42 protein-coding genes and 2 pseudogenes (1 of these 44 running past the window's edge) are annotated in these 57,671 nt (G+C 41.8%); 26 read left to right on the top strand and 18 right to left on the bottom strand.

Annotated elements, in window-relative coordinates; genetic code table 11:
* The 4 genes from WJR50_RS28035 to WJR50_RS28020 form a co-directional block, all read right to left on the bottom strand.
* On the bottom strand, positions 1-1,298 hold the 5' portion of the coding sequence (locus WJR50_RS28035; RefSeq protein ID WP_341296633.1) for a RagB/SusD family nutrient uptake outer membrane protein. 232 nt of this gene lie to the left of the window's left edge; 1,298 of the gene's 1,530 nt are visible here — the first part of the coding sequence; it begins with the start codon at positions 1,296-1,298; the stop codon falls past the left edge of the window.
* Between the two features lie 12 nt (positions 1,299-1,310).
* Complete coding sequence (locus tag WJR50_RS28030) at positions 1,311-4,781, bottom strand: SusC/RagA family TonB-linked outer membrane protein (RefSeq protein ID WP_341296632.1); 3,471 nt, start codon at positions 4,779-4,781, stop codon at positions 1,311-1,313.
* 78 nt (positions 4,782-4,859) lie between these two features.
* A complete protein-coding gene (locus tag WJR50_RS28025) occupies positions 4,860-5,960 on the bottom strand; it encodes a FecR family protein (RefSeq protein WP_341296631.1) in 1,101 nt (366 codons plus the stop codon).
* 263 nt (positions 5,961-6,223) lie between these two features.
* Complete coding sequence (locus tag WJR50_RS28020) at positions 6,224-6,772, bottom strand: RNA polymerase sigma factor (protein WP_341296630.1); 549 nt, start codon at positions 6,770-6,772, stop codon at positions 6,224-6,226.
* Between the two features lie 622 nt (positions 6,773-7,394).
* On the opposite strand from WJR50_RS28020, the pseudogene WJR50_RS34275 reads away from it, so the two are divergent.
* The 3 genes and pseudogenes from WJR50_RS34275 to WJR50_RS28015 all read left to right on the top strand — a co-directional run.
* Positions 7,395-7,757 (top strand): annotated as a pseudogene (locus WJR50_RS34275) (hypothetical protein); the annotation flags it as partial.
* A pseudogene (locus tag WJR50_RS34270) lies at positions 7,727-7,930 on the top strand (hypothetical protein); the annotation flags it as partial. The pseudogenes WJR50_RS34275 and WJR50_RS34270, both read left to right, overlap by 31 nt.
* Positions 7,857-8,183 carry a serine hydrolase domain-containing protein gene (locus WJR50_RS28015; protein WP_341296629.1) on the top strand — a complete coding sequence of 109 codons (327 nt, stop codon included), beginning with the start codon at positions 7,857-7,859 and terminating at the stop codon, positions 8,181-8,183. The pseudogene WJR50_RS34270 and the gene WJR50_RS28015, both read left to right, overlap by 74 nt.
* 199 nt (positions 8,184-8,382) lie before the next feature.
* Here the strand turns inward: WJR50_RS28015 and WJR50_RS28010 are convergent, their stop codons facing one another.
* The 8 genes from WJR50_RS28010 to WJR50_RS27975 all read right to left on the bottom strand — a co-directional run bounded on the left by WJR50_RS28010 (position 8,383) and on the right by WJR50_RS27975 (position 14,337).
* The gene (locus tag WJR50_RS28010) at positions 8,383-8,967 is read right to left on the bottom strand and encodes a DUF1989 domain-containing protein (protein WP_341296628.1); all 585 of its coding nucleotides are present in this window, start codon (positions 8,965-8,967) and stop codon (positions 8,383-8,385) included.
* Positions 8,960-9,571, bottom strand: coding sequence for an FMN-binding negative transcriptional regulator (locus tag WJR50_RS28005; RefSeq protein ID WP_341296627.1), 612 nt, complete (start codon positions 9,569-9,571; stop codon positions 8,960-8,962). Before WJR50_RS28005 ends, WJR50_RS28010 begins: the two co-directional genes overlap by 8 nt.
* Before the next feature lie 26 nt (positions 9,572-9,597).
* Complete coding sequence (gntA, locus tag WJR50_RS28000) at positions 9,598-10,314, bottom strand: guanitoxin biosynthesis heme-dependent pre-guanitoxin N-hydroxylase GntA (protein WP_341296626.1); 717 nt, start codon at positions 10,312-10,314, stop codon at positions 9,598-9,600.
* Positions 10,315-11,205: 891 nt separating this feature from the next.
* The gene (locus tag WJR50_RS27995; RefSeq protein ID WP_341296625.1) at positions 11,206-11,547 is read right to left on the bottom strand and encodes a type II toxin-antitoxin system PemK/MazF family toxin; all 342 of its coding nucleotides are present in this window, start codon (positions 11,545-11,547) and stop codon (positions 11,206-11,208) included.
* Positions 11,547-11,771: a type II toxin-antitoxin system MazE family antitoxin gene (mazE, locus tag WJR50_RS27990; protein ID WP_341296624.1), complete on the bottom strand. Its 225-nt coding sequence runs from the start codon at positions 11,769-11,771 to the stop codon at positions 11,547-11,549. Before mazE ends, WJR50_RS27995 begins: the two co-directional genes overlap by 1 nt.
* 138 nt (positions 11,772-11,909) lie before the next feature.
* The gene (locus tag WJR50_RS27985; RefSeq protein ID WP_341296623.1) at positions 11,910-12,818 is read right to left on the bottom strand and encodes an ATP-binding protein; all 909 of its coding nucleotides are present in this window, start codon (positions 12,816-12,818) and stop codon (positions 11,910-11,912) included.
* A complete protein-coding gene (locus WJR50_RS27980) occupies positions 12,796-12,972 on the bottom strand; it encodes an AAA family ATPase (protein ID WP_341296622.1) in 177 nt (58 codons plus the stop codon). Before WJR50_RS27980 ends, WJR50_RS27985 begins: the two co-directional genes overlap by 23 nt.
* Positions 12,973-13,593: 621 nt before the next feature.
* Positions 13,594-14,337, bottom strand: a complete 744-nt coding sequence (locus tag WJR50_RS27975) for an SDR family oxidoreductase (RefSeq protein ID WP_341296621.1) — start codon at positions 14,335-14,337, stop codon at positions 13,594-13,596.
* 1,319 nt (positions 14,338-15,656) lie between these two features.
* Here WJR50_RS27975 and WJR50_RS27970 point away from each other — a divergent pair.
* Together WJR50_RS27970 and WJR50_RS27965 are read left to right on the top strand one after the other, a co-directional pair.
* Positions 15,657-16,412, top strand: coding sequence for a ParA family protein (locus WJR50_RS27970; RefSeq protein WP_341296620.1), 756 nt, complete (start codon positions 15,657-15,659; stop codon positions 16,410-16,412).
* The gene (locus tag WJR50_RS27965) at positions 16,405-17,325 is read left to right on the top strand and encodes a ParB N-terminal domain-containing protein (RefSeq protein WP_341296619.1); all 921 of its coding nucleotides are present in this window, start codon (positions 16,405-16,407) and stop codon (positions 17,323-17,325) included. Before WJR50_RS27970 ends, WJR50_RS27965 begins: the two co-directional genes overlap by 8 nt.
* 67 nt (positions 17,326-17,392) lie before the next feature.
* Here the strand turns inward: WJR50_RS27965 and WJR50_RS34265 are convergent, their stop codons facing one another.
* Positions 17,393-18,280, bottom strand: a complete 888-nt coding sequence (locus tag WJR50_RS34265; RefSeq protein WP_445223497.1) for a replication initiation protein — start codon at positions 18,278-18,280, stop codon at positions 17,393-17,395.
* Positions 18,281-19,333: 1,053 nt separating this feature from the next.
* Here WJR50_RS34265 and WJR50_RS27950 point away from each other — a divergent pair.
* From WJR50_RS27950 to WJR50_RS27915, 8 genes are all read left to right on the top strand, one after another.
* A complete protein-coding gene (locus WJR50_RS27950; RefSeq protein ID WP_341296618.1) occupies positions 19,334-19,969 on the top strand; it encodes an RNA polymerase sigma factor in 636 nt (211 codons plus the stop codon).
* Between the two features lie 126 nt (positions 19,970-20,095).
* Positions 20,096-21,115 (top strand): FecR family protein, encoded by a 1,020-nt coding sequence (locus WJR50_RS27945; RefSeq protein WP_341296617.1) that lies wholly within the window; start codon positions 20,096-20,098, stop codon positions 21,113-21,115.
* A 70-nt stretch (positions 21,116-21,185) separates the two neighbouring features.
* Positions 21,186-24,641 carry a SusC/RagA family TonB-linked outer membrane protein gene (locus tag WJR50_RS27940; protein WP_341296616.1) on the top strand — a complete coding sequence of 1,152 codons (3,456 nt, stop codon included), beginning with the start codon at positions 21,186-21,188 and terminating at the stop codon, positions 24,639-24,641.
* A 12-nt stretch (positions 24,642-24,653) separates the two neighbouring features.
* A complete protein-coding gene (locus tag WJR50_RS27935) occupies positions 24,654-26,078 on the top strand; it encodes a RagB/SusD family nutrient uptake outer membrane protein (protein WP_341296615.1) in 1,425 nt (474 codons plus the stop codon).
* Complete coding sequence (locus WJR50_RS27930; protein ID WP_341296614.1) at positions 26,065-27,540, top strand: sulfatase; 1,476 nt, start codon at positions 26,065-26,067, stop codon at positions 27,538-27,540. Before WJR50_RS27935 ends, WJR50_RS27930 begins: the two co-directional genes overlap by 14 nt.
* A 189-nt stretch (positions 27,541-27,729) precedes the next feature.
* A complete protein-coding gene (locus tag WJR50_RS27925) occupies positions 27,730-28,965 on the top strand; it encodes an ATP-binding protein (protein WP_341296613.1) in 1,236 nt (411 codons plus the stop codon).
* A 231-nt stretch (positions 28,966-29,196) separates the two neighbouring features.
* Positions 29,197-29,505, top strand: a complete 309-nt coding sequence (locus WJR50_RS27920) for a PAS domain-containing protein (RefSeq protein ID WP_341296612.1) — start codon at positions 29,197-29,199, stop codon at positions 29,503-29,505.
* Positions 29,506-29,601: 96 nt separating this feature from the next.
* A complete protein-coding gene (locus tag WJR50_RS27915; protein WP_341296611.1) occupies positions 29,602-30,300 on the top strand; it encodes a sensor histidine kinase in 699 nt (232 codons plus the stop codon).
* Between the two features lie 80 nt (positions 30,301-30,380).
* Here the strand turns inward: WJR50_RS27915 and WJR50_RS27910 are convergent, their stop codons facing one another.
* Positions 30,381-31,400, bottom strand: coding sequence for a LacI family DNA-binding transcriptional regulator (locus WJR50_RS27910; RefSeq protein ID WP_341296610.1), 1,020 nt, complete (start codon positions 31,398-31,400; stop codon positions 30,381-30,383).
* A 774-nt stretch (positions 31,401-32,174) separates the two neighbouring features.
* On the opposite strand from WJR50_RS27910, the gene WJR50_RS27905 reads away from it, so the two are divergent.
* From WJR50_RS27905 to WJR50_RS27855, 11 genes are all read left to right on the top strand, one after another.
* On the top strand, positions 32,175-35,312 hold the full coding sequence (locus WJR50_RS27905) for a SusC/RagA family TonB-linked outer membrane protein (protein WP_341296609.1): 3,138 nt from the start codon (positions 32,175-32,177) through the stop codon (positions 35,310-35,312).
* A gap of 12 nt (positions 35,313-35,324) precedes the next feature.
* Complete coding sequence (locus WJR50_RS27900; RefSeq protein WP_341296608.1) at positions 35,325-37,001, top strand: RagB/SusD family nutrient uptake outer membrane protein; 1,677 nt, start codon at positions 35,325-35,327, stop codon at positions 36,999-37,001.
* A 152-nt stretch (positions 37,002-37,153) separates the two neighbouring features.
* Positions 37,154-38,170 carry an aldo/keto reductase gene (locus tag WJR50_RS27895; RefSeq protein ID WP_341296607.1) on the top strand — a complete coding sequence of 339 codons (1,017 nt, stop codon included), beginning with the start codon at positions 37,154-37,156 and terminating at the stop codon, positions 38,168-38,170.
* Positions 38,171-38,218: 48 nt separating this feature from the next.
* Positions 38,219-39,232 (top strand): zinc-binding alcohol dehydrogenase family protein, encoded by a 1,014-nt coding sequence (locus tag WJR50_RS27890; protein ID WP_341296606.1) that lies wholly within the window; start codon positions 38,219-38,221, stop codon positions 39,230-39,232.
* 77 nt (positions 39,233-39,309) lie between these two features.
* The gene (locus WJR50_RS27885) at positions 39,310-41,778 is read left to right on the top strand and encodes a glycoside hydrolase family 95 protein (RefSeq protein ID WP_341296605.1); all 2,469 of its coding nucleotides are present in this window, start codon (positions 39,310-39,312) and stop codon (positions 41,776-41,778) included.
* Between the two features lie 57 nt (positions 41,779-41,835).
* Positions 41,836-42,789, top strand: coding sequence for a ThuA domain-containing protein (locus tag WJR50_RS27880; RefSeq protein WP_341296604.1), 954 nt, complete (start codon positions 41,836-41,838; stop codon positions 42,787-42,789).
* 142 nt (positions 42,790-42,931) lie between these two features.
* Positions 42,932-44,626 carry a glycoside hydrolase family 43 protein gene (locus WJR50_RS27875; protein WP_341296603.1) on the top strand — a complete coding sequence of 565 codons (1,695 nt, stop codon included), beginning with the start codon at positions 42,932-42,934 and terminating at the stop codon, positions 44,624-44,626.
* 6 nt (positions 44,627-44,632) lie between these two features.
* Positions 44,633-46,198, top strand: coding sequence for a glycoside hydrolase family 43 protein (locus WJR50_RS27870; RefSeq protein ID WP_445223496.1), 1,566 nt, complete (start codon positions 44,633-44,635; stop codon positions 46,196-46,198).
* Positions 46,199-46,338: 140 nt separating this feature from the next.
* Positions 46,339-47,433 carry an endo-1,4-beta-xylanase gene (locus WJR50_RS27865; RefSeq protein WP_341296602.1) on the top strand — a complete coding sequence of 365 codons (1,095 nt, stop codon included), beginning with the start codon at positions 46,339-46,341 and terminating at the stop codon, positions 47,431-47,433.
* 126 nt (positions 47,434-47,559) lie between these two features.
* On the top strand, positions 47,560-49,482 hold the full coding sequence (locus WJR50_RS27860; RefSeq protein WP_341296601.1) for an alpha/beta hydrolase-fold protein: 1,923 nt from the start codon (positions 47,560-47,562) through the stop codon (positions 49,480-49,482).
* 54 nt (positions 49,483-49,536) lie between these two features.
* Positions 49,537-50,487 carry an alpha/beta hydrolase gene (locus WJR50_RS27855; RefSeq protein WP_341296600.1) on the top strand — a complete coding sequence of 317 codons (951 nt, stop codon included), beginning with the start codon at positions 49,537-49,539 and terminating at the stop codon, positions 50,485-50,487.
* 183 nt (positions 50,488-50,670) lie between these two features.
* On the opposite strand, the gene WJR50_RS27850 is transcribed toward WJR50_RS27855, so the two are convergent.
* The 4 genes from WJR50_RS27850 to WJR50_RS27835 are packed head-to-tail and all read right to left on the bottom strand — an operon-like array spanning position 50,671 to position 54,618.
* Positions 50,671-50,970: an AtuA-related protein gene (locus tag WJR50_RS27850; RefSeq protein ID WP_341296599.1), complete on the bottom strand. Its 300-nt coding sequence runs from the start codon at positions 50,968-50,970 to the stop codon at positions 50,671-50,673.
* Between the two features lie 4 nt (positions 50,971-50,974).
* On the bottom strand, positions 50,975-52,306 hold the full coding sequence (locus WJR50_RS27845; protein WP_341296598.1) for an acyclic terpene utilization AtuA family protein: 1,332 nt from the start codon (positions 52,304-52,306) through the stop codon (positions 50,975-50,977).
* A 3-nt stretch (positions 52,307-52,309) separates the two neighbouring features.
* Positions 52,310-53,590 (bottom strand): CitMHS family transporter, encoded by a 1,281-nt coding sequence (locus tag WJR50_RS27840; protein WP_341296597.1) that lies wholly within the window; start codon positions 53,588-53,590, stop codon positions 52,310-52,312.
* Between the two features lie 2 nt (positions 53,591-53,592).
* Complete coding sequence (locus tag WJR50_RS27835) at positions 53,593-54,618, bottom strand: alpha/beta hydrolase (RefSeq protein ID WP_341296596.1); 1,026 nt, start codon at positions 54,616-54,618, stop codon at positions 53,593-53,595.
* 270 nt (positions 54,619-54,888) lie between these two features.
* On the opposite strand from WJR50_RS27835, the gene WJR50_RS27830 reads away from it, so the two are divergent.
* Both WJR50_RS27830 and xerA read left to right on the top strand, forming a co-directional pair.
* Positions 54,889-56,103 (top strand): MFS transporter, encoded by a 1,215-nt coding sequence (locus WJR50_RS27830; RefSeq protein WP_341296595.1) that lies wholly within the window; start codon positions 54,889-54,891, stop codon positions 56,101-56,103.
* A 603-nt stretch (positions 56,104-56,706) separates the two neighbouring features.
* On the top strand, positions 56,707-57,537 hold the full coding sequence (xerA, locus tag WJR50_RS27825; RefSeq protein ID WP_341296594.1) for a site-specific tyrosine recombinase/integron integrase: 831 nt from the start codon (positions 56,707-56,709) through the stop codon (positions 57,535-57,537).
* Positions 57,538-57,671: the final 134 nt, after the last annotated feature.

Here is a 57,671-nt window from a genome sequence, read left to right as displayed (position 1 = left end):
AACGGCCCGATTTCTGCTCTCGCCCGAACCTCATTGACCAAACCAATAGCTTCTTGGGTAGGTCCGCTGTTCTCATTGATTGCTTCGGCCAGCATCAGCATCACATCCGCATAGCGGGCCACCATCAGGTCATTACCATAAAAAGGGCCGTTGCCTTCATCCGCGTATTTCTCCACTACCGCTCCTCTCAGGTTGGTTCGGTCGCGAACTTCGCCAGCGGCTACTCCACCTGAGGTTTCTTTGATAGCCACGTAGGAATCTACCAGCATTTGTCTACGCTCGTCAGCCGGATCAAAGGAATCATAAAACTCCCAGGTCGCCATGTAAGGAGCATTAGGCTGAGCCCAGCCACCCTGAGGCACCGCTGTATTTCCATTCTGAAAAATGCCCGGATAATCAGCTGGCAGGCAATAGTAGGGATAGGCATTAAAGTTTCCATCAGGTCCTCGTCCCTGCCCTTCCGGATCGGCGGAGATGGCGTAAATCGTTTCACTGTTTCGCTCAGTAGATTCCCGGAAAAGGCTCATATAATCATCTACCAGACTATAACCCATAGCTTGTATTTCTCTGCCGACTGGTTCAGCATTCTGGAAGTCCCGCTCATTCATGTACAGGCGCATCAGAAGTGTGAGCGCTAAACCTTTATTGAATCTTCCGTACATAGCCGCATCTTTGGGCAGATAGTCGGCAGCAAATCTCAAATCCTCGGCAATAGCATTCACAAAAAATTCTCTGGAAGGCCTGGTGAGATCAGCTTCCGCTTCTGTACCCAGTTCTTCTGAATCCAGAATCACTGGTACTGGGCCGAATAGATGAAGCAGGTAATACATTGTCCAGCCACGGGCCACCTTGGCTTCTGAAAGTAGCTGATTTTTGGTGTTCTCATCAATTTCTGCCACTTCCAGATCTCCGATGATTTTGGTGATCCGAGACACTACCCGTACCTTTTCAAACTGGCTGAAATTTCGGCCATTGTTGATCAGCGGAGCAAAGTTAGCCTCGCTCATCGTCAGAAACTCTCCCCCCCACTCAGTAAACACGGCCAACTGATCCGCAGGTGCATCAAAATGCCAGATATAGCCTCGTTCAGGGCTAAACCACATATAACGGGTGCCATTGTCCTGGTATGACCATTTGGCTGTGAAGGTTTTATATACTTCCAGCGTGTATAATTCATAATCTTGTGCGGTCTGAGGAAATGAATTTGGCGTGAGCACACCATATATCTCCGGCTCAAGACCATCTTCACATCCGCTGAATACCATTAGATAAGCTAGTAGTATGAATATTTTTTTCATGATTGCTTCAGTTTAAAAGTTTACATTCACTCCCAGAGAATAGGTTCGCGCCATGGGGTACGGAGCCGGTCCGCCTTTCACGCCTCGGGCTTCCACTTCCGGATCAGCGCCTTTGTATTTGGTAATCACAAAAGCATTCTGTACATCCAGATAAACTCTCAACTCCCTTACATATTGCTTCAGTCCTTCAAAGTTGAATGTGTAGCCGAGCGTAATATTCCTGGCTCTTAGAAAATTAGCTTTGGAGATATTGTAATCCGAACCTACTAAGGTGGTGAGGGCAAATTCATTGTAGGTAGCTCCGGGCAAGGTGCCATCCTGGTTTTCGCTACTCCAAACATATTGAAGATCAGTTGTACCCGCTATATTCCCGCCCAGTATTCCATTCACAGGATCAGCCCACGCCAGGCTGTTGTTGACTCGATAAGCTCCGGTTTGACCATAGAGGAAAATATTAAGGTCAAAGTTTCTGTAGCGAAAGTTGTTACCAAAACCAATAGACAATCGGGGTATCTGATCATAAATGATCACATCAGCAGAATCTAGCTGGTTGTCACCGTTTTGGTCTACAAATAAAGGTGAACCTGCTTGCTGGGCCGCCTCCGGTTGCCAGGCAGGAGCCTCTTCTCCTAATTGCAGAATACCATCAGTTTCAAAGCGATAAATAGCATTTACAGGGTCAGTCACTTTTTGATAGGGTGCCAGATCATCCTCCTCAAATCTTTCTTCCCAACGGTATGAAAAATGTGAAATATTGATTGTACTGCTCCAATTGAAGTCACTTGTACGAACATTATCTGTATTCAGTGCCACCTCATAGCCGGTTCTTATCTGATGACCACCATTGACGGGCTGTTGGGCCAAAAATGATAGTGCAGGCGTATTAGCATTAGATCTTAATAAGTTTGTCACATCATCCCTGAACCAATCCAATGAGCCGGAAATCCGATTGTTAAAGAAACCGAAATCAAGTCCCACATTGGCGGTTACCGTTTTCTGCCAGGTAAGATCCGGCTGATCAGCAGAAGTTAGCTGATACGCAATAAGTTTGGTGCTTCCGTCATTAAAGCCGATTACAATTCCATCAGGAGCGTAGTTTCCGTAGGCAACCGTACCGATAGTATTTCCGGTAGTTCCTATACTGGCTCTTAACTTGATGAGGTCAATATTAGTGGCATTATCTAAAAAGGACTCATTGGAAATCTTCCAACCTACAGAAGCAGAAGGAAATCCGGCAAACTTGGATTCGGGAAAGAAGTAGCTAAACCCGTCGTAGCGATATGAGCCCGTTACGATATACTTGTTAAGTATATCAACGGAAGCACGAGCAAAAAATGAGCGGGTTTTGGTAGCACTTTTATCGGATCTGACAATAGGTGTAACTGTTCCAGCTTGAACTGCTGTAGTATTTAGTGCGTCTAACATTCCCTGCGCTGAAAGTCCGAAACTGTTTTGATCGTAGGTGTACTGAGCAGCTCCTACTAATGCATCTACTTCAATGGCATCACTAAGCGCTTTGGTATACGAAAGTGTCGCTTCCATCGTCTGGTTTTGGCGTTCAGACCAGTCCAGGGATGCCCGTGAGCGGCTCAGATTAAACCAGAAGACAGTAGAAGGAATAAAGAAATTACGCACTGAACTTTCCGTATTGTTTCCATACAAAAGCTTTCCTTTCAACACATCTGGAATAATGTCAATATCCAGAGAAATGTTAGCCAATAATGATTTGTATTGGGTATTGTCATCCATATTGAGTAACGAAAGCGGGTTTCCTGTGGTTTGAAAGCGCGTTAATTCACCGTTTTCATCTCGGATGGGCAAATAGGCCGGATAGGTATAGGCTGCCTGCAGGGCAGTAAAGGCTTCAGCTCCAGCACTTCCGGTCTGCCCTCCTGTTCCGGAGTTGGTAAAGAAGTTACGATTGGCATTGATGTTCGTGTTGAGCGATAGCCAGTTGTTAAAGTGATAAGATAGATTCATTCGGGCACTGTACTTCCGCATATCTGAGTTTTGTACCGTTCCGATCTGATTAAAGTAGTTACCTGAGAAATAGTAATTCACTTTCTCTGCTCCTCCGCTAATGGAGATATTATGATTATCAATAGCTCCATCTCTCAGCACTTCCCCCACCCAGTCAGTCCCGACACCAGCCTGAGCAATGTCATCGGGTGAGAAGCGAGGGGTAAAACCACTGGCCGGATTAGGACCAAAAGGCTGCATCTGGTTTTGAGCCAGATAGCGGTCACGGTCAAAACGGTTGAAGTAAGTCATGTATTCGGTAGCATTCAACTGTTCCAGAAAATCCATATTTTGTACATAAGACCGGCTACCACTATAAGATACACTTAGCCGACCCGCTTTACCTTGTTTGGTAGTGATTAATATTACGCCATTTCCAGCGTTTACGCCATAAATGGCTGCACTGGCATCTTTCAGCACCTCAATAGACTCAATATCGTTTGGATTGAGTCCGGCTAATGCTCCCCGGTTTACTCCATCAATTTCAGAGAAACCTGGCTCAGGCTCAAGCTCGGTGTTGGGCATGATCACTCCATCAATCACGATGAGTGGATTTCCCCGGCCCCGGATGGACAGATCAACTTTTCCTCCTGGCTGGCTACTCTGTTGTACTACCCGCAAACCAGCAGCCCTACCAAAGAGCATATCGCTTACATTGGGATTGGCAGCTACTGGAATATTGGAAGGATCTACTTTGGCAATAGAAGTCGTTAAATCCTCCCGGGTAGTAGTACCGTAGCCCACCACTACTACTTCAGATAAAGAAGTAATATCAGGCATGAGCACTACGTCTATACTGTTTCTATTGTTGAGTGTAACCTCTTCCGTCACGTATCCAATGGAGGAAAAAATCAAAGCAGTCACGTTATCGTCCACTGTCAGCCTGTAGTTTCCGTCTATGTCAGTGACTGTTCCTGAAGAAGTACCTTTTGCCAGGACATTCACTCCGGGAAGCGGCTCATCTGTTTCTCCATCAATAACACGACCACTGATGGTTTTTTCAATGATAGCGCGAGTTTTTTCACTAAGCATTATATTAAATGCATTCCTATTCAATTTTCCCAAAGGATTCATTCCCAAATCAGGAGTTTCCTCTCTGGATATTTTTTTGATAGTCTTATCTGTTTCAGGCTTGGGAATAATTACATAATGTATTTCGTCTATCTTTTCATAACTAAGCTGGAAAGGTTCTAAAGTTGCCTTGAGGAGTTCTTCCAAACCTTTATTGGTAATAGCATATTTTTGCACAAACTTATTTTCAACCACATCTTTATCAAAGCTGAATCTAACTTTGTGTTGCTCACCAATTTCCTTAAGCCTATCGCTTAATGTCTCTTTGTCACCCTGATTGAGGTAGTTTGTAGGACTTACTGCAAAGTTTTGAGCATAGGCATCGTTCAAAATTGTCATGAGCAGCATCACACAAAGCAATATTTTGAGCGGATACTGTAAATAATTGTTCATAATACTTAATTTTAGGTTGAACTATTAATTATCCTGTCAGTCAGATTAGCCGCCAAGCATACGACTGGCAGGTTTTTTTTATTGCTTTTTTACAATCAATTCATTGCCATTTTTTTCAATGTTAAGCATGAAAGATTTGGATAGAATCTCTATAATTAAGTCAAGATCCCTGGAGGAAATTTCTGCTTCCAATATTTTATTCTCAATACCTTCATCCACTACGGTAACATTAAGGCCATAATTATCCTGTATCATTTCAAAAACCTCACTTAGCGGTACACTATCAAACACAAGGACATCTTGGGTCCACAAGTCATACTTTTCAGGATTTACTATTCGTTTGGTTATCTTCTGATCATTTTCAGAAACTTCAATTAAGTCACCAGGCTCCATATCAAGCGAAGTTTCATCTTGATTGTAACGCTGATTTTCAAGTAGGTTGAGTTTGACCTTACCAGATTTTAGGACTACCTGTGTTTTACCTCTGCGGTTATTGACGTTAAACTCAGTACCCAGGACCTCCACTGCCACACCATCAGAATGCACGATAAACTTTTCATCGTCTTCAGTATGTACTACTGAGAAAAAAGCTTCTCCCCTCAGCCTTACTTCCCGAGCTGCATGATTTTGTAAATCTTGAGAATAGCTCAAGGTAGAGTTAGCGTTCAGTACCACCTCACTTCCATCCGGAAGTGTAATATCTTTTGTTTCCCCAAACTGAGTCGTATAGATAACTTCCTGATGCTGAAATTCAATTTGCCATATCCCGATGATCAACAGCAAACATATACTGGCAGCTATACCTATCTTGTGCCAGGGTTTGATACGATAAGTGCGTTTGGAGGGCAGTGAATAAATGAGCTTTTCACCTACCTCGTCATCCGTATGAAGTTCATCCCCTTCTTTGGATATATTTAATTCCTCTGTAAGTTCACCTGCTTTAATGATCGCTTGGATATTATGCAGAATTTCTTCTTTATTAAATTCATCAATCTTGCTTCCTTCAAAATCCAGATTCAGCATAATAGCTCTTGCCTTCAGGATAGCAGCTTCTTTTTCAGGATGATTGCGCACCCAATTCTGCCAGAATTCATTGCTCTCTGGCGTTGGGGTCAATACCCATTCCTGAAAGGCTTCATCAAGCAAAAAGTCTAAATAGTTAAAATTACGATAGTCCATGAATCATCAAGCTCTTTTGTATAAGGGCTAGAAAAATCACGAACGTCCTCAAAAAATTTTGACTTTTAACAAAAAATATATATTTGATAACATTTTTGAAAAATGGGCACAATACCTTCAAGTATGAATAGTATTTTTTGAAAATATCGCATCACACTAACAAATATTTCTAATCAGGAAAACCTGAATAGTCTTTTATTTGAATAGTGAGCATTAAAATAAGAAAGAGGGAAAAGTAATTTCTGAGTTCTTATGTTATAAGCTTAGCTAACACTTATTACAGAAAATAAAACTATTAACTTTAGCAGAACTTTTTTAAGGACTAGCATTGCTCTGTAAATGAGATTTCTTACAGATTTAGTATTCATGGATAGTAATCCGGCTACTTCCTGAGTTGTAAAGCCATCGTAGAATCTTAATGTAATGGCTTCTTTTTGCCTTCTGCTCAAACTATTCAAAGCCTTTTGCAATTTTTTTTGCTGGTCTTCAGAAAACTGTTTAGAGATTAATTCCGATTCATGTGAAAATACGATATTGAAATTATACTCTTCTAAAACATTATTCTCTAAAGGGATTTTACGTTTATCAATCAGCTTTTTAATGATCTTTCTTTTGAGACGTTTATATAAATAATACTTCACTGAATTTACTTCAGGAAGATCTTTTTTATTTTTCCAGATTTCCACAAAAAGATCCTGAATACTATCTTCTATTAACGCTTTTTGGTTGGTAATTCTTTTTCCGTACCTACAAAGGTCTTCAAAGAAAATATTATAAAGCTCCACAAATGCTTCCTCACTATGATCATACATATTTGCCCATAGTTCAACCAACCTTGTGTTCCGAGATGTAGAAGAAGTCTTATTTTGATGAGAGTAATTCAACATTTTAAGTTTTACTGTGAAAATCGTAAAAATATCATTAGTAACCCTTACATTTTAACAAATCTATATAATTTAACCATTTTTAAAATATGTAATTCTTCTAATCGGATTATCTTTCTTATATTCTTCATATTACCTACTTAAGGTTACGATATCATTTATATCACTCTTTGACTGAGAGCAACCATGCTCTATAGCAATAAATGGAAGAATTCTACTAGAAAATAGATGAACTGAAATGTTCCTTCAGAGCAGACAAAATTATTAAAGAGCTGGATAGAATTTTTATAATAATTTAAAGAAGTTGGTTAATTTTCATACGCTTAACAACACAAATCAGGATTAACGAGCTTATACTAACTAATCCATCATTCAAACATGATGTAGCTAATGTTCAATATGATTACCGAATGTTTAAGCTGGCAAAATATGTAATAAGATTAATGGTGAATGTGATTTCTTAATGTAAAAAAGACTATATCGTATCTAATGAGGCAGGTGATGTAGCTTTCCAGTAACAGATGGATAAGTACGTGCAGCAGACAAGGCCAGTGATGTGGATATGTCGGTGTGTCACCTGAGCACGTTCGCCAGCATTACCAAGATGTTTGTGGCTGTTATAGCCTTGCAACTGGTGGGAGAAAGCAAACTGGCTCTGGATGAAAAAATCACCATCAGACTACCTTCTTCGCTCGCCAGCAAGATTGAAAACGCCGAAGCTATGCACTCCGCCAGTTACTCAACCCCACCACAGGTATTTACGACGTCATTGACGGCAGCAATTTCTACCTGGACATCCTTATCCATCCCACTTAAAGCGCAGCCTGGAGGAGAGTGCGGAAGTTTGTCAATAACAGGTTTTCTGTGTGAACGCCCGGCACAGAGGCGGCCTATTCCAACAACAATACGCTGATGTTGAACATGATCATTGAAGAGGTGACTGGCATTCCACATGAGTATGGAATTTACCGCCGTATACTGCAGCCGCTGACCCTGAACGACACCTACTGTATTGATTATAAGCAGTTGCCTGTCCAACTACAGCACAGCACCGGAATACGGAGGTATGTATTCCACTGTATTTGACATACAGATATTTATGGAAGCTTTACTGATAGAAAAAATACTGCTCAGTGATGAGATGCTGGAGCAGATACTACAGTCTGACCCCAGGGTAGAAAAAGGTAAGCTTTTGGGAGCCGGCATTTTTAAAGTTTTTCTGGAAATTAGAGTGAATAACTTTGCCTACGGACATCGGGGCCGCGACCTGGCTTATACGGCTGACCTATTCCGGTTTCCTAACCAGAATATCATTATGGCGATGCTGCTCAACTTTTGAACCGATGCCGAAATCTCACTGCGACCTGTGTTCTATCCTTTTCTGACGGAGCTGGGATAATTGATTGTGGAAAATAAGCATGGCCTATGCCAAATGCGTGAGTAGCATCGGCATCAGCCAAGATAAAGACAATTGGAGAGCAGCTAGTCTAGAAAGATTTCCGTCCTTTATTTTTCTATGCAAATGTTCAAGCTAATTATCAGTTCGTTAATAGCTCATATTGTATGGGTTTGAAAGAATAATTGTTTGATTGTTCTGCAGAACAAGCAGTAAGCCCCACAATCAAATCCATTTTTGCTTCAAAGAGCACGTAGTCACCAGCTTTACTTTGAGGCGGGTCCACAGAAAGCGTTCCATCCTGAGCAAATTGCACATTCATGAAGATATTAAAAGCTGTAGGGATATCATCAGGATCAATACCGAATTCTGCAAGATTGGTATGCAAATTCTCAAAACAGCTGGGGTGATATTCATGATTATCATAAATAATCTGGAAAGTTTCAGGGCTGCACGGAGCTAACAAAAAATCATTGCGTCCATTGGTATCCTCAACAATCTCCATCATTTTGCGGCTGCGGTTGCTCCATAAATGATGCCCTTTGCTAATAAGAATTGTGTTTTCAAAGTCAAGTGTTTTTCCCGAAGAGATTTTTTCTCGCTTATCCCCTGAGTTAAACAATACCATATCGCTTACCTGCTCACCTTGAGGATCAGTTACTTTTAATCGTTCACCTTTATTCATTCTGAAACCGGCACCGCTTTGTTTTTCTATTATTTTAATCATTTTCTTTTTTTATTTGATGGATCAACTCGGAGTGTGCAGGACAAGTTTGCTCCTTTAAATGAGCGATTACTGAAGTAACATCAACACTTTTTTTATTCTGGCTCAATTTTGCAATTGCATCAATTCTCGTAGGATAAAGCCAAAAGCCAGTGATTTTGGGGAGATGAGACTCGATTATTTCCTTCGGTATATCATCATAATAAACAGGATTGGCTTGCCTGGACTCAAAATGAGCGACCAGTTCCTTTAGCGATTCACGCAACTCTTCTTCTCGTTGTATTTTTAAGCGTGCGTTGATATGGACTGCAGAGTAATTCCATGTACTGATGTCTGGCTTACTATACCATGAGGATGAAATATAGGCATCCGGCCCTTGGAAAATAAGCAAAACTTCCATCTCATCTTGCAGACGTTCCCGTTGCGGGTTATGTACAGCCACATGGCCAAAAAGAAAAAAATCATCAGTTGAGCCTTTGGACAGGATAGGAATATGAGTAGCCAGCAGACGCTCCGCTTGCAAAACAAAAGTGGCAAAAGGGTGCTCCCTGATAAATTGAAGCACATATTCCGGATCTTCCTTTTTGTATTGGGATGGTTTATACATAAATATACAGTCTGAACAAGAGCTATTTAGTTGGCATGAAAAGGGCACTTCCAATCCTTATTTACCTTCCTTCCACTGTACTGAGGAGCTTCCAGGCCTTCACCATGATCTTTGAGCATGGGATTGACAGAACCATCATAATAAACTTCCCGCTCCCTGATTACCTTCTTCATATTTTCATAGACACCTTTTTCACGTAACTGTTCAAACTGTCGGTGAAGGTTAAATGCCATAGCGATATAGCCGAATCTTCTGGCTCTTCTGCTGGCCTTAGGATGCAAACCTACTACAAAAAATGCCGTACCATGAAAACTATAACTGAAATTGCTTTCTTCAGGGTTACTGCTTACTTCAGGATCCCAGGTTTGTTTACTTTTTTCATTATCGTGCAGTTTCTGTAGTTGCATCCATATTCTGTTTTCAAAATCAAGTTCAGAAATGATTTCATCAGTAAACACAGCAATCATAGACATATACTCACTTTCAGCCGCCAGTGTTTCTGCGATGTAAGTCTTCAAGTCTTCTGCCAATGCCAACGTAGTATCTTCTGCCCCCATCTCTCCATATATACCTAAACGATACTGATTGGAGTTGAAGGCTGCTTTTGCCCCTACACACGGAAAATCCTGATCAGCAATTTTTTTACTAAAATTTTTATGTATTGCTCTTACTCTTCCATCTATCTCTGCATCAAGATGATCAGGGGTAAAATAAGTTTGGAAATTGGTTATTTGAGAATTCATAGTTTAAAAAATAGTGTGTAAATTTGTAAAAAATTATAGTAGAATATCAGATAAAATACATGTTTAAAGCTTTTATTTATTTTATCCCGATAAAAAAATAAAAATAAATTTCTACTATTTATCTCTTTATATGTCACATAAATTAACGATACCGAAACAAAAGAGTTTTCGTTTTTTTTGACTGAGCCTGAACAAGTATAATAGAAGATTGAAATAAAAACCAGGATCAATATATACTCAACTTTGTTACCTCTCCCCTAGCCTACTCTTCAGCTTTTGATTTGACATTTTTTTGCAATTTAGTTCCAAAACCCAGACAACATTCTTCGTGCTAAAAGGCATATATGTCCTTGATTTTGACTCAAATGTAGCCTGAAGCAGCTAAATCTTTAGTTTTTAATCCTGTCAGTTGGAAGTGATAAAGATTACAAAATAGACCTCTCTTTGCCCTATAAAACAACTTTCTGAAAGACTTGCTGTCTGTCTTACCCCCTCCCCTATTACTGGGTATTCTTATTGGGGAATTGATGGGTTTTTTCTACAGTGGTGGGGAATTATTTCTTTGGAATTTTAAAGAAAAGACCATTTCTGGCACTTTTACCAATAGGCACGGTATTGGAAACTATTCAGGTAAGATTGTGATTCCAGATTTTTTGAACTAGTGCATAGTGATTTTTTAAACTACAATTACCGCTTCGGCGGCCACTGGAAAAACAATTGGGCTGTTTACTTGATGGAAATGAACTAAGGCCTGGCACTTTGCCGGGCTTTTTTCATGTGCTCTCTTCTAACTTTTGATTTATGGTGATTGTTTAGAGCAACCAACACATACTAAGGAATTATCTCCTATCAGTGGGAAATCTTTGTTCAGGTTACTAACGTTCAGTCCTTTCAACTTAAGCCAAATACAATTTTTATAGCATCTTCTATCTGTCCAAGATATCGGCTTTCCAACGTCCCTTGCTTATTATCTACTTTAGACACATCTACTGCTCTGAGTTGTTTGACATTAATGTGGCGGTCTTTATCCAGACCATTGGCTTTAGTAGGTCTAACGTTTACTACAAAGGGCCAGGGTTTATGACCAGAGAGAATAGGTGCTACTATGACGGTACGGCTACCCCGATTGACCAGATCCGACTGTAGAATGACACACGGTCGTTTTTTCTGTGTTTCTGCTCCTCTGGTAGGGTCTAGATCTATCCAACGTATTTCTAACTGTCTATACATCATCAGCTAAGACCATCGGATAATGTGGCGTCCCATTCATTAAGTTCTGCTTGATAATCCGCATCTTCTGCTTCCTCCTGATTGGCTTTCAGCAGTTCTTCTTCTAACTTTCTTTGCTTCTCTCTCTTTAAGAGTTCATTGATATAAGCGCTTTTATTAGCTCCTCCTACTTTATTGAGAAAGTTAAAAGCTTCTTCATCCAAGGAAAATGTTGCTCTTTCAGTCATTTTAATATTATTTAATAATACTAATTTATCATACTCAATTATATGATAAAAAGTTGCATGAATCAATAGGAGATCCAATAGAGATCTATAACAATGATCTATTTAATCATTTTGATATTGAGTTTCTTTCAGCGCTATCTACAGCATGATAAACTCATCTACATTTTCCTGATTGATACTATACGTTTCATGCTCCGGATAAGCATTTAGGAAGGTTTTGGGAAATTGTACTTTGGCTTTTGGATTCCATTTAAATTCATAAGCATAGAGTTTACCTTCCGTTACTTCTAGGTAATCTATTTCCTGCTGTTGTGTGGTACGCCAAAAATAGCTTTTAGCTTCTATGTCATGATAATGTAGGAACTTCAAACGTTCACTCATCAGAAAATTCTCCCACAAGGCTCCTATGTCGGTCCGACCGGATAATCGGGAGAAATTGCCTATTACTGCATTGCGTATTCCATTGTCATAGAAGTAGATTTTTTTTCCTTTCTTGATCTCGTTACGCACATTTCGGCTGTAGGCGGGTAGACGAAATACTACATAGGCTTTTTCCAACAAATCTATATAGCGTTCTACTGTCTTGTTTTCAGCCGCTACCCACTGCCCTAATTCATGATAAGATACCTCGCTACCTACTTGCAAAGCCAATGCACTGACTATCTTTTCAAGTAAGGTCGGTTTATTAAGTTGACCTAATGTCAGTAGATCCTTATAGAGGTAACTATCAGCCAAAAGCTTCAGCAATTTTTTTTCTTGTCCTGGACTGGTAACGATATCTGGATAGTAACCATAGATCAAGCGATGTTCTATTAGCCTTCTTTCTTCCAGCCAGCCATGATGAGACACCATTTCTGAAAAGGATAAGGGGAAGAGCATGAACTTAAATTTACGACCTGTAAGTGGTTCGTTGATATTGGCTGCTAATTCTAAAGCTGAGGAACCTGTAGCAATGACCTGTACTCCTTTAATCTGATCGGTAAATAATTTGAGCGTAATGCCAATATCAGAGATGCGTTGAACTTCATCGATAACGACAATTTTCACTATTGCCGATAATAGAGCGAAGTCGCGTAGAAGTAGTCTGACTCAGTAATTGCCGTACATCAGCTTCATCCCCATTGAGTACCATAACTTTTTCGGAGCGTTTTGCTAACATAGTATCCACTAAAGTGGTCTTCCCTACTTGTCTTGGTCCCATGAGCAAGATGGTTTTTCCCTTAAATAATACTTGCTCAATATTGGTAAGCAATGTTCTTTGTACAATCATTCTCTCCATTTATTCCCAAATAAACATAATATTTTGGGAATTGAGTCGTAAAAAATTATAATTCATCCATTTTTGGGGAATTATTAAGGAAAGGAAAGTGCTCTAGAACAAGTACTCTACTCACTAAATAGCCTTGATTATTAGACGAATTAGTAATAGTTTGTTTGATACTACTCCTCAAGAAAGGAGAATTTATTTCATCACTTCAGCTTTTGTTTTACTCTGAGTAAAACTGACAATAGCTCTTTGTATTTCAAATTGTGCAGCTGTATAAGCTCCTAAATTACTTGCTTTTCTATCGACTTAAGCAAGGTCCACGGCGTATTGTATTTTACCTATTTCATTTTTATTAAGGCTTTCAAAATGCGTTTTACCTGTTAAGGAGTCAGATGAAAGGCAAGTTACTTAAACGTAGGGAGGAAAACCAGCAGGGATTACAACTTATCATTATCAACAGGGATTGAAGAAGCTATATTCTCTCTTTTTACAAAAAAGAAATAGTTGGTTGATTAAGACGGTCTTCCTCACACGAACACGTATAATTCTCAGAATTTACATACCCCCGCTAACGTTTATAAAAGTACCGGTAGTGTAAGATGATTTTTCCGAAATCAACCAAAGTACTGCTTCTGCTACCTCATCAGCCAGACCTCCTCTTTTTATAGGTATACTGTTTTTGATTCTCTCCACACGCCCTGGCTCGCCACCATCCGCATGTATATCCGTATTAATAAAGGCCGGACGCACCGCATTTACACGAATTCCTTCTTCTGCTACTTCTTTAGAAAGCCCAATGGTAAACGTATCTATGGATCCTTTTGAAGCTGCATAATCAACATATTCGCCAGGAGAGCCTGTTCTGGCGGCTATGGAAGAGATATTTACGATGACACCACCCTTTCCACCATGTTTCAAGGACATACGTCTAATGGCTTCTCTGGCACAAATGATCTGGCCAGCCACATTGGTTGCAAGGATTCTTTGCAGCCTTTCCATGTTCATCTCTTCTACCCTCATCTGCTTTTCAAGTATGCCAGCGTTATTGACCAAACCGTATATGGGCCCCAACAAACGGTCGCATTCTGCAAACATCCTGATAATTTCCTTTTCTTTTGAAATATCAGCCTTTAGGGCAATAGCAGTCCCACCATTACCCTTGATATTAATCACTACTTTTTCCGCAGCAACTTGATTTTTTTGGTAATTTATGGCTACCCCATATCCTTGCTTAGCCAGTAAAAGAGCCGTAGCCATACCTATGCCGCGGCTTGCACCTGTGATCAGAATTACTTTCATATCTATATGATCTGAGGCTCTTACTAAACTTTCTGTTAATCAAGGCTAAAATAAGAATTTATGATTTATGGTAAAGCTTCCCGTATAATTGACTCTTATGAAATCAGAGAAGACGGTCAGCAGAATATAGGAATTGACTTGTATCAAATAGTTCCATACATATTCATCTTCAGCAAGTCCTTTCCTGATGTTTTGCAATTTATGCTTAAGGCTATATAAATATGCCTTTTCACACTTCATTCTGATAGGGCACTCTATGAATGTTGATCTTCAGAAAGTCAGGTATACGTTGAGGTGTTGCAACTGGCGCAAAGCCTAGGCCTACATCAAATGAAGTATTTTCACTATCGTAAGTATTAAGTTGCATTACAGGTCCATATCCAATATGATAATTTGTTGCATCAGAAGCCAAACTTCCCGCAAGGATCTTCTGTCAGATTGTAGGGCGATAGAACGAACAAAAATCTATGGATAAATAACTATCCCGAGTCAGAGCCGTTGGGGTTTCAAAACAAATGTAGTTGATTTTTTTCAACTCAGCGTATCCAAATTTGCCTTGATTCTGAATATACTTTTTAATTATTTCTTCTCTCGCGTATTGAACTGCCATAACTATATACAAACTACTTGTCCCAAACTTGGTACCCCAAGGTATTTGTTTGACTTCTGACGAAGACGAAAAATTTCTTTGGAAGTAATGCTCTTATCTGCACTACTTATCTTTCCCTGAGGGTTCGGCGGAACACTCAGAATCAAAAATAAACAGGATGGTTAGCTGTGCGACCTCCATCCAAACCAATCTCCAAAAAGTGAATTTGATACCTCTCCTCTATTCCAAAACAGGTATAAGCAACGGATACTACTTCACTTAATACCTTTCTTCTATATTTGATAGGATAAACAAAGTGATACAAAAGCAAGCTTTTGTTATAACTCTTGTGAATATGTTCGTCGGGCCTCATAAGCTCATACTCACAAATAATAAATATCGTTACAAATAGCCAAAGCTCTACTTCGGGGAATTCTATTGATTAAAATCTATTTGAATAAGATTTATAAGAGTGTCTTTGATGTTGTTTACTGGTTATTCAAATTATTTTTTCTCATGATTTTAGTGCTTATAACAAACCGTAACAAGTTGTAATATCAATTAAACCATGTATAATAATTAATTTCAAGTCTTTTTCTAGCATTAAATCTAATTTGAATAAGAGTTAGATTTATATTTAATGATAGTTAATCAAATAGTTTGTCAGAAAAAACGCATTTTTATATTTATTCATTTTCAGATAATCTTAATTTGCAAAAAAAATTTAGGCATGTCGGTAACAAGTATAGTTAATCATAAAGGGGGTGTTGGAAAAACAACAACGACACTTAATCTGGGAAAAGCCTTGTCTCTAAAAGGTTTCAGTGTCTTGATCGTTGATTTTGATCCTCAGGCTAATTTATCTGATTCAATAGGGGTTGTAGACCCTAAAAGAACGATTAAGGATACCCTGTTGGAAGAGGGTTCAAGTCTTCCTATACATAAAATTGCGGACAACTTCTATTTGGCACCCTCAGAATTACAACTTGCAACGGCTGAGAGTAAACTAAAAGGGCAAGAATTAGCGGGTTATTTAGCGCTCAAAGAAGCACTTGATCCTGTTAGAAAAGATTATGATTATATCTTAATTGACTGTCCACCATCCTTAGGTGTCCTTACTAGCAATGCGTTTATGGCTTCTGACGAGGTTATGATTGTACTTTCCAGCCAATTTTTACCAACAAGAGGATTAGCCACTACTATTGATGCTATCAAATATGCCAAAAGATTTAATAATAATATTCAGGTATCAGGCATTTTAATAACACAATTTGAGCAGACAGTTATACAAAAGTCTATCATTGAAGAACTAAAGGCTAAGTATGGGAATCTAGTGTATGAATCTATGATAAGGAAAAACGTAGCTGTACAGGAAGCGAGTGCTATGAGAACTGATGTTTTTAGTTATGATAGCAAATCTGCAGCTGCAAATGATTATGGTAATCTATGTGAAGAAATAATTGCAAAACAAAAAATACATGGGTAAAAAGAATTTTAAAGGTGTTCTTTTCGGGGATGATTCTCCTGCTTACAGTGCAGATACAGATAGTCTTGAAGATATATCTATTGATCCGAAAGAAATCAAGATTTATCCTGAATTAGAAAATTTGATTCCCCCTCTTACGCAGGAAGAGGAAGCTAATCTAGAGTCAAGCCTCCTGGAAGAAGGTTGCCGAGAGCCATTAGTTTTATGGGTAAAAGAGGATGAACACATCTTAATTGATGGTCACAATAGGTTCCGCCTTTGCATGAGGAACAATATTTCATTTAGAGTTAAATCAAAGGAATTTGACACTATTTTAGATGCTAAAAACTGGATGCTTGGTAATCAGATGTCTAGGCGTAACCTTTCTCCTCTCCAAATGAGTTACTTAAGAGGACTGAGATACGAAACAGAGAAGCTATCAGTTGGGCGCCAGAAAGGCAAAAATAACAAAACTGGTCAAAATGACCAGATAAATTCATTGACCTCTCAGAAGCTTGCCGAGGAGTATTCTGTAGGTGAAAAAACTATTCGCCGTGATGCAAAGTTCTCCCAAGGCTTATCACGTCTAACCGGAGATAACCAGAAAATTCGCTGGGCTATTTTGAGTGGTCAGATTCAAGCAAAAAAAGCTACAGTTTCAGACCTGGCTGATCAGGACGATGAATTTCTGGAGCTATTACAAGCTAAGCTTAATGAAACATCTAACCTTGAAAAGGCAATCAAAATATTGACCGAACTGGAAAATGAATCATCCGCTCATGTTGAAGAAGTCAGTGAATCACAAATAGTCTATAAAAACCTGATGGCTTTACTCAAAAAGATTCAAAAATCTGATAATAGTGAGCCAAAAAGAAAAGAAAGGATAACAGAGGCAAAAAAACTTTTCAGCGAATATTTAAAAATGATATCGTAAAATAATATCAGTTGAGACAGAATAGGGTAGGGGGGGTATCAGGTTCTTTTTGGATTCTGGAAATAAACTATGATAATTTCATATCAATTTCAAGAAAACTTAGAAACTCTTCCCTCACATCTTCCTGATCTATCGCAATAGCCTCCATTTGCTGTTCATAAGCAAAAAGTAAGCGGTTTAATCTTACTCTTTCCGATTTATTAATAATTTGCTGCGCTTCAGAAGCAGAAAAGCCTAATTTAGTTAATGTAATAATTCTTTTATCAATGGTAGGGTTATCTTCACCAAAATCTATAGTAACCTGGCTGATATTCTTCTGTCGTGGTTTTCTTTTAGAAGAGTCTTTTGTATCAATGGAAATAAAATTTCCTACCAGTTTTAATCTAATTTGAGCTACTTTCCTTCCTTTTTTTATCTCTTCGTACTCAAAAGCCATATCAGTTTTTTTCAGATCCTTTTTGGCAGTGTCAATTACTCTTCTTTTAAAATCTGAATAAAGTCTGTATTTATCTCCTACCATCAAAATATCTCTGAGGTAGTCTAATGTAAATTTCCTCCCCCCAAAATCTTCATATTGTTTAAGTAGCCAGTACATCCTATATCCATAATAAGATTTGATCCGCATGAACATCTTGAACTGAGCACTAGTGAAATTTTCCGATAAATTTAGTAAATAAAAGTTCGCGCTCTCATTGAACTTTGCCTGTACACAGCCCGATCCTTCCTTATATTTGCAATAAGCCATTAAAGGATACTTTTCATAAGATCTTTTACCTCTTTCATCTATATGCTCGATCTCAAAAGTTTGATCAGCGAGCTTACTAGCCGCTGATTTAATATCATCATAATGAGTGGAACTACCTTCAGCATGAAGAATATGACAGGGGATCTGTACCTCCTCAAACTTTTGCATGTCTTTTTTCAGTCGGAGAAGCATGTAAACGAAAATCCTCATCTCATTGGTAGAGAAAAAGTACTTTCCATTTATAAACTTATTGTGTTGAACTATTAGCTTCTCAGAGGGCTCATATGTAAATAGCATAGTCAAATCCTTTAATCAAACATACGGTCTATTACTACAAAAATCGATAACCAAATCAGATTTACACCGTTTTTGTCATAGTTAAAATATTAAATGCTTGATTATCAGCGGATTGACACTATAATTTCACGCCGTTTTTGTCATATTAACTTGCGTCAAAGTCCGATATAACCTCAAAAAAGACTCATAAGCTGGTAATTTCAGTGATTTTTAATCGCTGTAGATGCAATAAGACGGTTCTCCGAATCTGTCATAGTTAGAATAAGCGCATAAATCATATCAATTAAGGAGTTAAATTTTGACACCGAATTTGTCATATTAAATTACAACACATTGATATTCAGCCATTTAAATAGTAGGGTTCACCGAATTTGTCATACAAGCTCGAATTTGTCTTAAAACAGCACCGTTCTTGTCATATTTAACGCCGAATTTGTCATAATTGAGATCGAATTTGTCATACGTATCACCGAATTTGTCATTTTAGCATGCCGTATATGACTGATATACAAATAGTTACCACTACTATAAACACTTTTAAATGTATTTAAAATAATAATGTTTAAGTAGAAAACTTGTTTTTATAAAAAGAAGAAAGAGAACGGAAAGTCCGAAATACTGATAATAATCACCTATAGAGTATAAAAAACACGGTTAATCATTTAAGCGAAGTATGACAATTTCGGTGTGAATCAAAATCTACAGTATGCATTTTCTTTACCAAAGGGCTTATCCAGTCGAAAAACTCAATTAAAATCAACTCATTACGGGGTAGGGGATAAGGAGGTCAACATGTAAGCCAATGTTTAACCAAAGGTCATTCTTTAGAATAAATCTTGTAGTTTTTGCAAATCTTAATTATTACAAAAATCTGAATTAAAGGTAAGTGTATTTAATAAGTGTTAATGTCATATTTGTTTTTTCACACCCTTTTGTATAAAATACAATCAAATAGCATCAAATGATATGTCGGGTTTTCAAGAGCATAGTGACCAATCTACTTATGATCCATACTGGGAGGGGTTAAAAGATGGAGACAAGTCAGCACTTAAGGCTCTTTATGAGCACTATGCCAATATGCTTTACAACTATGGCCGGCATATAAGCAAGGACAGTGGTTTGGTCAGAGACTGTATACAGGATCTGTTTATTGAACTTTGGCAAAACCATAAGCACCTTAGCAGTACTACTTCAGTTAAGTTCTATCTCTATAAATGTCTCAGGAGAAAACTGATTTATGAGGGTCATAGAATAGAGAAACAACTATCTAATCGGGGAATAACAGAAGAGAAGGTTGACATCCAATACCTTTACGAGTTTTCTGAAACAGATGCAATACTTACCCAAAAAAGAAAATCCGAAGTTCAGAAACTTCTTAATACTCTTCCTTCTCGGCAAAGAGAAGTCTTAACCTTGGTATTTTTTGAAAATCTGACACGAACGGAGGCTGCTCAAGTAATGGAAGTGGATACCAGTACTGTTTATTCTCTCATCTGGAGAGCTATCAGTAGTTTGAAAAAAGAAATCCAGGATAAGCATCCTGCAATCTTCTTTCTCAGTATTTCTATCTGTCTTCTAATAATAATTGCATCAATACTGTAGTTTTTCTAAATACGATCTAAGCAATGCCCTATTTCATTGTGCTTGCTGTAATTCTTCAAATTTTTTCTTAAAACTCATCTAGATTCTCTGAACAGCTTTCTTTTACCTATAAATGCAAGAGAGCTGATGAAGAGTTTTAATCATATAGAAGACATTGTCATAGATCCAACTTTTAGGGCCTGGATACTCAATGATGATGAGCATGCTAAACAGCGTTGGTTAGCATATCTCAATAAATATCCGGAGAAAAAAGAGATGGTGGATGCTGCCCGGCAGATACTAATAGAAATGGTGGATCTAAAGTACAAAATGTCAGACCAGACTCTGGAACAAAGCTGGGAGACTATTGCCTCAAATTTAGATACATATACTGACAATGATAATCAGCAGGGAGAAGAAAGCCGCCGATACAGTATTCCAAATTACTGGTATGCTATTGCTGCTACTTTTGTAGGGATACTCGTGGTCACTTCACTTTGGCTCTTCTTAGATCAAGCTCCTCTACTAACTTATCAAACTGCTTATGGAGAGACCAAAGAAATATTACTGCCTGATAGCTCCATTGTTGTGCTTAATGCTAACTCTACCATTCAGTTTGATAAACACAGTTTTCTACAGCACAGAGAAGTACAGATAGATGGAGAAGCTTACTTTGATATCAAAAAACTCAGAGATAAAACAGCGAATGTAGAGTTTGAGGTATTCACTGGAAATGTAGCTGTGATAGTATTGGGCACCAAATTCAATGTAAATACCAGACGGCAGAATACAAGTGTAGTGCTTGAGGAAGGCAAAGTAAAGCTGGAAATGCCTAGCCTCAATGAACATGAATTATACATGGAACCGGGGCAAATGGTGACTTATGAGCATAATGAAATGAAACTCAAGAAAAGCATTGTGAAGCCGGAAGTACATTTGGCTTGGAAGGAGAACAAATTAATTTTTGAAGATACACCTGTACAGAAAATCATACAGCAACTAGAAGATAACTATGGGATTAATATTGAACTTCAGAATGACCAAGTAGCTAAAAAACGGTACACAGGAACCTTTCATGACCCTGACCCAAAAATCATTTTACTTTCATTAAAAGCCTTATTCAACTTAAAAGAAGAAACAAAGCATGACCAAATAATTCTAAAATAAAACTGCCGGATATACCTCATCTGGACAATAGGTGCTCCGGCAGCCATTTTCTAAATACAATCCTAAAACTATGAAAAAATTCTATTTAAAACCGCCATTATTCCTATGTTTGTTACTGTTTGGCTGGTGCTATAACCCGCTATACGGCCAGTCCCTGGCATCAATTGATTTGCCTGCTTCCGAAAGTAATTGGCAAAAAGAATCCATCACTATTGAGCAAGCACTTCAAAGTTTGGAGGAAGAGTTTGACGTATCTTTTCATTACGAAACAGAGGTAGTCAAGAATGTCAGGTTAAAAAAAACGATTGAGAATATTGAAAATAAAGACTTCCAGGAGTTGCTCAGTGAACTTCTGGACCAAACAGGTTTAAGCTTTCGTAAACTCAATGATCAATACTATTTAATTATCCGTAACAATTCACCTGAGAAACTTCCCAGGCAGGATGTCAAAGAATCTGTCAAAGATTTGAATCTTTCCAGTGCATTACATCCACTAATCAGAAAAGGACCTAATGATCAATTGAGTCCACTGATAGATCAGACGATAAGTGGTCAAATTACTGATGGCGAAAATGGTGAACCCCTTCCTGGGGTCAATGTACTCGCCAAAGGTACTACTACAGGAACTGTAACCGACATTGATGGGAACTATAGGCTAACTGTAAATGATGAAGTAACTACTTTGGTGTTTTCATCTATTGGATACACATCACAAGAAATACAAATCAATGGAAGAAGTAATGTTAATGTAGTTTTGAATCCGGACGTACAGTCGCTTTCTGAAGTAGTTGTAGTAGGGTACGGTACAGTAAAGAAGAGTGACCTGACCGGATCAGTGGCTTCACTAAACTCAGAATCTTTCAATCCTGGTGTACAAGCTTCGGTTGATCAGATGATACAAGGTAGAGCTCCTGGTGTACAGGTTACACAGGCTAGTTCAGAGCCGGGAGGAGGCGTTTCTATCAGGATCAGGGGGTCAGCCTCATTAACTGCTGGTAATGAGCCCTTGTACGTCATAGATGGGCTACCCATAGATAATTCTAATGCCACTCCGGGATCAGGCATTGTAACCAACCAAAGCCCCAGGAACCCCCTGAATGCGTTGAATCCTGGCGATATTGAATCTATAGAAATTTTAAAGGATGCCTCTGCCACTGCCATCTACGGTTCCAGAGGAGCCAACGGAGTTATTCTGATTACCACCAAGAAAGGAAAAAAAGGGGCAATGTCTATCAATTATGACGGATACCTGGGCACGCAAAGTGTGGCTCAGCCTCTGGATATGCTTACGGGACCGGAATACATATCATTCCTGAATGATTTAAGAGAAGCACAGGGCCAGGCTCCTGAATTTACCCAGGAAGAGATCAGTACCATAGGTGACGGGACAGACTGGCAAGATGAGATTTTCAGAACTGCACCTGTTCAGAATCATCAACTTTCGCTTTCTGGTGGATCAGAAAACACGCAGTATTATGCCTCTTTCAATTATTTTGACCAGCAGGGTGTAGTCATCAGTTCCGGTACTAAAAGATACACTGCCAGGCTTAATCTGAATCATAGCCTGGATAGATTTAATTTTGGGGTAAATCTTAACACCAGTTATCTCAAAGATGACTTTGTGCCTTTCGGAATAGGTACGAATGAGTTTGCCGGAGTCATCAACAGCGCCATTTTTCAGGACCCGACCATGCCTGTTTTTGATGAAAATGGAGATTATGCTCAAAGTGAAACAGTAAATCTTGAAAACCCGGTTGGCTTTGCTAATGGGGTAATTGACGAGGCAGAAACCAACAGAACATTCGGAAATGTCTTTGCTGAATATAAAATCACGGAACACCTGCGTACCAAGTTAAATTTCGGCAGTGACAGACAAACTTCTCGCAGAGATGCTTACATGACTAGGCTTACCCGCCGAGGTGATCAAAATGGTGGATTAGCAAACGCACGATCCAATGAGAGGTCCAATTACCTGATTGAATTAACACTGAGCTACGACAGAGAATTCAATGAGAAGCATAGAATCAATGCGGTGGGAGGGTATACGTATCAGGAATTTGTCAGCAGAGGGCTAAATGCAAGTGCCAGAAACTTTGCCACTGATGCTTTTCTTACCAACAATATTGCAGCGGGGAGTAATGAGACCTATGTAATTGGAACAGGAAAAGCCAAAAACCAACTGCTTTCTTATCTGGGAAGGGTTAACTATACTTTTTTAGACAGGTACTTGCTGACCACCTCTTTCAGAGTTGATGGATCATCACGTTTTGGGGAAGATACAAAATATGGATACTTCCCTTCTGTTGCTTTAGGCTGGAGATTGGGCGAAGAAGCTTTCATATCTTCACTTGGCATTTTTTCTGATCTAAAATTGAGAGCTAGCTACGGTATAACTGGTAACCAGGAAATCGGAAATTACAACTCTCTGGTGCTGCTAGGTACCGTAGGGCAGGCAATATTCAATGAGTCTCTTTTTGTTGGAATAGCCCCAAATCAGTTGGCAAATCGCGATCTTAAATGGGAAACCACGGCTCAGTTTAACATAGGTCTGGACTATGAGATTTTAGAAGGGCGAATAGGAGGGTCTATAGATTATTTTCAAAAGAACACTTCCGATTTACTGCTGAACCTTCCTATACCTACTACTTCCGGGTTCAATACATCCTTACAGAACATTGGTAGTACCAGCAATAGTGGATTTGAGTTTTTGATCAACTCAGAAAATCTGGTGGGTAATTTTGGGTGGTCTACTACACTTAATTTATCCACCATACGAAACGAAGTTGTTGATCTGGGTGGCCTTCCTTTTATCCTTCAGGGAGGAGCCGGCTTTACTCAGGATATAACTATCTTAACAGAAGGAGAGCCTATCAACGCTTACTACGGATATGATGTGGCTGGTATATTCCAGAGCGAAGAAGAGGTGGCAGCTTCGGCACAGCCGCTTGCAAGACCTGGTGAATTAAGGTTCCGGGATGTAGATGGCGATAATGAGATTACCCCTCAAGACAGAACTATTCTAGGTTCCCCTTATCCTGATCTGTCATTTGGGTTTAATAATAATTTCTCTTACGCTGGCTTTGACCTGAGTATATTTTTTCAGGGTGTCTCTGGAAGCAGCATTTTCAATTTCAACCGGGTAGAGGCAGAAAATCCAATTTCTTTCCGCAGAAACAGACTGGCAGATGTGCTGAATAGATGGACTCCGGAAAATCCTTCAACTACTAACCCATCATATATTCCTCCTCAGGTGTCATATGGGGGTGTAGTAAACAGCAGAGCTGTGGAAGATGCTTCTTATCTCCGGCTAAAAAATATAAGATTGGGCTATAGTTTTCCTGGTTTGAATGTAGATTGGCTCAGCTCACTGTCAGTATATTTCACTGCTCAGAATGTTTTTACCATTACCAATTATACTGGCTTTGATCCTGAAGTAAGTGCTTTTGGTACTTCCAACATCAGGGCTGACTATAATGCCTATCCATTGGCAAAAATTTACACGCTTGGAATCAATATTGGATTTTAAAAATACCTAGCTATGAAAAAGATATATATCTTAACATTCATTATTTCATTCGTCATTGCAGCTTGTGAGAATCCTTTAGAAGAAGAAGTATTTTCTGATTTGGGACCTTCAAACTTCTTTAATAGTGCAGATGACGCAGAAGCTTTACTTTACGCAGCCTATGCTGCTTCTCAAGTATCAGGAGATAGAGATTACATTTTACTGGCTGAACTTCCTTCAGATATATTAATTGAAAGAGAAGGAGGGCTGAGAAGGACCGCTCAGCTCATAGAAGATTTCACCTGGGATGCTACTCATCCCTATTTATCAGGCATGTGGGACCGTCACTATCAGATGATTTACCGGGCCAATGTAGTGTTGGACAATGTGCCGGACATAGAGATGAACGAAAACCGGAAACAGCAAATACTTGCCGAAGCAAGGTTTATCAGAGCGTTAAGTTATTTTTACCTTTATGATTTTTTTGGTCCTACGCCCCTGGTATTGAGCAGTGAGGTATCTATTGACGATCGTCCTGAAAGAGCCACCCGGGAGGAATTTATCAGTTTTGTGGAAAGTGAATTTCAAGCAGTAAGCGAAATACTGCCAGCCACTCAAGACCAGTATCCAAGAGCTACCAGTGGGGCCGCTTTGGGTTTCCTTACCAAATTTTATCTTAACAATAAAATGTGGCAGGAGGCGGCTGAAACCGCTCAGGAAGTCATTAGCAGCAATACTTATGTTCTTTTTGATGGTGAAAACAGAACAGATTTGTTTGCCCTTGAAAACGAGAGAAACAGTGAATTCATATTCGTCCGTCCTCACATACCACAACCTGGTTTTGGCAATGGGTATATCGCTCATGCGGCACCCCCCAATTACCAGTTTCAATACCCGCCCAAAGAAAACTTTGCTGCCCAGTATAAAATTCTGTCTTCCTTCATTAACACTTTTGACCCTCAGGATGAAAGGTTAGGTGCTTTTGTATTTGAATATACTAATACTTTTGGTGAGCAGGTAGTCTTAGGGGAAGATGATGTGAGAAGTTTTAAATATCCCGAAGACCCGAACTGCACCGGAAGAGACTGTGGCAACGATGTATCCATCTTAAGGTATGCCGATATACTTTTGTCAAGAGCAGAAGCGCTCAATGAAATGGACGGACCTACTCAGGAAGCCATAGATCTCATCAATCAGGTAAGGGCGGTGGCTGGCGTACCCCTTTTGGATTTGGGAGGTTTCTCATCTAAAGAAGCACTCAGAGAGCATATTCTGGCAGAAAGAGGTTGGGAATTTCATACAGAAGAATTACGAAGACAAGACCTTATCCGGCACGGAAAGTTTATTGAAAGGGCTATAGAAAGAGGAAAAATGGCATTTGATTACCATGTGCTGTATCCTATCCCGCAATCTGAAATTGACAGAAATCCAAACCTGGTTCAAAATGATGGATATTAAACTAAGCATAAAAACGAGCAGCTTACCGATGGTGTTTATGTGTTGCCTGGTGATACTTGGCTACTCCTTTACAGGTTTTGCGCAGAATGATCAGAAACAGCCCAATATCATCCTGATCAATGTAGATGACTTAGGTTGGACAGATCTGGCCTGTTATGGGAGTCGTTATTATGAAACTCCTAACATAGATAAACTGGCAGCAGAAGGTATGCTTTTTACCAATGCTTATGCTGCTGCAGCGGTTTGTTCGCCCACAAGATCAGCCATCATGACGGGCAAAGCACCAGCCAGAACAGGCATCACAGACTGGATCAGGGCAAGATTCCAGGGAGGCACAATTCCAGCAGATAAGACCTATACACTGGAATATGTAGGAGATTCTACAAATCGTTTGCTGACGCCTGCCAATCCTTTGTGGATGGAACTTGAAGAAGTCACCATAGCCGAACGCTTACAGCGAAAAGGATATGCTACTGCTCATATTGGCAAATGGCATCTGGGCACCGAAGATTGGTATCCTGAAGAACAAGGTTTTGATAAAAACATCGGAGGTTGTGACTATGGACAGCCCCCCTCTTATTTTGATCCCTATTACAACAGTGAAAGGATGCCCGGTATTCCTACTTTGCCTCCCAGAAAAGAAGGAGAGTATCTGGAGGACAGACTGGCAGACGAAGCTGTGAGTTTTATCAAAGCACATCAGAATCAGCCTTTCTTTATGTACATGTGCAACTACGCCGTGCATACGCCCATACAGGGTAGACCTGATCTGGTGGCTAAATATGAACAGAAAGATACCACCAACCAAAAAAGTCCTGACTATGCTGCCATGGTGGAAAGTGTGGATTTGTCGGTAGGAAAAATGATGCAAACCCTCAAAGATTTAGGGAAGGATGAAAATACCCTAATCATTTTTACATCTGACAATGGAGGTCTGGAAGTAGAAATTGCAACTGATAATGACCCTTTAAGATCAGGAAAAGGATATCCTTATGAAGGGGGAATCAGGGTACCTATGATCGTACGGTGGGCAGGTCAGATCAGTGCCGGAAGCCAGAACGAAACGCCAGTAATCAGCCATGATTTATACCCTACGATTTGTGAAATTGCGGGGCTGGAGGTTCCCAAGCCTGAGCTTATTGATGGAGTGAGCCTGGTGCCTGTATTATTAAAAAAACAAAAGCTTGATCGGAAGACTCTGTACTGGCATTTTCCACATTATCGGCAAAAAGACATTGTTCCCTACAGCATTATACGTGATGGAGATTGGAAATTAATCAAAAGGTATGAAGGCACAACGTATGAACTCTACAACCTGGCTAATGATCTTTCAGAAAGAGAGGATTTATCACAAACTAAAATTAAAAAGGTACGAGAACTTGACCAAAAACTTTTGAAATGGCTGGAAAAAGTAGATGCCAGAATGCCCAAACAAAACCCAAGGTATGTATCCATGGAGTAAAAAGTAGCTTCTGAAAATATATGTTTTTATTCAACCTAGTAAACTTATCAACTGTGAATCAAATGTTTTTTGTATAGTTTGATAAATATGCTGATAATCATCTCTATTTTCTCTAAATTTACCCACTAAATATTCCAAATTTACCCACATAATGGGTAAATTTGGAAAAATATGAATTGAGAATAAGCTATGTATTATCGCTACATTACAGAATCCATCATTGAGGCTTTAGAAGATACTCCGGTAATTATAATAAATGGAGCTAGACAAACTGGCAAAAGTACCCTTTGTCAACAACTTTTGGAACAAGGAGTAGTGAAAACTCAGGTAGTAACTTTTGATGATCCTACAACTTTAGCAGCTGCCCAATTAGATCCACTTGGGTTTCTCAAAGATCTTAGTGAACACGTTATCTTGGATGAAATACAAAGAGCTCCAGAGCTATTGCTCAGCATTAAAAAGCAAGTAGACCAGGACCGTAAGTCAAGAAGGTTTATATTAACTGGTTCAGCTGATGTGATGAGTTTGCCTAAAGTAGCAGACTCATTAGCAGGACGTATTGAGATTCATAACCTTTGGCCTTTATCTCAAGGAGAGATTTTAGAGAAGAAATCAAGTTTTCTTAGAGAACTCACTTCAGAGGACGGTAAATTCCAAGTTGACCACGTATTATGGAAAGATATCATTGAATCTATAAGTGTAGGAGGGTATCCAGAAGCTGTGGCTCGTAAAAACGAGTCAAGGAGAGCAAAATGGTTTGAGTCTTATATGTTATCCGTGCTACAAAAAGATATCAGAGACTTAGCAAATATTGAAGGATTAACTCAGATCCCTAATGTCTTACAGTTGCTAAGTACAAGAGTGGGTAGCACTTTGAATATGACAGATATTGGTCGGCTTTCTGGGATTAAAAATACCACCATACAAAGGTATATGGCGCTTTTAGAGCATGTGTTTTTGGTGGTAAAGGTGCAAGCTTGGACACCAAATTTAGAAGGTGCATTCGTGAAATCCCCTAAAGTATATCTAAACGATACGGGCTTATTGTGCCATCTAAGGGGGGAGGACAGTGAGGGCTTATTGGCTAATAGAACTGGAGTAGGACCGTTATTAGAAAACTATGTAGTGATGGAAATTCTCAAGCAACTCAGCTGGTCAGGTCAATATCTGAAACCCTATCACTTTAGTATGCATAAAGGAGCCGAAGTAGATTTAGTCTTGGAGAACCGGAAAAAGCAAGTATTTGGAATAGAGATAAAATCAGCAGCTTCATTAAAGGAAAAAGATTTTAAGGGCCTCAAGCGATTGGCAGAACTGACAGGGGATAAATTTCAAAAGGGGATAGTGCTTTATAGCGGAGACCAGATACTTGGGTTTGGAGACAATTTATACGCCGTACCCATTCCTGCATTGTGGCAATCCTGATTGAATAGCTAATATATAAAACGTTAAATTTAATTAACATTAACGCTTTTAGGGGTAGGAGGGAGGCGTTAATATTCAAACTTTTTTAGACATAAGACAAATTGCTGCTAAGGTACGGACGGCTACATTTAGCAACCAACCTTCCACAATCTATTCTAACATATGATTTAATAGCTTGTTTACTCTCAATAGATCGTAAAATTCACTTTACATTTTTTAAACTACAATTCTATGCCTAAAGAGGAACCCTCAGAAGAAGTACAACAAGTTCTCTATCACCTTTCCGAAAATGCTAATCAGGTTTTTTTTGCTTTTGATCTGGACGAAAGTAGATTTATTTATCTGAACCAATATTTTGAAGAATTGTGGCAAATGAGTAGAGAAGAGATAACGCATGATCCTTCTAAACTTTTGTCTACAGTTCATCCTGAAGATCAAGAGGTGGTAAAGAACTTTTATCTGAGAAACCTTAAAGAGTCTGGAGAAAAGCAAAGCAGTATTGAATTTCGTTTACTTCTCTCCGATAAATCAGTAAGATAGGTTTATCTCAATTCTTATGCCTATAAAAAGCAAACCGATCGCCATGTAGTAGCAGGCTTAGTGGATAATATCACAGAAACGAAACAGCATCAATTTATGCTTAACAAGTTTGCTGCAAAGAAAAATGCAGTGTTGGAAATATTATCCCATGATTTGTCTAGACCACTAATCAATATTCAAAGCCTGAGTAAGATGCTGTCGGAGCAACTTTCTGATCACAAGCAAGAGGTTGACCAAATTATTAAAATGATCACTAAATCCAGTAGCCGGGCAATAGAATTAATACGCAGTTTCGTACAGCAGGAATTCCTGGAATCCGCACAGACCAAACTGATCTTAAAAAGAGTGAATATGGTGCAAGAAATCCGGCAGGTGATGGAACAGTTTCAGGATGAAGAAGCTAAGCTTGACAAGCATTTTTACTTTGAAAGCAGTAGTGAAGATATCAGCATAAAAATAGATGATAACAAGTTTATGCAGGTACTCAACAACCTTTTGTCCAATGCAATCAAGTTTACCCCGGATGGGGGAGAAATAAAAGTGTCACTATCAGAAACCCAATCCACAATATTAGTTACCGTTAGTGATAATGGTATAGGGATTCCTAAACATTTACAGAATGGCTTATTTGAAAGGTTTCCCAAAGCAAGAAGAAAAGGACTTAAAGGAGAACCGAGCACAGGCCTGGGCATGTCAATCATCAAAAACATAGTCAATTGGCATGAGGGAGAAATCTGGTTTGAAAGTGAAGAAAATAAAGGAAGTACTTTTTATATTCAATTACCAAAGCGGTGATCATTGCTTGGTGTAGTCTATTCTTAGAAGCTCTCAGCAGGAAAGGTGGGTCAGGGGAGAAGGTGTGTACATCTAAGCGATTATTGCGCTTTATGCTTTGAAGTGGATTCTCTGATAACTAGTGAGGTAGGTATACATTGATTCAAAAGTTCTTTATTAATATGTCCACTTTCCAATTGTTGAATTAAAAGACGGGCTGCCTTCTTACCCATATCATAGGCGGGTTGTTGCACAGTAGAAAGGGGAGGATTCATATATTCTGCGATAGGCTCGTTGGCATATCCCATTAATAAAATATCCTTTGGCACTTGTAAACCTTGCTGTTTAATAACTTTAAAAGCTTCATAAGCTAAATAATCATTATGAGCAAATACGGCATCAATGCGATTATTTTTCAATAGTCCTGACAGCTTCTTCTCTAGCTGCTTAATGTTACTACCATCCACAATAAAATCTTCACAATACGGAATATTCCATTTCTTGAGTGCCTCTCTATAGCCCATCAATCTGTTAAATGTGGTTGAAATATGAGTAGGACCGTGGATATAGACAATTTGTCTACTTCCTGAAGAAATCAGGTGTTCAGTAGCTTTAAAAGCACCTTCAAAATCATCGGTGATTACGTAAGAGGTTTCTACATCCTCGCAAGTTCTATCTATAAAAACGAGTGGAACTTCAAATGACAAAATGGTCTGAAAATGATCAAAGTTTTGTGTGTTATTTCCCAGAGCGACAAGAAAACCATCAACTCTCAAGTCTAGTAGCGTTTGAACTGACTTTTTTTCTTTTTCATATTCATTATCTGATGTACAAATCACCAGATGATAGCCTTTGGCAACAGCGAACGACTCAATACCCCGTAGTACCTGATTGAAGAAATGGTGCGTGAATTCTGGAATAATCAGACCAATATTGTAAGTTTTCTTGCTGACAAGTCCCTTGGCTAATTGATTAGGTCTATAGCCCCATTTTTCGGCAAGTTCCAGCACCGACTGACGGGTTTTCTCACTTATTCTTGGACCTCCATTCAACGCACGGGAAACGGTAGATGGAGTCACATTTAACTCTCTTGCAATATCCGTAATGCTTATCCTTTTCATATCAAAACCCTCATAGAAAAACGTATATTGTAAAATATGTAAAAAAATATGTGCTAATATAGTTAAGTTTTTAGCTGCGCAAACGTTTGACTGGATTAAGATTGCTGGGTAGTTTATATTTAATCCTGATTCTGCTGGTAGAATAATTACATACAGATATAACTAAAAAAATTAAATACTCAGTCCAAAAATTACTATGCTACTAAAACAATTTAAACCTAATGCATGAACCATTTTTACAATCAAGATGAATGTTGTAAGGTCGCTTTTTAAAGGTAACCCTTGACAAATGAGCTCTTTTACTGTTTATATTCAGCTTTATTGAAATTCCCATATTTGAGAAAATAAAAACAGATATCTTCCTGTAATAGGGTAGTAATGAATATACCGGCTTCAACCATAATATTTACCATTCTATATAAACAGATACTTACATTATAAAGCCCGGGTGTGTGTGAGATTGAAAAGGAATGATATTCCGTGTTAAAAGGGCTTCAGATTGAATGCAATATAGCTATCCGGTATAATTAAAATGGAGAAGAGAAGCGGTCTGTTTTAACATATTGCTAAATGTTGAGAATCAGCTTAAACAGGATTTGTACGGAAAATATTATAAGATTTTATTAAAAAATGAGAAAGAAAATTATGTAAAAAGATATAAAAATACCGGTCATGTAAACTGACCGGTATAACTGTTAAAGCCTTTTACTCCACTACTGTCGACCAAAACAAATCAGTGAAGTAAAGTATGTTTTACCTTAACTCTACTAATTTATGAAAAACAACCTACTTTATCCAATTAAGAGGTGCACATTCTACTCGCTTATGGGGGTTATCGTGCAGTGTATTTTTTACACCTTGAGTTTGGCGAATGCCGAAACGCCTCAGAGCTTAAATAAAGATTTATCCAGATTAAATGAAATCTTGACCTATCAGGAAACTACCGTCACTGGGCAAGTTACCAGCCTTGAAGACTCGGAAGGCATACCCGGGGTAAATGTAGTGATTAAAGGTACTTCACAGGGTACCATTACTGATGTTGAAGGGAAATATAGCATAGACGTACCTTCACCTGAATCTGTACTGGTATTCAGTTCTATTGGTTATGTTGCCGAAGAGGTTGTAGTAGGTACGCAGTCAATGATTGATATTGCCTTGGCTCCGGATATCACTTCTCTGGAAGAAGTGGTAGTAGTAGGGTATGGGGAGCAGAAAAGAGAAACGATAACCGGCTCAGTTGCGAATATAGATGGGGAAGAAATTACCAAGAGTCCTACTCCCAACGTTTCCAATTCATTAGCTGGTAGATTGCCAGGACTGGTAGTGAATCAGCGTTCGGGAGAACCGGGAAGGGATGATCCTAATATTTTAATCCGGGGTAGCGGTACCTTCGGAGATAATGGTCCCCTGGTGGTCATTGATGGTGTTCCCCGAAGCAATATGAGCCGACTGAATCCCGAGGACATTGAAAGTATCTCGGTGCTGAAGGATGCGTCAGCAGCTATTTACGGGGCAAGAGCAGCGAACGGGGTGATTCTGATCACTACCAAAAGGGGTACCAAAGGAAAACCTGTCTTTGACTTTTCTTATAACTATGCACTTCAGCGTCCCACCAAAATTCTGGATGTACTGGATGCACCTACCTTTGCTCAGGTATTTAACGAAGGTGCCTGGTACCGTGCCGGCCGACCCAATGACTGGACTCCTTTCTATTCCGACGAAGCTATCCAAAAATACGCGGATGGGTCTGACCCCATTTTGTACCCCAATACCAGTTGGATAGACGAGGTGCTTAAGACCTCAACTCAACAAAGAATAAATCTGTCAGCCAACGGCGGCACCGAAAACGTTCGGTATTTTCTTTCTTTTGGAGCCACTACCCAAGATGGAAGTTTTGAGAATGATCCTACCAACTACCAGCAGTACAATATGCGGGTGAAGGTGGATGTGGATCTTACGGAAAACCTTACGGTTGGTGCCAACCTATCTGCCATATTGAACGATAAGACTTATTCAGCTGTGGCTACGGATGATGAGGCCTGGGTTAATTTCCATAACCTTTATCTGGCAAATCCCACTTTGGTGGCTAGGTATCCCAACGGATTGATTGCTCCGGGCCGCTTAGGAGAAAACCCTCTTCTGCTGGATCAGCGCGGATATTTTACCCGGGATGATGCTCCTTTATATTCCACATTTACAGCAGCTTATAATGTTCCGTTTGTAGATGGGTTGAAACTGGAGGGTAGCTACAACTATGATTTAACCAATCTGCACGAAAAGAGATGGCGACTTCCTTATTATTATCATGAATATAATCCGGTGACGGAAGAGTATGATAGAAAACAAGGCACCGGATCGTCCACTGCCGAACTATGGGATACCTATCGTAAATGGACCACTGAATTATACAATTTCAGAATCAATTTCGACCGTACTTTTAACAGGCATCATATAGGAGTTTTAATCGGTACCGAGCAGCAAACGAATAATTATAGTTGGGTACAGGCCTATCGCCGAAATTTTGTGAGCACAGCTATTGACCAGATCAATGTAGGCAGCAACGACCCGGAAGATAAGAACAATGGCGGTTCTGCTTCTATCGGGGGATATAATAATTATTTTGGTCGTCTGAACTATGATTACGAAGGAAAATACCTGGTAGAGTTTGTATTCCGCTACGACGGTTCGCAGATTTTTCCTGAAGCAGGGCGATATGGTTTCTTTCCCGGAGTTTCCGCCGGATGGCGTATATCTGAAGAGTCTTTTATGAGTGGTCTGGGTTTTGTGAATCAATTGAAACTACGAGGATCTTACGGACAAATAGGAAATGACAGAGTAGGTGCTTATCAATTTCTGCAGACCTATTCTTTCGGTGATAATTATGTGTTTGGCGGCAGCGACGTGCCCGGGGTATATCCTAATGTGTTACCCAACCCTGACATCACCTGGGAGGTAAGCGAAAAGCTGGATCTGGGAATAGAAGGTACACTCTGGGACCGGGCTTTAGGCTTTGAGTTTATCCTGTGGCGGGAAAACCGATCCAATATTCTGGCCACCAGAAATGTATCCATCAGCAATGTATTTGGCTTTTCCGGTCTGCCTGACGAAAATATTGGACGAGTAAACAATAAAGGGTTTGAGCTAATTCTTTCTCATCAAAATTCAGTGGGTCAGCTTAATTACCAGATATCTGCCAATACTGCTTTTTCCCGGAATAGAATAGAATTTATGGACGAGGTACCTCAGGATGAACCTTACAAGAATCAGACAGGACACCCTGTAGGCGCAGGTTTATTTTATCAGGACGATGGTATCTTCAATACACAGGAAGAACTGGATGCTTACCCACACTTGCCTAATACACAGGTAGGCGATATCAAAATTGTGGATCTGAATGATGATGGTGAAATCAACGGTGCAGATCAATTTAGATTTGATTATACCTCCACCCCGGAATATGTTTTTGGGTTGACTACAAATTTTCAGTACAAGGATTTTGACTTGAATGTGCTGTTCCAGGGCCAGGCCAATGCGTACAACTACGATGATCGTTTTGGAGCGCTGGGGAATTCAGCATTTGACAATGCTGTGGTAGAACGGGCTACTGACCGCTGGACCGTGGATAATCCGGATGGCACCATGCCTCGGGCAGATGGAAATGCTCCCGGCAACAATACCATGTGGTTGTTTGATGCCACCTTCGTTCGGCTGAAAAATATTGAATTTGGTTATTCTCTTCCTCAGCAGTTAGTTTCCAAGGTGAAGTTAACCAATGCCCGAATCTATGTGAGTGGGTTTAATGTGCTTACCTGGGCCAAGGAAATCAAATGGGCTGATCCCGAGGCCAACGGAGGACTACTGTATTACCCTCAAATGCGGGTACTCAATGTGGGTGTTAACGTAAAATTTTAAGCAGAAAAAATCATGAAAAAACTAATAATATTCTTTTTCGCAATGACATCCTTTTTTGGATGTGATGATGATGTATTGGATGCTCCACCTCAGGACCGTATTTCAGAAGATGCCGTTTGGAACGACGAGAACCTGATCGTAGCCTACCATAATGCATTGTACAATGGCATTCTGCACGGATTTAAAATTCATATGCAATCCAAGGCCACCGATGAAGCGTACTGCGCGATTAACTGGGATATTGGTAATGTTCCCATCGGTACGCTCACGCCCGACAATGTAACCAGCGTAGCCGATACGCATTGGACCGGAGGGGGTAACCTTTATTACTGGAACTCGGGTTTCCAGAACATTCGTCAAATCAATATTTTTCTGGAAAAAATGGCTGGTGATGAGATTGAGATTGAGGATAAAGCCCGTTTGGTAGCTGAGGCCAAATTCTTGAGAGGCTATATCTACTTCTTGTTGGCCGAAAGATTTCATGAGGTGCCAATCGTAACGGAAAGTTACGAAATGGGGGCGGAGGTTACCTTCACCCGCAATAGCTTTGATGAAGTGGTAGAGTTTATTGAACAAGACCTCAGCGAGGCAATACCTGATTTGCCGGAGAAATATGCCTCAACTGATGCTAACTTCGGTCGGGCAACTCAGGATGCTGCTCAGGCACTGCGCTCGCGCATGTATTTATACGCTGCTTCTCCTCTTTATAATTCCTCTAACGACCGGGAAAAGTGGCAAAAAGCTGCCGATGCAGCAGAGGCCTTGCTAAACAGGGGTTATGAGTTGCACCCTGATTATACTACGCTTTTTAATCAGACCAGTGGATCGGACAATAGTGAATTGATTTTTGTCAGAAATTTTTCGGTCTCTAATGCCCATTCGGCTCCCATGGACAATCTGAATCGCCGCTATGGTGCCTACGGTGGATGGTGGGCGAGTAACGGGCCATCTCAAAATTTAGTGGATGACTATGATATGATTAACGGAGAGCCGGCATTTCTAACCGATGGAACGATCAATCCGGCTTCGGGCTATGATCCGCAAAACCCTTATGCCAACCGTGATCCCCGTTTTGATGCTACCATTATCCATGACGAATCTACTTATCGTGGAGATTTTTTTGAGATGTGGGTAGCCAGTGATGGGAATACCTGGGGATTTGATTCCTACAAGCAAAGTGGTGATAATCCTCGTACCAATTATGTGCTCAGGAAATTCATGCCCGACGAAAGTGTGCCTTTGAGTTGGCAGCAGCCTTATACCAACCCGTGGATTATCTTCCGTTTGGGAGAGATATATCTGAATTATGCTGAAGCCAAGTTTGAACTAGGCGATGAAGCGACTTGCCGTGAATACTTGTCAAAAGTAAGGGCAAGGGTGGGAATGCCTCCTATACCCGATGATGTATCGGGTGAAGAACTCAGGAGGAGATTATACAATGAAAGAAGAATTGAACTGGCATTTGAGGAACATAGATTCTGGGATGTAAGAAGATGGGAAATAGCTATGGAGGTTGAAAATGAGCCAATCATGGGGATGGATGTGATCAAAGATGTTGAAACAGGAGAAAAGACATACACTCCAGTGCAGTTACTGGAAAGAAATTTTGAGGAAAGGATGTATTTCCTGCCCATAGAAGCCAATGAAATACTCCGTAATGAAGGCATGGAGCAAAATCCGGGATACTGACAAATAAAAGTATAAACAAATGATGCCGTATGTGATCGGGTGCTAAGCTATCCGATCACTACTTCTATTTTCATAATCAATTATTCACTGAACGTCAAAGAAAGGAAGTGGGATTACATCTTGGAAATGAAGTGAAACCTTCAACATTAGATTTGTCACCGATAATTTTTGGGACCAGTAGCCTGGGAGACCTGTTTGAGGTAATCCATGAAGAAACAAAATACAATATCGTAAGCGAATGTGTACGCTTATCAAAGGGCAATTTGGTTTTTGACTCAGCGGGTAAATATGGCGCAGGACTATCTCTGGAAGTATTGGGCAAATGTCTGAAACGTTTGGGAGTTTCACCCAAAAAGGTCATGATCAGCAATAAACTGGGATGGCTGAGGACAGCACTCAAGACCGAAGAGCCTACCTTTGAGCCTGGCGTATGGAAAGATATCAAGCATGATGCTGTACAGAAGATCAGCTATGAAGGAATTATGGAGTGTTTTGAACAAGGCAATGAACTTTTGGGCGGATATACACCGCAAATGGTTTCAGTACATGATCCAGACGAATACCTGGCTTCTGCCAGAGATGAACAGCATGCCCAACAACTCTATCTGCAAATTCTTGAGGCTTATCAGGCACTGGAAGATCTTAAGGTAGAGGGGAAAGTAAAGGCAATTGGCGTAGGAGCCAAGGATTGGAAGGTGATCCAAAGGATCGCCCGGGATGTACCACTGGACTGGGTAATGTTTGCCAACAGCATGACCATAAAAACCCATCCACAGGCATTGATGGACTTGATCAGTGAACTGCATAGCCAAAAGGTGACGGTCATCAATTCTGCTGTATTTCATTCAGGTTTTCTGGTAGGAGGGGATTACTTTGATTACAAATTAGTCAGCGCAGGTAACCCTGAGGGTGATGCATTGCTGCAATGGCGACAAAAATTCTTTGCCATCTGTCAGAGATTTAACGTAGCACCGGCGGCGGCCTGTGTGCAATTTGCCTTACAGATCCCCGGCGTGAAGAGTGTGGCCATGAATGCCACCCAGGTAAAGCATGTCACGGAAAATGTCAGTCTGCCACAGGTCGCCATACCCTTTGAATTCTGGAAAGCACTCAAAACGGAAGGTTTGATTGACAAAGCTTACCATAAACCAGTGCAATTACCTAGATAAATATGATTTTTTACAATACAACATTGATTTCAACTTGGAGCCAGACACATGAAAACATTAGTGTGTGAAGAACCACGAAGGTTTAAATACAAAGAAGGGCAGGAGCCCACACTGACTGCAGATCGGGCCATCATCAAAATCAAACGAATTGGGGTTTGTGGAACTGACCTGCATGCCTTTGAAGGTACTCAGCCCTATTTTAATTATCCCCGCATCTTAGGACACGAACTAGCAGGAGAGTTGGTAGCGTTTGATCATGCTCCCTGCTTTCAGACAGGAGAGGTGGTTTCATTCATTCCCTACTTCCATTGTGGCCACTGTATCGCCTGCAGGAGAGGTAAGACGAACTGCTGTGTCCATATGCAGGTCTGTGGCGTACATGTAGATGGCGGAATGGTGGAGTATCTGTCGGTGCCTTCTGCTGCTTTGTTGCATGGTGACGGACTTAGTCTGGATGAAATGGCACTGGTTGAACCCCTGGCGATCGGAGCGCATGGGGTGAGAAGGGCAGCCATGGAAGCGGGAGAGTTTGTGCTGGTGATTGGGGCAGGCCCTATCGGGCTAGGTACCATGGAGTTTGCGCGCATGGCCGGAGGAAAGGTAATTGCGATGGACATCAACGCGCAGCGTCTGCGCTTCTGTCAGGATAAGCTCAAAGTCGCGCATACCATCAACGCATCTGATCCGGATGTGAACGAGCAGTTAAAAGAAATCACTGCAGGAGACATGCCCACGGTAGTGATAGATGCGACAGGCAGTCAAAAAGCCATCAACAACGCTTTTCAATTTATGGCGCACGGCGCCCGCTACATTTTGATCGGTCTCCAAAGAGGAGAAATCTCCATGAGTCATCCGGAATTTCATAAGCGGGAAGGAACCCTGATGAGTAGCCGCAATGCTACCCGGGAGGACTTTGAGCAGGTGATCACTGCCTTGAAAAAGAAGGAAATAGACCCATCCGCTTATATTACGCACCGGGTACCTTTTGATAAGGTGATAACTGAATTTGAACATTGGTTAAAGCCGGAGACTGCTGTGATCAAAGCCATGATTGAAGTTTGATCGCTTATTGTATAGTAACAACTTATTTTACACTATTTTACACTTTGACAAAGACTATATTCAACCTATACCTATTCATGAGATTACTATTTTTAGGATTGATTTTACTGATTGTTTCTACTGCTAGCTATGCCCAGGATCAGACGGCATTAAAATTATGGTACAATCAACCCTCGGGCCAAATCTGGGAAAATGCCTTGCCCATCGGCAACGGTAGATTGGGAGCCATGGTGTTTGGCAATGTAGCGCAGGAAACGATTCAGTTAAACGAACATACGGTCTGGTCCGGCAGCCCTAACCGCAATGATAATCCTGATGCCCTGGCGGCTCTTCCTGAAATACGAAGACTGATCTTTGAAGGCAAACAAAAAGAGGCCGAAGAACTGGCCAGCAAAACCATTCAAACGAAGAAGTCAAACGGGCAGATGTTTCAACCCGTGGGCAGCCTGCATCTGGGTTTTGAAGGACATGAAAACTATGCGGATTTTTACCGGGAACTGGACATTGAGAAAGCAGTAGCCAGGACAAGCTATACAGTAGACGATGTGACCTACACCCGCGAAGCCTGGGTCTCCTTCCCCGACCAGGTGGTGGTGATGCGCTTAACGGCAAGTGAGAAGGGAAGTCTTTCTTTTACAGCATCTTACTCTACCCCGCAGCCGAAAGCTACCATCCAAACCACGCCTGAGCAGGAACTCACTATTGCGGGAACCACGACTGACCATGAAGGCGTCAAAGGCATGGTTGAATTCAAAGGGATCAGCCGTATCAAAACGGAAGGGGGAACGCTTTCCGCCAATGATACCTCACTGGTCGTGAAAGGTACCGATGCTGCAACTATTTATATTTCCATTGCTACTAATTTTAACAATTATCAGGACATCAGTGGCGATGAAAATGAAAGAGCAGCCAGCTATCTGAAGAAAGCTTACCCAAAAGCCTATGATGCGATGTTGAAAAAGCACATCACAGCCTATCAGCAATATTTTGATCGGGTAAAGCTGGATCTCGGGACTACGGAAGCAGCCAAACTGCCTACCGATGAGCGATTAAGGAATTTCCGAACAGCGAATGACCCGCAGCTCGTTACGCTCTACTACCAGTATGGGCGTTATTTATTGATTTCCTCTTCCCAGCCCGGTGGGCAACCGGCCAACCTGCAGGGCATCTGGAACTCTCACCTGAACCCGCCCTGGGACAGTAAGTATACCATTAATATCAATGCACAGATGAACTACTGGCCTGCCGAAAAAACGAATCTGGCCGAATTGCACGAACCTTTTCTGCGCATGGTTGAGGAGATGTCGGAAACTGGACAGGAAACGGCACGTGTGATGTATGGGGCCAGAGGTTGGATGGCCCATCACAATACCGACCTCTGGCGCATTACCGGTCCGGTGGATGCGATCTTCTGGGGTATCTGGAGCGGGGGTGGAGGATGGACTAGCCAGCATTTGTGGGAGCATTATCTGTATAGTGGTGACGAAAAATATTTAGCTTCTTTTTATCCTATCCTGAAAGGGGCGGCCACATTTTATGTGGATTATCTGGTGGAACATCCGGAATATGGCTGGCTGGTGGTAAACCCCGGCACCTCTCCTGAAAACGCACCCAAGGCACACGGCGGTTCTTCGCTAGATGCGGGCACCACCATGGATAATCAGATTGTATTTGATGTATTTACCACAGCCATAAAGGCGGCAGAAATTCTGGAAAAGGATGCAGCTTTTGTGGATACTTTGCAGCAGATGCGCGACAAATTGCCTCCTATGCAGATCGGACAGCATGGGCAGTTACAGGAATGGCTGGAAGATATAGACGATCCTGAAGATCATCATCGCCATATTTCTCATTTGTACGGGCTTTATCCCTCCAATCAAATTTCCCCTTATCGCACCCCTCAGTTGTACAGCGCGGCTAAAACCACTTTACTTCACCGGGGCGATGTATCCACGGGATGGAGCATGGGCTGGAAGGTCAACTGGTGGGCCAAGATGCTGGATGGAAATCATGCTTACCAACTCATACAGAATCAACTCTCTCCGGTAAAGAGGGGAAGGGGTGAAGGTGGCGGTTCCTATAACAACTTGTTTGATGCACATCCCCCTTTTCAGATAGATGGTAACTTTGGCTGTACGTCCGGCATCACCGAAATGCTGATGCAAAGTGCCGATGGTAGCGTACATCTGCTCCCTGCGCTGCCTGATGTCTGGCAGGATGGAAGTGTGAGCGGCCTGCGGGCCAGAGGAGGCTTTGAAGTAGTCAGTATGGAATGGAAAGAAGGAAAACTGGAGAAGGTAGAGGTCAGGTCAACCCTGGGCGGAAACCTGAGATTGAGAGCACCCAATACCATGAGACTGGAAAATGGAAGTGCATTGACAGCAGCATCCGGTGAAAATGATAATCCTTTTTATCAGGTGGAAGAGACACCAGAGCCTATTGTTTCAGCAGAAGCAACGATCACTACGCCCCAGCTGGAAGAAACTTTTCTTTACGATATACCAACGAAAAAAGGGAATACCTATACGCTGGTAGTTTCCAGGTGATCGTATGATGGTAGAAAACAGCCTGTAAACCTATTGAAACTGAATATCATGTATATCATGAAGTACATCATCAGCATTTTTTGTCTTACTATATTTTTACATCTCATTTTACTGAGAGTTTTTTCGGGCGAATTGCAGGCACAAAACGACAAATTGATTCCTGTTTTGATCGTTGATGGATTCAGCAACCACGATTGGAAGCAAACAACAGCAGTGACCCAATGGATACTGGAAGAAAGTGGTTACTTTGAAGTAGAGGTAAGTACAATTCCTGCTGACAGTAATGAGCGAATGTCCTGGCTACCTCAGTTTTCCGATTACGCTGTAGTCGTACAAAACACCAACAATATCCAAGATACCCGTGTACGCTGGCCTGCACAGGCGGAAAAAGCTTTGGAACGCTACGTGGAAAAGGGAGGTGGATTGTATGTGCTTCATTCTGCTAATAATGCTTTTCCTCATTGGCAAGCCTATGACGAAATGATCGGATTGGGCTGGAGGGCAGATACTGTGGGCCATGCATTGGAAGTAAAGGCTGATGAGCAGGTCGTTCGTCACGCCCCCGGAGAGGGAAAAGGGACGAGCCATGGAGAACGGTTTAATGCACTAATTCAAATCCTGAACAGGCATCCGATCAATGAGGGCTACCCTGAAGCATGGCAGACCGTTAATACAGAAGTCTATAGCTTTCCCCGTGGTCCGGCCAAAAATCTCACCATCTTGTCTTATGCCTATGACAGCACTGATACGCAGAAAATGTGGCCAGTAGAATGGCTAGTATCATATGGGAAAGGGAGGGTGTATAATTCCAGTCTGGGCCATTTGTGGACAGGGGAAACCTATCCGCCTGCCTATCGCTGTGTGGGCTACCAAACCACTGTGATCAGGGCGGCGGAATGGCTTGCCAATGGAAAGGTAAGTTATCCTATGCCTCCTGATTTTCCGACGAGAGATTCGCCTAGGCTTAGAGAGGCAAAAGACTTCGTACAGACCATGAAAGAGCAGCAATGATGCACTTGTATATAAAAATTTAATTGATCAAATATTAAGTATGGTATATTTCTACACCCCTAAATTAGTTGCCCCCATGAATGACTATATGATTTTAAAGCTTCAAAGTAAAAACCTTATTTCAGAGAAAATGCTGATGCTCATGAAGTACACAATTTTACTGCTATGTACAGGTTTGCTCTTGGGGGCCTGTCAATCGGAAAAGCAGGTGGCACAGGAAGCGACAGAAGATGAAAATCCTACCTACCAAAACCCCATCCTTGCCGGATTTTATCCTGACCCTACCATCTGCAAAGCAGGCGATAAGTTTTATATGACCAATTCAACCTTCTCTTACTTTCCCGGGCTTCCTATTTTTGAAAGTAGCGATCTGGTCAATTGGAAGCAGATTGGCCATGCCATGGACCGTCCTTCGCAGCTGGACACCGAAGGACAGGGCGTTTCCCGAGGGCTATTCGCTCCGGCCATCACCTACCATGAAGGCACCTTTTATATCGTCTGCACCCAGGTGGATAAAGGCGGTAATTTTGTGATCACGGCCACCGACCCGGCAGGTCCCTGGTCAGACCCTATCTATTTGGGGGAGCTGAACGGTATTGACCCTTCCCTCTTTTTTGATGAAGATGGACGGGTATATATCGTCTACAATAGCGTCGCTCCGGACAATAATCCGCAGTATAGTGGACATCGCACCATCCGCATGTACGAACTGGATAGCGAAAGCTTACAACCCATTGGCGAACAAATCATGCTGGTTAATGGTGGAGTGGATATCAGCGAAGAGCCGGTATGGATTGAGGCACCTCATATCTACAAAATAGACGGTTACTATTACCTGATGTGTGCTGAAGGCGGAACGGCCTATAACCACTCGGAAGTCATATTCCGCAGCCAGGATGTACGCGGGCCTTATGAGCCTGGGCCCGTCAACCCCATTCTTACCCAGCGACACCTGGACCCTTCCCGCCCCAATCCGGTCACCACTGCCGGGCATGCCGATATGGTACAGTTGGATAATGGCGACTGGTGGGCAGTATTTCTGGCCTGTCGCCCCTACGAAGACAATTACTTCAACATCGGAAGAGAAACCTTTCTGACTCCCGTGAAATGGGAAGACGGCTGGCCGATCATCAATCCGGATTATGAGGAAGTACAATATTCGTACCCTACTCCGATGGGCAATGCCGTAGATACCACTCTTTTTCCCTTCAATGGCAATTTCACTTTTCAGGATGAGTTTGACGATGATTCGCTTGGACTTAACTACCTGCTCCTGCGTACCCCCAGCGAGCAGTGGTATGAATTTACGGATGGATCACTCAGCATGCAGTTACGCCCTGAGACCGCTTCCGGTTTATCCAACCCTAGCTTTGTAGGTCATCGGCAACAGCACCATACCGGCAACGTGTCAACCGCCCTGGATTTCCAGCCGGAAAACGAAAATGAAAAAGCGGGTTTGTTGGCTTTCCAGAGTGAAAACCATCACTATTTTCTGGCAAAGTCCACCAAAGGGGGGCAGTCAGTAGTTCAATTGCTTAAGTCATCGGAGGATGGTTACACCGAACTGGCCAGCCAGCCTGTTTCAGGAGAACAGCTTCAGCTTAAGATCACTTTTGATGGGGCTGATTATGGCTTCCACTATGCAGAAGACGAAGGCAACTGGCAGGTACTTCAGGAGAAGGTAGATGGTAAATTTCTGAGTACTGAGGTTGCGGGCGGATTCGTAGGCACCATGCTGGCGATGTATGCAACTTCTTCAGGTTCGGATTCAGATACGTCGGCTTCCTTTGAATGGTTCCGCTACGAAGGCAATGATCCGGTACTGAGCAGCAGGTAAAAACATATGACAAGAATGTATAAGCACATTGCTTTTTTGCTAGTATTCAGTTTCATTGGCACCCATGCTTTGGCTCAGGCAACTAATCCGGTCATCCATGCCGACGTACCGGATATGTCAATGGTGCGGGTGGGGGATACTTATTACATGAGCAGCACCACCATGCATATGAGTCCGGGGGTGCCCATCATGAAATCCACAGACCTCATCAACTGGACACTGGTCAATTACGCCTATGATGTGCTGGACACGGTGGACGCGCTGGCGCTGGAGAATGGTAAGAGCAGTTATGGAAGAGGTTCCTGGGCCAGTTGTATCCGCTATCATCAGGGAACTTTCTATGTCTCAACCTTTGCCAGTACTACCGGTAAGACTTATATTTTCTCTACCAAAGACATTGAAAAGGGCCCCTGGAAAGTATCCTATTTTGAACCTTCTTATCACGATCATACGATTTTTTTTGACGATGATGGCCGGATTTATATGATCTGGGGTGCTGGAAAACTGATGATGGCAGAGCTGAAGGAAGACCTTTCCGGCCTAAAAGAAGGTAGCCAACGGGTATTGATTGAGAATGCCAGTGCACCTGCTGATGACAATATCATGCTTCCGGCCGAAGGTTCTCAGCTATTTAAAGTAAACGGAAAATATTATCTGTTCAACATTGTCTGGCCCCGTGGTGGTATGCGTACCGTACTGATTCACCGGGCAGATAAGATTACCGGTCCATATGAGGGTCGCGTAGCTTTGCAGGACAAAGGCGTAGCGCAGGGAGGACTGATTGATACGCCGGAAGGGGATTGGTTTGCCTATCTTTTCCGGGACTATGGCTCGGTGGGCAGGATTCCCTATCTGGTTGAGGTAGAGTGGAATGATGGCTGGCCGGTATTAGGTGTGGATGGTAAAGTAACCGATCAACTCAATCTTCCACCCAGTAGCGGGCTGATACCGGGCATTGTGGCATCCGATGAGTTTAACCGTAAAAAGGGTGAACGACCACTCCCTCTGGTGTGGCAGTGGAACCACAATCCTGATAACAAGCACTGGTCGTTCAGCCAGCGGAAAGGTTACCTGAGATTGACTACCGGAAGGGTAGATACCAGCTTTGTGATGGCTCGGAATACCCTCACACAGAGAACCATCGGTCCGGAATGTAGTAGTTCAACCGCTATTGATATTTCTGGTATGAAAGAAGGAGATTTTGCCGGACTCGCGCTGCTGCAGCAAAAGTATGGGCTGGTAGGAGTTAAATTTGCGGAGGGAACAAAGTCCATTGTGATGGTAAATGCGCAGTCGGGAAGTGCGGTGGAGGAGGAAGGCATACCGCTGGACCAGGAGACTATTTACCTGAAAGCTGTCTGCGACTTTGAAGACCGGCGGGATGTAGCTACTTTTTACTACAGCCTGGATGGTAAGGAATGGACTAGCATTGGTTCCGAGCTTCAGATGGAGTACACACTGCCACACTTTATGGGATACCGCTTTGGACTGTTCAACTACGCTACCCAAATCCCGGGAGGCTACGTAGACTTTGATTATTTCCGTATGAGCGACCAATTAACCGAAAAATGATGTTCACATATTCATTTGCGCAGCATGAAGTTTACACCCCGTTCCCTAGGCTGATCAGTTGGCTTATGGGCGCAGCTTTTAAGTAATTAATGATCCAATTGTAAATTGAAAGCGTATTAAACCATTTTTATTTCTAATCTATGAGAAATGTATATTGTATATTGATCGTGTTAGCAGTAGCCATGCTAAGCGGGTGTGGTTCCCAATCTCCAACTTCAGTGGAAGAAGAAGAGAAAGGACTTAAGGATTATTATTCTGATTATTTTCCCATAGGAGTGGCTGTATCCCCCCGGGCCTTGAAAACCGATGAGGCAGAGCTCATCAAACAGGAGTTCATAAGTATTACTGCTGAAAATGCGATGAAAATGGGGCCTATTCACCCCAGAGAAAATGAGTATTTCTGGGCCGATGCTGACTCCATCGTGGCCTTTGCCGAGCGTAATAACATGAAGATGCGCGGACATACCCTCTGCTGGCATAACCAGACTCCCGACTGGATGTTTGTGGACGCCCAGGGAGATTCCGTTTCCAAAGAAGTTTTACTCGGAAGGTTAAAAGACCATATTACTGAAGTAGTTACTCGCTACAAAGGAAAGATCTATGCCTGGGATGTGGTCAATGAAGTCATATCCGATCAGGCTGATGCGTTCTACCGCCAGTCGCCCTGGTACAAGATATGTGGTGAAGACTACATTGCCGAGGCTTTTCGCTATGCCCATGAGGCAGACCCGCAGGCGCTCCTGTTTTACAATGACTACAATGAAATTGATAGCCTGAAACGGTCCAAAATCATTAAAATGGTGAATGAGCTGAAAGCGGAAGGTGTACCCATTCATGGCATCGGACTGCAGGGACACTGGGCTATCAATGAACCCTCGGAGGAACAACTGGAACAAACCCTCTCTGACTTTGCCGAAACCGGACTAGAACTACAGATTACGGAGTTGGATATCTCTGTTTATCCTAAAGAACACTCGGCAAGGGAAAGGAGACCCGAAGACGAGAACGATGAATTCACGGCAGAAAGAAAACAAAAACAGCGAGAAGTCTACGATATATGCTTTGCACTTTTCCGCAAACATCAGGATGATATCACCAGCGTGACTTTCTGGAACATCAGCGACCGCGGCAGCTGGCTGGATAATTTTCCGGTGCGGGGCAGAAAAGATTATCCGCTTTTGTTTGATGAGAACCTGGAGCCCAAAGAAGTGTACCAGGATGTGGTGGATTTCTAAGAAAAATAGGAGTGTTGCCCTAAAGTACTGGCAAGACTCATAGCTGATTTCCACATCATACCAGGTTATCATCAAACGATGAACGACATTAATGAATAGAATCAAAATACTACCAAACAACAAAAGATGAAAAAGCTCCTTCTCGCGCTCACTATATGCATCGTAAGCGTTCTTGCTACTTACGCCCAGGAAATCTCCGAACAAGCGCCGGAAGGATTTGACCAGGCAAGAAGTGGCATAGCCAAAGGCAAAATAGATAGCATCCAATACGAATCCAAAACGGTAGGCACCAATCGTCAAGCCCTGGTCTATACCCCTCCGGGATATAGCAAAAAGAAAAAATACCCGGTACTCTATCTTCTGCACGGTATCGGCGGAGATGAAAAAGAGTGGCTGCGTGGGGCCGATCCTCAGGTCATTCTTGATAACCTGTATGCCGAAGGCAAAATTGAGCCGATGATCGTCATCATGCCCAACGGACGGGCCATGAAGGATGACCGGGCTGTGGGAAATGTGTTTGCGCCAGAGAAAGTAGAAGCCTTTGCTACCTTTGAAAAAGACCTGCTGAACGACTTAATCCCCTTTGTGGAAAAGAAGTACCCCGTTCTAGCTGACCGGGAGCACAGAGCCATTGCCGGTTTATCCATGGGTGGCGGTCAGTCGCTGAACTTCGGCATGGGAAACCTGGATCAGTTTGCCTGGGTTGGTGGTTTTTCATCCGCTCCCAATACCAAAGCACCCGAAGTGCTGGTGCCTGATCCCGAAAAGGCAAAAGAAAAACTTAAACTGCTTTGGATTTCTTGTGGTGTAGACGATGGTTTACTTTCCTTCAGTCAGCGTACCCATGAGTATCTCTTTCGGCATGATGTACCTCACATCTATTACCTGGAGCCGGGTGGGCATGATTTTAAGGTTTGGAAAAATGGACTCTATATGTTTTCGCAGTTTCTGTTTAAACTGGTAGATACATCGTCTTTTACCAAATATTCCCTGCTGGGGACACCCGCTTCATCCAATGTGCGCAACGCCAGCTATCCACAGGTGTTGCCGGACCATCGGGTAACCTTTCGCATCAAAGCGCCTGAGGCCAAACAAGTACAGATTGACCTGGGCAAAAAATACGACATGGTAAAAGATACAGCGGGATACTGGACGGTCACCACCGATTCCATCAGCCGGGGATTTCATTACTATTCGCTGCTAATTGATGGGGTAGCCGTAGCTGATCCGGGCAGTGAGACCTTTTACGGTATGGGACGGATGGCCAGCGGTATAGAAATTCCCTATAAAGACGGTGGTTTTTACGCCCTGAAAGATGTGCCTCATGGAGACATTCGCATCAAAAAGTACTACTCAGAGGTATTAAATTCTTGGAGAGAAATGTATATCTACACCCCACCTGGCTATGATACATCTGAAGAAAAATACCCAGTACTGTATCTGCTGCACGGTGGGGGAGAGGATCAAAGGGGATGGGCCACCCAGGGACGCGCTGACCTGATCCTGGATAACCTGATTGCAGAACAGCAGGCTAAACCCATGCTCATCGTGATGATGGATGGCAATATCGGCTTCCGGGGCGGGCCCCGTGCTTTCAACGAGAACGCGCTGAAGGCATTTGAGAACGAACTTAAGCAGGCGGTGATACCCTTTGTGGAAAGCCAGTATCGGGTAAAAACGGATGCGGCAAATCGGGCGCTGGCAGGACTGTCTATGGGAGGATTACAAACCTTGCATGCCGGGGTGCAGAACACTGATATGTTTGCCTATCTGGGTGTATTTAGCTCGGGCTGGTGGGCTGAGAACACCGAACTCTCCGACCCTGAGTATGCTTACATGGAAGCCAATACGGATAAGATCAATGATAACCTGAAAGTGTTCTGGCTTTCTCAGGGTGGAGAAGAAGACATTGCCTACAAAAATAATCAGGTCATGATGAGCAGGTTTGATGAGATGGGGATTGATTATCAATACAGTGAGTATGCCGGTGGCCATACATGGCCGGTGTGGCGACACGACCTGTATAAGTTTGCCCAATTGATTTTCTGAAAATTGCAGTAAATTATATGCACTAATATTTTTAAACACATAAACTTCACAAACATGCCTAAAACACACAACAACTCAATTAAGCTGGCCCTTTTGGCCGCCTTGCTATTTTTTTCAACTTTGACCTTTGCGCAGGACGGTACCATCTACCCCCTTGAAGCGCCTGAAGAGCCCAATGCTATTCTGCTCAACACTGGCGGTGTGGATGACCAGCCCGCCTCAGAAACCTGGTTCCGCCAGTGGGGTGATCCCATGGCGCGTAACATCACCACGGCAACCCTTACTCCCTTTATTCCTGAACCTGGAAAAGCGAATGGTACGGCAGTGATCGTGGCACCCGGTGGTGGGTTCAGGTGGCTATCAATGGGAAATGAGGGCTGGGAAGTAGCTGAGGCATTGAGGAAGCAGGGCATTGCTGCTTTTGTACTCAAGTACCGGCTTCACCCGACTCCGGAATCGCTTGATGAATTTACCGCCTGGATGAACCGCCCACGCCCGGAACCTACTGCGTCTGCCGATACTGCACAAAGAGAAACACCGCCGAGTCCGCCACAGCGGGACTTATCCAACCAACTTGAGGATGCTGAGGCCGCATACGCTATGATCGTGGATAGGGCCGAAGAGTGGGGGGTAGATACCGATAGAATAGGTATGATTGGTTTCTCAGCGGGCGCTGGTCTCACCATGCATTCAACACTTAACTCCAAGACCATGAAACTGGCCTTCATTGGTCCGATCTATGGCGGTATGGGTCCGGTAGATGTGCCGGAAGACGCTCCACCCATGTTCAATGTGATTGCCACCGATGATTTTCTCTTCCGCGGACAGTTCGGTGTGATTGATTCCTGGTACCAGGCGGGTATACCAGTAGAATTTCACCTTTATCAAAATGGCGGTCATGGTTTTGGTCTGGGAAATCCTGATCGGACCAGTAATCGCTGGTTTGATGCTTTTATACACTGGCTGGATGTCAATGAATTTCTTACTGCCACTTCCAGTGAGTGAGAAGTGATTGTTCTTGTTAAATGTAGCGTGAGGAAATTCATTAGCTCCAATGCTATTATTCACTTTGAGAATTAATCTCTCTGTAAACAAAATAAAATGACTTTTTACCGGTCATTTTATTTTTTATAGGAATTTATAAATGGGTGACCTAACAGCCAAGCTCATTTTTAGAAGTTATCAAGTTCAAATAGGCATTCTCAATAGGAAGGAGCTTAATGATTTTCCATGTTTGTCAAGAGAGGTGGTACTGGTGACTCCACCGTGCAGGGCATCGTAAAGGACAAAGTTGAAAGCGCCTAGTTGGGGTAATTCGTAGCGCTTCACTTCTCCTTTTACTTGCTTCCTCAGCCACTGTTTTACCCGTTCTGCCGTTACCTTCTCTTTTAATAATGCATAATCAGCTTTGTCATAGGCAATCAGAGAGATGTTGCTGATATTTCCCTTATCTCCAGATCTTGCGTGAGCGATTTCCCAAAGTTCCATAGAATTAGGTGTTGGCGTAAATGACTTTTGTTTTGATTTCGGTTTTAGGTACCAGCACAGAAACGACAGATATAACTTCATCCGTATTTTGAGTTGCGCCACCTCCACCGGCTGGTCCATTGGTGTAGAGTGTTTCCACTTCCCGACCAATTTGCTGAGCCTGCTCAAGCGTTTCAGCTCTACCTAACACCCTGAGCCTGACCTCAGTGACATTGACTGTTTCAACCTCTAAAGGTGATATGGAATTCATACCGATAAAGTCAATACTCAAGTCCAGGAAGTCAGATCTTTTTAATCTCTTCCTTACGATTTCACCGGCTAGTTCAGCTCTCTCCAGACAATCCATTCCACCGTAGCTAATTTGCCCTTCCCCATAATAGCCGTTATGATAACCCACACTTGCTTTATAAGAATCGGTAGTTGGCTTGCCACTGGCTTTACTGAATTTGACTTTATCTTTGGAGATGGCTTCAAATTCAACATTTGAAAAGACTGCTACACAATCTGGGGTCAGATAGGAGGAAGGGTCATGTATCTCATACAGCAATTGTTCGGTACAGGTAGCCGTGTTGATCATACCTCCCGTCCCTTTTTCTTTAGAGATAAACCCCTCACCTGTCTCATCAACTTCTACGAAAGGAAAGCCAATATCCCATAGATCAGGCACCTTTTTTCGGCGGAGGTCTGCGAAGTATCCACCACAGACCTGTCCGGCACACTCCAGAAGATGTCCTATTAGCGTTCCTTTTCCTAGTTTATCAAAATCATCCATTTCCCATTTAAATTCATGCATCATAGGCGCTAAAAATAACGCCGAGTCTGATACTCTTCCCGTGATGACAATATCTGCATCGTTTTGTAATGCTTTTACGATGCCTTCCGCTCCCAAATAAGCATTGGCAGAAATAATGCTGTCTTCTATGGTGGAAAGTGGCTTTCCGTTTTCAATGATTTTTAAGGATTGATGATTCTTTATATAATCCAGCACATCATCTCCTAAAACAGCCGCCACTTTCATTCCCTTAATCTTTAGCCTTTCAGCAATGCTGCAAATGGCTTCTAAAGCAGTCTCCGGATTGGCGGCTCCCATGTTGGTAATGACTTTTACCTTGTGCTTATAGGCTAAAGGGAGCACCTTTTCCATGCGATATTCCAGTAAAGAGTTATACCCTTTTGTAGGATGGTTCTTTTTCTCTTTTTGCGCTAGAGCAATGGTACGCTCCGCCAGACATTCAAAGCCGATATAATCCAGCTTACCTTGCTCCATTAAGGTAAGCGCCGGTTCCAGACGGTCACCTCCATACCCTGCTCCACTTCCAATTCTAATTTTTTTCATTCATCAAAAAGTTATGGCACCAATGAGTAAAGAAACGCTTAGAATAACCAAAGTAATCAAAAAGGCATAGGGAATGGTTTTTTTCTGATGGTCACCCAGATCCACACCGGTCAATCCAATCAGAAGAAAGGTCGCTCCGGTAAGCGGACTGATGGGAAAGCCTGTGGTCATCTGGCCCATGATGGCGGCCCGCCCTACTTCTATGGTATCTCCTCCAAAATGAGCGCTGGTAGTAGCTACCAAGGGCAATATGCCGAAGTAAAAAGAATCAGGGTCAAACAACAGGCTGGCAGGCATGGAAAGGATGCCAGTGATCACTGCTAAATGACTTCCTACTGCATCAGGGATATACCTTACGGCTGATTCTGCCATGGCATCAATCATTCCCGAGCCTTTTAGAATTCCGGTAAAACTTCCTGCGGCAAAGAGAATACTGGCCATCAACATGGCTGCTTTGGCATGCGCGTTGACTCGTTCTGCTTGTACTTTAAGATTGGGGTAATTGAGGCTAATGGCTATCACAAAGGCCACCATAAAGATGACGTGGGGAGGAGCAAGTCCTGAGATGAGTAGGCTTACTGCTGCAATAATCAGCAAAATATTTACCCAAAAAAGTCTGGGCCTTTCTAATTCAGCATTTGTTTCCTGACTTTCAACTACGGTTTTAATTTCTACATCGCAATTCCTTTCTTTCTTACCCATCATATAGGCGATGAACAAAACGGTCACTAATCCGATCATTACAGGAAACAAGATCGGGTTAAATAATGCGGTGACAGGTACATCTAAAGCGGTTGCTGCGCGGATAGTCGGACCTCCCCAGGGAACAATGTTCATGGTACCTGCTGCCAAGGCAACAATACAGGCTAATGTTGATCTACGCATTTTAAGCTGATCGTATATCGGCAAAAAAGCGGGAACTGTAACCAAAAAGGTTACAGCGCCAGAGCCATCCAGATGTACAATCATAGCTAGCAGGGCAGATGCTACGGCTACCCTGGCTGGGTCATTTCCTGCTAGATTCAATAATCGGTTGATGATGGGGCGGAACGTGCCGGCATCAGTCAGGATACCAAAAAATAAAATGGCAAAGATAAACATGACTCCGGTGGGAGCAATGGATTTGATGCCTTCGGTCATAAAATCAAGGAGTTCAAACCCCAGACCTGCCATTAGCCCGGTAGCTATTGGAACCAAAATCAAAGCCACCACTGCCGAGGCTTTTTTTGTCACTACTAAGAATAGTAAGGCAACGATCGTGGTCACTCCCAGAATAGCCAGCATGTTTACTCGAACTTTAAGTATTCATCAAAGAAAGGCAGTACTTGTTGTGAAATTCTCCCTTCTTCGGTATAAATGCCACTGACATGGGTTCCAATATATTCCTCGGCAAAATGTTTGATACCCACATTTTCAAGTCTTTGGCTAAACATATCACATTGAAGGGTGAAGCGCTCACCTGCATTTCTTCCCCAATCCATTTTTATCGCCTTTAGCTTTTGCAGGTTCTCCAGATTTTCATCTATCATATGAAGCGGCATGTTGTCGTACCACTTTTGTAGTACATCCTGGTGTACAGTTAACTCTTCGCCATTATATTCAAAAGGGAAATCACAGTAAAAAGGAGGTTTGTTTGGGTTGGGGGACCATGATCTGCCAAAGGCGACCATAACGGCACCGAAATAGGTCTTTTTGAGTTCTTCCAAGGTGCTTATTGTTGACAACTCTTTGAAGGTATCGCTATTGGGGCCGTATTCTCTCACGATGGTTAAAGCCCCAGGACTGATGGCATACACCGTATTAAACACGTCTGGATGGTGCATGGCAATTTTGAGAGCGCCATATCCCCCAATACTATGACCTGTGATGCCACGGCTTTCCTTATCAGGGATGGTTCGGTAGGTCTTATCCATATAGTCTACCAGATCAAAGACCGTAAAGTCTTCCCAGTTGCCAAAAACGCCGGAATTGCTATAAAAACTTCCTCCGTAGGTAGTTTTCTGATCAGGCACTACCAGGATAAATGGCCGTATTCGCTTTGCTGATATGGCATAATCCAGCATTTCAGACATAGAAGAAAGCATGGTGTTATCACCGGTGAAACCATGAAGAAAGTAGATGACAGGGTAGCTTCGATTACTTCCATCATAACCAGGAGGGAGGTAGACGGATACTGCCCTGGTAGGATTTTCACCCAATTGATTTTCTAAGTATTTGGAATAAATGGAGTCTGTAACGACAGTTCCTCTAACAGTTTGTGCATGGCAAAGTGCTGAATAGCCCAAAAGAAGTAATAGTATATACTTTTTCATTGAAGGTTGTTGGTAATAAAAGGTAATGTAGTAAAGTCAAACCTAAAATTGAAGCAAGAAATAAAGACATTCTTTGTTAAAGTACATCCTCATGCGCCATCAATCTTCTTGGATACATCTTTAACAGACCGGGTAATCTCTATACTCTAAAAATCAAGGAGATCACCTGAAAAATTTCTTTCTTCTGATAAGAGAATAGAAGATCTTTACTAAAAGTCCCTGTTTGGTGAATAAGGGTCATGTAAAGAACGATTTATCATTTTTTTGTCCATGCAAAAGAAAAACGCTCAGTCCCGTTCATTCTTGTTGATCCTGGTCACCTACGCTGCCTTTGTCAGCCTGGGACTTCCCGATGGGCTCTTAGGTATCGCCTGGCCTTTCATGAGTGAAAGATTTACTGTTCCTCTGGATGCATTGGGTATCTTGCTGATCGGTTTTGTCGGAGGCTACCTCTCTACCAGTACAACAGGAGGTAAAATCATGTCCATCATTCCATTAGGGGTGTTACTGTCATTAAGTTGCTTTCTCACAGGCTTGAGTTTACTGGCATATGCTATTGCGGGCTACTGGTGGATGGTCATCATCGCATCATACTTTCTCGGTGCGGGTGGGGGAGCTATAGATACATCTATCAATACCTTTGCGGCATCACGCTTCAGCGCCAGTGTAGTCAATTGGCTTCATGGATTCTATGGTGTGGGAGCCACTACCGGGCCTCTCATCATGAGCTGGATACTTTCAAACGATATGGCATGGTACAATGGATACCTGATTGTGGGGGTAATACAGATCAGCCTCTCCATTATTTTTTTACTGACATTAAAATATTGGAAAGTTTCTGAGGAGCAGGAAGAAGAACAGATTTCTGCTTCCTATGGTGAGGCATTGCGCATGCCCAAAGTATGGTTGAACATACTGATCTTTTTCATTTATACGGGTCTTGAAGTAAGTGTGGGGCAATGGATATTTACCGTACTCACCAGGTCCAGAGAAATAGCTGAGGCCGATGCAGGATTATGGACGAGTGCTTATTGGGGAAGCTTTACGCTGGGGCGTATCCTTTTTGGATTTATACTTACCAGGCTTAGCTTGCAAAAAGTACTGATCAGCACCTTGGTAGGAATTATAGCAGGGACTATTTTGCTGGCTATCCATCTTAGTAATGTCATGAGTCTGGCAGGTATCATCCTCATAGGATTGGCAAACGCGCCTGTGTTTCCCAGCCTGATTTCCAATACACCAAAACAGATTGGTAAAAATCACCTAGCCAACGTCATTGGGTTTCAAATATCATCAGCTATGGTGGGGGGAGCTTTACTTCCGGCCTTTGCAGGCTGGATGATGGATTTATTCACATTAGAAGTTATTCCAAAACTGTTTATCGCAGAAGCAATCTTTCTATTACTATTATTTTTGATCAGTATTGGAATGCGAAGTCCGATATCTCAAGATAACCATTCTCAGGGAACAACCTCAAGCAACTAACTAGTCCGTGGGGGGACCATGAAGTCTATTCTTAGGACATTAAAACAGTTATAAATATGTATATTATTATGTGAGCCTCTATCATTCGTATCCGGATAAGCCTAAAGTTGTTATTAATTTTGTAATGAATATTTTCGGAATGATAATTCTTTCTCCAAACGCTTGTCTGAAAATGTCGTTGTGTTCTAATGATTGACATAAAACATTACCGCTGGAATTTTTTACATAGAATCACTTTTGCAATGAAAGTTTCTAGGAAAATGTAAAGTCAATTTAACATATAAGCGATTATTACACTTTCAAGAAGAAGTACTCAATCACATCAGGCTTTTTTACCCTATGAGCCAAAATGTCAAAAGCCATAGTCAATTATCTTTTCTTTCATTTAAGAGTCAGGCCTGTCATTGAAAGAGTAGGAGGGGATAAGCAAAGTTCATAGGTGCTGTCAAATACCATTACATTGAAAGAGCATACCAGAAAAGTGGCCTAAAAGACTATACGCTTACAAACGTTTACAAACATTTAGCTTTTTCTAAACGACTACAACCGTTTGTTAACGTTTAACAGACGAAAGCAGTAAATCTCGCCTGTAACTTTGCCTCTATGGATATCATAGCACAAGTCAGGCAAAAGCTAATTTTGAGAGGCTATAGCCCTAGCACAATCCGAGGCTACAGTCAGATGTTGAGCATCTTTGTGCGCTATTTTCCGGGAAGAGATCTTAGTACCGTTACCGAAGAAGAGGTCAAAGTCTTTATAGTGCATCATATGGCAGTGAAGCGGAGATCCCGCTCTTATCAAAACCAACTGATTAATTCAATCAAGTTTTACTTGGAGCATGTTTTGGGCAGACCCCGTACCTACTATGATCTGGACAGACCCAAGAAAGTATACACCCTACCTTTAGTGCTGTCCCAGGAAGAGGTGAAATCATTATTAGCCACAGTAGGTAATCTCAAGCACCAGGCTATCCTTCAAACTGTGTATGGTTGTGGCTTACGCCTCTCAGAGCTCATCCATCTCAGGATAAGAGATATAGATTCCAAACGCATGGTGGTGGTCATCAAACAAGGCAAAGGAGCCAAAGACCGGTTGGTTCCCTTATCGCCTAAGCTTTTAGGGCTACTGCGCAGGTATTATAAAGAATACCAACCAAAAGAATACCTTTTTGAAGGAGAAAAGGGAGGAAAATACGGTAGAAGAAGTGTGCAGCAGATCTTTCAAAAAGCAAGAATATTAGCAGGAATCAAGAAAAAAGCAACTTTACATACTCTGCGGCATAGTTATGCCACCCATCTATTAGATGCAGGAGTTGACCTGAGGTATATTCAGGTGCTGTTAGGCCATTGTAGTAGTAAAACCACTGAGATATACACGCATGTAAGCAAAGCGCATATCAGAAAAATTACTTCTCCCTTAGATGCTATTACTTAGAATTCAACTATCTTAAGGGAGATATAAGTGAAACATGTGCAACGCGGATGTTCTAATGTTGTGCACAAGCTAAAATTAGAAAATGTCCTTGCGAACGAAATCCATTGAAGAATTAGAAAACGATTATTGGAAGG

This window comes from Catalinimonas locisalis (assembly GCF_038039535.1).
Taxonomy (GTDB): Bacteria; Bacteroidota; Bacteroidia; order Cytophagales; family Cyclobacteriaceae; genus Catalinimonas.
The sequence above is the reverse complement of the archived record's forward strand: the minus strand, read 5'-3'. Positions and strand labels throughout refer to the sequence as shown.

What these genes read in the sequence shown, in the direction of transcription:
- WJR50_RS28030 (WP_341296632.1), bottom strand. Translation starts at nt 4,781, where the DNA reads ATGAACAATTATTTACAGTATCCGCTCAAAATATTGCTTTGTGTGATG.
- WJR50_RS28025 (WP_341296631.1), bottom strand. Translation starts at nt 5,960, where the DNA reads ATGGACTATCGTAATTTTAACTATTTAGACTTTTTGCTTGATGAAGCC.
- WJR50_RS28020 (WP_341296630.1), bottom strand. Translation starts at nt 6,772, where the DNA reads ATGTATGATCATAGTGAGGAAGCATTTGTGGAGCTTTATAATATTTTC.
- WJR50_RS28010 (WP_341296628.1), bottom strand. Translation starts at nt 8,967, where the DNA reads ATGATTAAAATAATAGAAAAACAAAGCGGTGCCGGTTTCAGAATGAAT.
- WJR50_RS28005 (WP_341296627.1), bottom strand. Translation starts at nt 9,571, where the DNA reads ATGTATAAACCATCCCAATACAAAAAGGAAGATCCGGAATATGTGCTT.
- gntA (WP_341296626.1), bottom strand. Translation starts at nt 10,314, where the DNA reads ATGAATTCTCAAATAACCAATTTCCAAACTTATTTTACCCCTGATCAT.
- WJR50_RS27995 (WP_341296625.1), bottom strand. Translation starts at nt 11,547, where the DNA reads ATGATGTATAGACAGTTAGAAATACGTTGGATAGATCTAGACCCTACC.
- mazE (WP_341296624.1), bottom strand. Translation starts at nt 11,771, where the DNA reads ATGACTGAAAGAGCAACATTTTCCTTGGATGAAGAAGCTTTTAACTTT.
- WJR50_RS27980 (WP_341296622.1), bottom strand. Translation starts at nt 12,972, where the DNA reads ATGGGACCAAGACAAGTAGGGAAGACCACTTTAGTGGATACTATGTTA.
- WJR50_RS27975 (WP_341296621.1), bottom strand. Translation starts at nt 14,337, where the DNA reads ATGAAAGTAATTCTGATCACAGGTGCAAGCCGCGGCATAGGTATGGCT.
- WJR50_RS27970 (WP_341296620.1), top strand. Translation starts at nt 15,657, where the DNA reads ATGTCGGTAACAAGTATAGTTAATCATAAAGGGGGTGTTGGAAAAACA.
- WJR50_RS27965 (WP_341296619.1), top strand. Translation starts at nt 16,405, where the DNA reads ATGGGTAAAAAGAATTTTAAAGGTGTTCTTTTCGGGGATGATTCTCCT.
- WJR50_RS34265 (WP_445223497.1), bottom strand. Translation starts at nt 18,280, where the DNA reads ATGAGGATTTTCGTTTACATGCTTCTCCGACTGAAAAAAGACATGCAA.
- WJR50_RS27950 (WP_341296618.1), top strand. Translation starts at nt 19,334, where the DNA reads ATGTCGGGTTTTCAAGAGCATAGTGACCAATCTACTTATGATCCATAC.
- WJR50_RS27945 (WP_341296617.1), top strand. Translation starts at nt 20,096, where the DNA reads ATGAAGAGTTTTAATCATATAGAAGACATTGTCATAGATCCAACTTTT.
- WJR50_RS27940 (WP_341296616.1), top strand. Translation starts at nt 21,186, where the DNA reads ATGAAAAAATTCTATTTAAAACCGCCATTATTCCTATGTTTGTTACTG.
- WJR50_RS27935 (WP_341296615.1), top strand. Translation starts at nt 24,654, where the DNA reads ATGAAAAAGATATATATCTTAACATTCATTATTTCATTCGTCATTGCA.
- WJR50_RS27930 (WP_341296614.1), top strand. Translation starts at nt 26,065, where the DNA reads ATGATGGATATTAAACTAAGCATAAAAACGAGCAGCTTACCGATGGTG.
- WJR50_RS27925 (WP_341296613.1), top strand. Translation starts at nt 27,730, where the DNA reads ATGTATTATCGCTACATTACAGAATCCATCATTGAGGCTTTAGAAGAT.
- WJR50_RS27920 (WP_341296612.1), top strand. Translation starts at nt 29,197, where the DNA reads ATGCCTAAAGAGGAACCCTCAGAAGAAGTACAACAAGTTCTCTATCAC.
- WJR50_RS27915 (WP_341296611.1), top strand. Translation starts at nt 29,602, where the DNA reads ATGCTTAACAAGTTTGCTGCAAAGAAAAATGCAGTGTTGGAAATATTA.
- WJR50_RS27910 (WP_341296610.1), bottom strand. Translation starts at nt 31,400, where the DNA reads ATGAAAAGGATAAGCATTACGGATATTGCAAGAGAGTTAAATGTGACT.
- WJR50_RS27905 (WP_341296609.1), top strand. Translation starts at nt 32,175, where the DNA reads ATGAAAAACAACCTACTTTATCCAATTAAGAGGTGCACATTCTACTCG.
- WJR50_RS27900 (WP_341296608.1), top strand. Translation starts at nt 35,325, where the DNA reads ATGAAAAAACTAATAATATTCTTTTTCGCAATGACATCCTTTTTTGGA.
- WJR50_RS27890 (WP_341296606.1), top strand. Translation starts at nt 38,219, where the DNA reads ATGAAAACATTAGTGTGTGAAGAACCACGAAGGTTTAAATACAAAGAA.
- WJR50_RS27885 (WP_341296605.1), top strand. Translation starts at nt 39,310, where the DNA reads ATGAGATTACTATTTTTAGGATTGATTTTACTGATTGTTTCTACTGCT.
- WJR50_RS27880 (WP_341296604.1), top strand. Translation starts at nt 41,836, where the DNA reads ATGAAGTACATCATCAGCATTTTTTGTCTTACTATATTTTTACATCTC.
- WJR50_RS27875 (WP_341296603.1), top strand. Translation starts at nt 42,932, where the DNA reads ATGAAGTACACAATTTTACTGCTATGTACAGGTTTGCTCTTGGGGGCC.
- WJR50_RS27870 (WP_445223496.1), top strand. Translation starts at nt 44,633, where the DNA reads ATGACAAGAATGTATAAGCACATTGCTTTTTTGCTAGTATTCAGTTTC.
- WJR50_RS27865 (WP_341296602.1), top strand. Translation starts at nt 46,339, where the DNA reads ATGAGAAATGTATATTGTATATTGATCGTGTTAGCAGTAGCCATGCTA.
- WJR50_RS27860 (WP_341296601.1), top strand. Translation starts at nt 47,560, where the DNA reads ATGAAAAAGCTCCTTCTCGCGCTCACTATATGCATCGTAAGCGTTCTT.
- WJR50_RS27855 (WP_341296600.1), top strand. Translation starts at nt 49,537, where the DNA reads ATGCCTAAAACACACAACAACTCAATTAAGCTGGCCCTTTTGGCCGCC.
- WJR50_RS27850 (WP_341296599.1), bottom strand. Translation starts at nt 50,970, where the DNA reads ATGGAACTTTGGGAAATCGCTCACGCAAGATCTGGAGATAAGGGAAAT.
- WJR50_RS27845 (WP_341296598.1), bottom strand. Translation starts at nt 52,306, where the DNA reads ATGAAAAAAATTAGAATTGGAAGTGGAGCAGGGTATGGAGGTGACCGT.
- WJR50_RS27840 (WP_341296597.1), bottom strand. Translation starts at nt 53,590, where the DNA reads ATGCTGGCTATTCTGGGAGTGACCACGATCGTTGCCTTACTATTCTTA.
- WJR50_RS27835 (WP_341296596.1), bottom strand. Translation starts at nt 54,618, where the DNA reads ATGAAAAAGTATATACTATTACTTCTTTTGGGCTATTCAGCACTTTGC.
- WJR50_RS27830 (WP_341296595.1), top strand. Translation starts at nt 54,889, where the DNA reads ATGCAAAAGAAAAACGCTCAGTCCCGTTCATTCTTGTTGATCCTGGTC.
- xerA (WP_341296594.1), top strand. Translation starts at nt 56,707, where the DNA reads ATGGATATCATAGCACAAGTCAGGCAAAAGCTAATTTTGAGAGGCTAT.